Genomic DNA, 57,671 nt, shown 5'->3' with positions numbered 1-57,671 from the left:
TAACTATAGATTAGTTAATCTCAAAAAACAACGTCGTTTACCAAAGGATTCAGCAAGCAATCCTCAAGGAGTGAAAATCATGGTTCAGATTCAAGAAATTTCTCAAGTATCTACCCTGCACGCACCTGCAGCACCCAACGGAGTAGCCGCTACAGAATTGCGGCCTTGGGGCTCATTTACGACTCTAGAAGAAGGCCCAGGATATAAAATTAAGCGGATCGAAGTTAAGTCTGGACACCGCCTCAGCCTGCAAATGCACCACCACCGCAGCGAACACTGGATTGTGGTTTCAGGTACTGCAAAAGTTACTTGTGGCGAAACTGAACAAGTTCTGTTTACCAATCAGTCTACCTACGTTCCTCAGTGCATTTCTCACCGCCTGGAAAATCCGGGAGTTATCCCTCTGGTTTTAATTGAGGTGCAGAATGGCGAATATCTCGGAGAAGATGATATTGTACGCTTTCAAGACGATTATGCCCGTACAGAAAAGGCTAAGTAACTCAAGTTGCTAAAAATATAGGGGTAAGGTGCGCTGCGGCGCACTTTACATTCTCTGGGTAAGGTGCAAGGCTAGGCGCACTCTACATTTTCAAAACTCAACATTACTTCCCAAATTACCAATTACAAATTACCAATTACTCATAATGATTCATCTGAGCAAAACAGCAGCAACAGAAGTAACGCGCCTCAAGTCGAAGCATCCGAACCCCAATGCTTTATTTCGTCTGGGCGTGGAATCGAGCGGCTGCTCCGGTTTGTCTTATACAATGGCATTTGACGATGGGCCAGCCCCAGAAGACGCTGTATGCGAGTCGGAGGGGATTGAAGTTGCGATCGACCCCCAGCACTTAAAATATCTCAATGAGCTCACCTTGGATTATTCAGAAGACTTGATGGGCGGAGGTTTCCGATTTCACAATCCCAATGCCGCTCAAAGCTGTAGCTGTGGCAACTCCTTTTCTGCTAAGGAATAACCAACCTGTAGGGTGCGTCAATCGATTTTAGATTTTAGATTTTAGATTTTAGAGGCGACCCCACGGATAAATGCGGGGGCTTGAGGATTTGCGATTTGCGATTTTGGATTGATTCCACGGATAAATCACGTGGCGGGTACCATCAAGAAATTCTTGGTCAGTTGCAGATAATTCTTCAATTCTAAAATCTAAAATAGATTGACGCACCTGACACAATAAGCAATAACCAATATGATTTATAGTGCGTCAGTTGCAGATAATTATAAAATTTAAAATCTAAAATTTAAAACTTAAAATCTAAAATCTAAAATCTAAAATCGTATGATGACACTCAAAGACTTAGAAAAAGTCCAAAAAACCTTCAAAGAAGCCGGTCAAGACTACCAAGTTGAACTAGAAAGCGGGAGGATTATCATTGTGGGCCCGTCAGACATTGTATCTAGTGAAATTGGCATTCGGTTGAGTGCCTTTCTCTTCGTTTGGGTGAATCCCCGCCGTTTGGGTCGAGTTTTTGACTCCGCAGGCGGCTTTATCTTACCTGATGCTAACCTTACAGCACCTGATGTTTCTTTTGTCCGAGCCGCACGTCTCAGGCAAAGTCCCCGTTATTTCGGAGAATTAGTCCCAGATTTAGTAGTAGAAATTAAATCACAGAGCGATCGCATTAAACCGCTAGAAAAAAAGATTCAGAATTTCCTAGAACTCGGAGCGCAAGTAGGAATTTTGATCGATCCAGATGAAGAAACTGTAACAGTTTATCGTCAGGAAGGTGAACCGATTGTGTTGGGAAATGAAGATATTTTGACAGTCCCCGAACTTTTCCCTGGTTGGGAATTGCCAATTGCTGAACTGTGGCCGCCAATTTTTACTGAAGCAGAAACTCAAACTGAAGCCTAATAAAGTTTATGCAGATTTTACATAGCCAGAAATGCGAAAAACCTCTCTTCTCTTCCTCTGTGTCCTCTGCGCTCTCTGCGGTTAAATAATTCCTATGCAACCGTAAACGATATCAGTGCAATGGAAAAGCTTTCAATCAAGCTGGCGTACCGAGAATAATCCACTGCATTAACTGCTCCCACTCTGGAGATTGAGCTAACAAATCTGCATCGAATTCATTTCCCGCATCCTGCGAAAACTCGGCGAAAGCTTCCGCCCAATTAATTACCGTTTCCACAGGCAAATAAGGCGTATAATTCCAAGAACGCTGCAAAAACTCTACCATCTCAACAGAATGACCGGTGCGGTACAAATACCAAGCAATCCAAACTAAGGTACTGTACTTGATTTGCTTTTCCAACAAACGTATTTTATCCGGCAATTCGGGGCGGGCAAAAAAATTGTCCATGACTGCGGCGAGGGATTTAGCCTGCGGTAAACCTTTGTACATGGCGCTTTGTTCGTGCTGGCGGTAGCAAACAGTTACTTGCTGCAACCACTCTGCTTCGCATCCCATTAAGGCTAAACGCAGCACTAAATCTGTATCTTCCGCCGGGGGAAATCGAGGATCAAATCCGCCGGCGCGCTCTAACCAGTGACGGCGAAATACCATCGCGCTGGGTAATACTGGTTTCCACCGCAGCCACATTTCTAAGTCTAATTTAGGGACATTTTGCCAGGGTTTGACATCTTTTAGCGGTTCGCCTATACTATTAACTAGACGCCAGCCGCTGTGAACTATTCCTAGATGTGGTTTCGCTGCAAATACAGCCATTTGTGCTGCTAATTTGTCGGGAAAAAAGTAGTCGTCAGCATCGAGAAAGGCGATAAATTCTCCTCGCGCTAGCTCGATGCCGTGATTTCTGGCAATCGAAACTCCTCGATTTTGTTGGTAAATGTAGCGAATTCGATCGCCATATTTCTCTAAAACTAATCTAGTGTCATCTTTGGAACCGTCGTCTATGACAATAATTTCCCAGTTAGTATAGGTTTGGTGCAGAACGCTATCTACGGCTTGGCCGACGTAAGCAGCACAGTTGTAAGCCGGAATTACTACGCTTACCTGCGGGGTGCGATCGATCGTAACATTACTCATAATTAATTATCTTAAATTCGATTGCGTCTTTATTTTACAATGAGTGTAGGGTGCGTCAGTTCCTGACGCACCCAGCAAGGGGTTATTGTGTTCATTAATTTTGGTTCAAGAATTTGCCAAGGTAAGTTGGTGCGAGTTCAGTAAATCATGGGGGCGAATAGCTGAATGGTAGCGATCGCCTTTTACCTTCAAATACTTGTCAACTATTTGCAAAACCTGTTCGGGATTGGCTGGCTTCCTCAAAAAATCGGAAGCACCTGTCAATTTCGCTCGCGTGCGGTCAATTATACTGTCTTGACTGGTCAAAAACACGATCGGAGTTTCCCGAAAAGCGGGTGTCTTTCGCAAAAAATTGCACAAAGCAAAGCCACTTGTCTTCGGCATCACCACGTCCATAAAAATTAAAGCAGGCTTTTGTTTGGCGAGGAGGCCCACTCCCTGCATGGGATCTTGAATTTTTAGGACTCGATACCCTTCCGGCAATAAAATTTGCTCTAAAAATTCGCATACTGTCGGACTGTCATCGATACAGGCAATCAAAGGGCGACCCGGCCCTGCGATCGCCGCCGCCAGGCGCCACTGTTCTATAGGCGACGGCAAGTCTGGTACTGTTCGGAAATTTACTAAACCCTGCTTGATGTAATTAACTAAAGCGCGAGTTGCCACTGTCACGCACTGCTTTTTCTTAAATGCAATATCCCAAAGAGTATTCTCGCCGTTGAATACGTTACCCAAAGCGATCAAAGAATTAGAACTAAATCGATTTTGCTGCAACTGGGCCGACGGTTTTAAAAGCGGTGCTTGTTCTGGATCTACAAGCCACAAACCCATTGCTTTCCACTTTTGCCAAATTTCTTCTGTACAACACAGAATTTTTTCTACTTCTGTTAAAGACAGCAGCAAAGAAGAGGTAATGGTAGAAAAATATTTCTGGGAGGGACGCCACTCCCGGCGCAAACCCGATTGACCGATCAGAGCAAATAACACTTCCGAAAGGCTGGTGTGGACGATCGCCCTAGCTTGTTCCAGACTCATTTCGCTGGCTGCTATCCCTCGCTGAAGCAGTTGATATTCCCACAGTTCTCCAGCATTGAGGTCTCTGAGATCCACTTGAAAGTTTCGACAGTGTTGCCCGATCGCCCTGTACCAGCGTCTCGCTCTGTGCGATCCTCCCGTGGCATACACCAAACTACCCTGAAAAAAGTAAAGTTGCCACTGTTGTTCCCCTTGCTCTAACACCAGTTTCCCCGTTGCTTGTTTCTGGCTGAGTACAGCCAGAGTATGGGACAACATTTTGTATCCGATTGCGGTAGCAGACATATCAACTCGCATCCCCTGTACTCTGTTTGTACCATTATATAGCTGCTGAGTTTTGAAAGATAACAGTAATTTTACTGAATTTGGGTTAAAAAACACCACTAATTGTGAGAATTTAACCCTCTTAGGGACTGATTCCCCCCAGGAGTTTTAGCCATGAGGATGTAACGGCTATTTGCCCTATTAACTAATCACTAAAATCGGGATTCTAACTAATAACTAATTGCCTTCGCTATCTGCAGGAGGTACTGGATCGTAACCCCCTGGATGAAAAGGATGACAGCGCAAAATCCGCTTAACTGCCATTGAGCTGCCACGGGCCGGCCCAAATCTTTCTATTGCTTCGATCGCGTATTGCGAACAAGTGGGCTGAAATCTACAGGCGTTAGGCAGGTAAGGAGAAATTCCCATTTTGTAGCCTCGGATTAATCCGACCAGCAATATTTTCACAATTTTTACCTCAGCGATTGATTAGATTAATAGGCCAATCTCGTCCGGTATCGCTGTAAGCTAGGTGCATCGAGAGCATTCCCAGCGGTTAGAGTTCCGCCAACTTTTTCTGTACCAATTATACCTTTTTTCATTATTATTTTAGATACTTAAAGCACAATTTGAGGAGATAATATGGTACTTGTCTCTGAGTTGGCTACTTGACCGATACCTAAAAAATTACCGTCTCGATCGTACACCTGCAAGGGATAGGGATGTTCGGGTATTGGGTTGTGGGGGGGATGGTTGCTACTTTCCTCATAGGGATCGATCGACGTTTCGGGAATCGGGAGGCGCTGTCCTTGAAACCAGCGTTTGGTATATTCAGGGGAAAGGACGATCGCACCTAAATGTCCCAAAACCGCCGATGGCAAAATCGGGCAAAATTTATTCTCCTGCAATTGCAGTTCTAATTCTTCAAAACTCAGACTTTGGTCGATCGAGAAACCGCTACTTTCGGTGCGAGTCAAACAAGCCAAAGTACCGCCTGTATTCAACAGTGCACCCAAATCCCGTGCGATCGCCCGAATGTAAGTACCCGCCCCGCAGGCGATCGACAAATCCAATTCAGGAAAATCCCCCGGCCGCCAATCCAAGATTTCCAGCCGAAAAACCTCGACCTTCCTAGCAGCAACTTCCACAGTTTCGCCTTTTCTAGCTAACTCATAAAGGCGTTTTCCTCCCACCTGAACCGCACTAAAACTCGGCGGAAATTGATCGATTTTTCCTAGGAAATTTGGGAGTGCAGCTTGGACTTGTTCCAAACTCAACTCTGGCACCGGTCGAGAATGGATAATTTCTCCTTCTAAATCGTCAGTAGCAGTAGTTAAGCCAAACCGAATCGTGCCTCGGTAAGCTTTATTGTGTTGGAGATATTGCAGCAGTCTGGTTGCTTTGCCCAGGGCGATCGGCAAAACGCCAGTCACAGCAGGATCGAGGGTTCCTCCGTGTCCGACTCGCTTGAGTTTCAATAGCCGGCGCACTCGCCCCACGCAGTCGTGAGATGTCATGCCCGCAGGTTTGTTGAGATTGAGAAAACCGTCAGTAGTCATTAGGAAGTTCGGCAACGGATTTTGTAACGGATGTAACGGATATAACGGATGTCAGGAAGAGGGAAGATGGAAGATGAAAAGTTTTGAGTTTGCTTTTTTTCGCATCGCGAAAGCTAACGTTACTTGCAACGCAAAAGCGGTTTTTAGTTAACAAGTTAAACATTGAAAACTTAAAACTACAAAGTACCCGCCAGCCCAATTATCAATTCTCAATTCCCCATTCCCAATTAAAGAATAAAGTCGGCCTGACTGATAGAAGTGCGGGCAACTCCGAATAAAGTAGCCAGAGTTTCCTTGGTGCTTGTAAGCTGAATAATTGTACTGGGCGAAGTTCCTGCCCCAGCGGAAATGGTGATTTCGCCAAAAGTAAGGCCGGCAGTCAAGCGAATTCGATCCGTACCATCAGTAAAATCTGTAATCACATCCCCGTCTGCCAAACGCCCGATCGCAAAAGTATCGTTTCCGGTGCCGCCAGTTAAAGTATCTCGGCCACGATCGCCCGATAAACAGTCATTGCCGATGCCACCAAACAGCGAGTCATCGCCGGCACCCCCAAAAAGCGAGTCATCGCCCGCGCCTCCCAACAAAGTATCGGTGTCTTGGTTGCCAAACAGCAAATCATTGCCAACGTCGCCCAGCATTGAGTCAGAACCTTTGCCGCCGTAGAAAGTATCGTCGCCGGCGCCGCCCAAAACGCTGTCGCGGCCCGCACCGCCGAACAGCAAATCATCGCCAACGTCCCCCAGCAGTGAGTCATCGCCGTCGCCGCCGTAGAGGGAATCGTCTCCGCCTAAGCCGAAAATGCTGTCAGGGCCACCCAAACCAAATATCAAGTTAGCGCCCGCACTACCTCTGAGGGAGTCGGGGCCGCTGGTGCCGCGAGTGCCACCAGCGGCCCCTCCGGGACGGGTACCGCCGCCGGTGGGGGTTGGGGTTGTGACGGGAATTGGTACAAGTGGCACTGCTGATGGCATGATTCTGAAGATGGGTAGAAATTTGCAATTCTAACTTAACTTAAAACCGGAAGTTATAAGCTCGCCAACCGCCGAGATGAGAAATATCGATCGCATCCGCCACAGCATAAGGTTCGCACAAAAAGCCCTGCACCGTCGAGCCGTCCTCCAACACCAGCGTACCAATTCCCAGCGGCGGGGGAATTTTAGCGACAAATCCGCCGAAAGCGGCGATCGACAACTCCCAAACTTCCACCTCGATCGCGCTACCGCCCTCTATCTGACGCACCAATCCCGGCTTGCCCAGAGCAGTACCCGTCAAAGCGTACAGCTTGTAAATCGGGCTGGTACGGCAGGCGCGAACCAAAATGCCTCCGAGCTCGATTAGTTGATAATTCAGCGGCTCACCGCTCAAATGAGCGCCAACCACGGCTATTTTGACTCGTTCTTCTGAGTCAGATTTGGCTGCGATAACGGGTTCCGGGACGGTGGGCAGCGGCAGACCGGTTGCGCCCAAAGTTCCCCCCAAGCTAGCGTGGAAAGCAGAGCCCAAATGGCAGAGCGATAAATCGTGCCACGCAGGAGCCATCAGTGTCAATCCTGCGGGCAATCCGCTGCTTTGAAACCCGCTGGGAACTGCGATCGCGCACAAATCGAGCAAGTTCGCAAAGTTCGTGTAGCGGCCGAGATTGGTGTTGAGCGCGATCGGCTCGGCTGCAACTTCTGCCACAGTATAAATCGTACCTGTCGTGGGAACCGCCAACACATCCATTGACTCCCACTGAATTTCTGCAAGCTGGCGGAGTTCGGCCAACCGGTACGACGCGCGGTAGGCTGCGACGGCATCGTAGCGTTTGCCGCCACTGATAATTTCGTAGACGATCGGATCTATATCCTCTGGGTGCGCGTCGAGGAAATCACCGATCGCGGCCAACCTTTCTGCTACCCAAGGCCCGCCGTAGAGCAGTTCGGCAGCATCCGCAAAGGGTTTGAAGTCAATAGGTGCGATCGTGCAGCCCAATGATTGCAAGCGCGCGATCGACTCTCGGTAGCGCTGTTCGGCTTCTGCATTCCCGAAAAATTCGAGTTCGCCGTCTGCGGGAATTCCCACCCGCAAGCGGGATAAATCCGGCAAAACTTTCGTTTCAGGGCGACGAGAAAACGCATCCTCAGCGTCAAAACCGCTGGCTGCTTGCAGCACGGAGGCCGCATCCGCACAGGTGAGAGCGAACACAGAAACGCAATCGAGCGATCGCACTGCCGGTAGCAAGCCGCGAGTGCCGATCGATCCGCAACTTGGCTTCAGCCCGACAATGTTGGTAAAAGCAGCGGGAACCCGCCCCGATCCTGCGGTATCGGTACCCAGAGCAAAACTCACCAATCCGGCGGAGACTGCTGCTGCGGAACCGGAACTCGATCCGCCCGGAATGTAGCGCCGATCGAAGGGATTGCGACAAACTCCATAAGGTGTGCGGGTTCCGACTAATCCTGTGGCAAATTGATCCATGTTTGTTTTGCCGATCGCGATCGCACCTGCCGCGCACAGGCGCTCTACGACTGCGGACGATCGCGCTGGAGTGCGAGCAAACGCAGGACATCCCGCCGTAGTCGGAACGCCCGCCCAATCGAGATTATCTTTGATCGCAAAAGGTATTCCGTAGAGTGGTAGCTGCTGCGGATCTAGGTTTTCCAAGGCTTTGGCGCGTTCGAGGGTTTCCGCCTCCGGTGCTAAATAAATCCATACTGCCGGATCTGCATAGCGTTCGATCCGATCGTACACGCTGGCGATCGCATCTGCAGGCGCGATCGAGCCGGTGCGGTAGCGATCGAGCAGCGAATGAATGTCGAGACTGTTGCTGTAGTTAAATTTTTCCATAGTGCACGGTCAGTCGATTTTAGATTTTAGATTTTAGATTTTAGATTGAAGATTTGACTTCATATCATTTCTGGTTATATGAGGATGATTTAACCGCAGAGAACGCAGAGAACGCAGAGGGAGATCCCAGAGAGATGAATAATTCCAATGCTAACGGATTTGACTTCACAGGCTGTGTTAGGCGATCGTTATTACAACAAATAGAATGTTAGTTTACCGCATTGTCGATCGTACTCGCATCCAGTCTAGGACTCGAAGTATTTCTCAAGAAATCTTCAACCATGACCTTGCTGGTTTCGTCTTTTTGTGCAGATAAACTTCGCGATCGACAATCGCCCCATCTCATTGCCCGGTTTAATCTTCCAAAAATTTTAATTTTACTTCGAGAAAAACGGTTTTTTGTAACATTTTACACATTTTCGCATCAAGTTTGCTGTTAGGGTTTGAAACGTAGCAATCTAGTAAGATTGCACGCTACAGTATGCTTATCTTTAAAAAAAGTAAGTGAATTGCAGCAATCAACAGTCTAGGATAAATCCCTGAGTCCGCCAGGGAATGAATTCCCTGTCTAATAGTTAAAGTCCTCTGAAGAGGACTAATGAGTTTAAAATTTTTATTAGTCCTCTTCAGAGGACTTTAGCTTTGAGACAGGGGTTTCAACCCCTGTCGGACTAGGGGTTTAACGTGGAAAGTTGAAATCAATTGGCTTTTGGAGTGTCCCTACAAGGGCTAGGTACCTTACCTGAAAAGTGCTGTATACAGACAAAAACCGAAAAAATTTAACCGCTTCTAGGGTTCCGATTTGAATCAGTTTCTAACTCTGTTTAGAAAGTTCAAGTGCTGGTCCGAGAGAAGCAGACTGGTTGCCCCAATATTTTAATTTTAGGGAAACACTAGCCAGTTACACGGCGGGATAAAAGCCCGGGAGAAACGCGATCGGTCAGCAAGACTCGGTTCGTTAGCTCTCGGGCTTTATCCTTGTATATCAGGGGGGTTTGCGGCAGCTAAGGAAGCCAAAGAAGGTGCAAAAGCTCGATCGACATATTCACCTCTAACCAGCAACCAGAATATGCTATGAATATCCGATATTGCTCCCCAAAAATAACGCGATCGCCCTTGTCCTACTGCGCCCTATTTTTCATCACCTTGTTTTTTGCTGTCGGCTGCGTCAACCCGGCAATTTATATCAAAACCACGACAGAAAGTGAAGCAGCTTCTTCAGTAAGTGCTAACGCAGTTCGCCTCGGATTCAGCGCGTGGCCCGGCTGGTTTCCTTGGCAAATTGCCAAAGAACAAAAGATATTTGAAGCTAACAATGTTGCTGTAGACTTAAAATGGTTTGACGGCTACTTAGAATCGATCAGCACCCTCACAGCAGGACAGATAGATGCTAACAGCCAAACCCTCGGCGATACAGTAAACTCTATATCAGGCGGCGCCGACCAAGTAATTGTTTTAGTCAACGACAACTCGACAGGAAATGACAAAGTGATTGTCGCCGAAGGCATCAATTCCGTTGCCGATTTAAAAGGCAAAAAAGTTGCCGCAGAGGAGGGTACTGTCGATCACTTTCTATTGCTGTTAGGGCTGAGAAAAGCAGGTTTATCAGTGCAAGATATTCAATTTGTACCGCTGGAAACCGGCAAAGCTGCGGCGGCTTTCGTCGGAGGACAAGTCGATGCGGTGGCAGTATTTGCGCCGTTTACCACCCAGGCATTAAAGCGAAAAAACAGCAAGGAACTGTTTAGTTCCAAAGATTTTCCGGGGGCGATTTCTGACCACTTGGTATTCACCCGAAAGTTTATCGGCGAACACCCCGATCGAGTGCAAGCCCTGGTCAATTCATGGTTTGCAACATTGGAATACATGAAAGCCAATCAAGAGAAATCTTACGAGATTCTCGCCAACCGCGCCGGAGTTAGCGTTGAGGAATATAAAGAATATGAAAACGGCACTCAGATATTTACGATAGAGGAAAACTTGAAAGCCTTTCAACCGGGAAATGACATGACATCATTGCAGTTTGCGGCGGCCGAAATGACTAAATTTCTTGTAGATGTAAATTTAGCAAAAACCCAACCAGATATCAGTACATTATTTGACGATCGCTTTATCAAAGCTTATGCCGAAGGTAAAAGCTAGGAGGCAAAATTTACGATTTTGCAGACACAACAAAGTTTCCACCTTATTATTTATACCAAAAAGCTACTAAAATTACTCGCTCAATCATTCCGCAATTAAATCATGCCACCAAATCCCGATCCTCGATCGATCCAATCCCACCTCAAGCAAAAAAGCCTAAATCCCACCGTTTTCTGGCGGATTGCGGAAGAGATACCACAACCCCTCAATATTGGGTTAACGGTGACATCGATCGCACTGCCGCTGCTGCTGTGGTGGCTAGTAACAACCTTCGCCGATGTAGACCCCAAATTTTTGCCTTCCCCCGGCAAAGTTTTAGAGGCATTTGGTAGGCTGTGGAACACTCGCGAACTTTTGAAAGACACGGTAGCGAGTTTGTGGCGGGTGGGAGTGGGCTTTCTGTTCGCCTTGGTTTTTTCCATACCAATTGGTGTGCTGATGGGCAGTTTTGCCAGTATTCGCGCCTTGCTAGAACCCATGTTCGGCTTGATGCGATATATGCCCGCACCAGCGTTCATTCCCCTGCTAATTCTCTACTTGGGAATCGGCGAAGAACCCAAAATAATGCTGATATTTATCGGCGTATTTTTCTTCAATTCGCTGATGGTGATGGATACAGTCAAGTTTGTTCCCAAAGACTTGATAGAATCTACTTATATGTTGGGCGGGAATCGCTGGGAAATCCTCACTCAAGTTATTTTTCCCCACGTTTTGCCGGGAATTCTTGATGCTAGCCGCATCAACTTGGCTGCGGCTTGGCAATTGGTAATCGTCTCGGAATTGATTGCGGCAACCGAAGGCTTGGGCCGCCGGATCAGCGTCGCAGGTCGATTTCTCCGAACCGATGAAATTTTTGTGGGGCTGATTGTCATTGGGGCGATCGGACTGACTTTTGACTTGCTTTTTCAATATCTGCTGCGGGTTTCTTGTAAATGGTCAAGTCAGAAACAGTAAGCAGATCGGGACTTACGCATGGGGCTCAGAAACCGGGTTTTTTTTACGAAAATACACAGCTTGCAGCCCGCATATTAGGTAAAAAACCCGGTTTCTTTGTCGGAGTGCGTAAGTCCTGCAGAGGTTAAAAAGCAGAATGGTGTCATTTTTTTACTTACAATACAGAGGATAAACTCATGTTTCTACAAATCAACAACCTGCACAAAAACTTTGAAACAAAAAAGGGTAAATTAGTTGTCCTCAAGGACATCAATATGACCATCAAGCAAGGCGAATTTATCTGCGCGGTAGGCGCATCCGGTTCTGGCAAATCTACTCTGTTGAGGCAGATTGCGGGATTGGACAAGCCGACAACAGGGGAAGTGAAAATTGATGGGAAAGAAGTTGTTTCGCCTGGGCCCGATCGAGGTATGGTATTTCAGCATTACACTCTTTATCCTTGGATGAACGTGCAGGAAAATGCTGAGTTTGGCCTTAAACTTCAAGGCGTTTCCAAGAAAAAGCGGCGCGAACAAGCTAGCTATTATTTGAATGTGGTAGGATTGACGCAGTTTGCTTCGTCGCTGCCGAAGGAATTGTCGGGGGGGATGAAACAGCGGGTGGCGATCGCCCGCGCCCTCGCTTCTGAACCTAAAGTGTTATTAATGGATGAACCTTTCGGCGCATTGGATATCCACACTAAAGAATCGATGCACGAATTCATGCTCGATTTGTGGCGCCGCACTCAGATTACAATCTTTATGATTACCCACGATGTCGAAGAAGCGGTGTTTCTTTCCAATCGGATTTATGCTTTGGGTGCTCGTCCCGGTACAGTGAGAAAGGAAATGTCGATTAATTTGCCCGATCGCACTCCCAGCATTAAACGCCACGCCAAATTCCACGATTACCGCGACGAACTCATGGATTTGATGCGGAAACACGGACAGGAAGCAGTTGCAATGGCTGCTTAAATAGAAATAGGTTTGCAGTTGCACTTTTACTCTTTGTGGAACAGGCATCTTGCCTGTTCTGGCGGGCTAGAAGCCCAACCCCTACTCCCCACAAAAAAATTCAATTTTATTGTGGAACAGGCATCTTGCCTGTTCGGGCGGGCAGGATGCCCACCCCACAAAGACTAAATTTTCTTGTGGAACAGGCATCTTGCCTGTTATTGAGAATGGTGCAAAATATCAGTGTAGATAAATATTACTTTGGGAGAGGGTGAGTTTTGCCACTACAAAATACTATTGTTTTGTTTCCCTCACCCCCCCCAAAATACATCAAGAGGAACTTATGGTGCAACTATCATCGATCGACACAAATTCACAAATTGATTCAGACCTCGTATTAATGCAAGAAACCGTACCGGGCGGCGCGTACTGGTCGGGAGTCATCAAGCGGGGAAACACCCTGCGAATCACCGATTTAGAAGGCTCTCGCGGCGTTTCCATGCTGTGCTACAACGCCGACAATGCGATCGAACGTTTCAACGCAGCAGACACCGCCAAAATTCAATTCAATGCCTTTCTCAAACAAGGCATGGTGATCTACACAGACATGGGGCGCATCCTATTTTCCATCACCCAAGACACCTCCGGCTGTCACGATTTGCTAGGAGGATGCAGCAACGCCATTAGCAATGCCAAAAAATACGGCGAAGGAGACTGGAAAAACTCCCGCGACAACTTCCTCAAAGCCCTAACTCGGTGGGGATTGGGCAAAAAAGATATCATGCCCAACCTCAACTTATTTACTCGCATTGCCGTCAAACCAGACGGCACGATGGAGTATCGCGAAGGCTGCGAGAAACCCGGTAGTTTTATCGATTTGCGAGCCGAAATGAACGTATTGACAATTATCTCTAACTGTCCCCACATCCTGCATCCGGGTTCAATTTACGATCCAAAACCCATCCAAATTCAGATTGTGAAATCCCCCGCACCCGCACCAGACGACTTGTGCCGCACCGCCAACCCGGAAGCAGTGCGCGGCTTCATCAACACCGATGCTTTGTTCGTGCAATAAACCCGATTCCAGCACTCAATCTTGTCCGCACCAATCGGCGGTAAAAAATTCTGCTATTCCATCACAAAAAGTGAACCATGACTGCAACTACCCAACAACTTCTCGATCCAAAAACTGCAATTTATAACGAAGTTTTACCCGCCAGACATCCCTGGTCTCGTGTCATCAAAAAAGGACAGATTCTTCGTATTGTAGATTTAGGCGGAAATCAAGCAGTAGATTTTTTAGTTTACAATGCCGATGACCCTTCCGAACGCTACAGCGCCCCCGATACGATCGTCAATCAAGGCAACATCTTTGTCACTACAAACAGCCAACTCATTTCCAACGAAGGGCGAGCCATGATGACCATAATTGCTGACTCCTGCGGGCGCCACGATACCTCCGGCGGCGCCTGTAGCTGCGAGAGCAATTCGGTGCGGTTTGGACTAGATAAAAAATACCAGCACGCCTGTGTTGAAAATTTCCTTGCCGCAATTCTTCCCTACGGTTTGGGTAAGCGAGATTTAGTCAGCAATATCAACTTTTTTATGAATGTTCCGGTTAGCGAAGATGGCACGCTTGAAATTGTTGACGGCATCTCCGATCCGGGAAGTACAGTTGATTTGCGAGCCGAAATGAACGCGCTTGTTGCTATTTCTAACTGCCCGCAAATGAACAATCCTTGCAATGCTTACAATCCTACGCCGATTCAGTTGATTGTTTGGGATTCTGTGTAATCTGAAAATATCTAATTTCTGAACCCCCGCCCCAAGTCCAAGAAACCGGGTTTCTGCGATGATTTTTGTATCCTCACCCAGATTTAGGAAGAAACCCGGTTTCTGAACCCCTGCCCCAAGTCCAAAAAACCGGGTTTCTGCGATGATTTTTGTATCCTCACCCAGATTTAGGAAGAAACCCGGTTTCTGAACCCCTGCCCCAAGTCCAAAAAACCGGGTTTCTGCGATGATTTTTGTATCCTCACCAAGATTTAGGAAAAAACCCGGTTTCTGAACCCCTGCCATTAGCAATTCCCAATTCCCAATTCCCTAAATGTTTAACAAAGTTTTGATTGCAAATCGCGGTGAAATTGCCTGCCGAATTATCCGCACACTCGATCGCCTCGGAATTGCTTCGGTAGCAGTATATTCTGAAGCCGACGCCCATGCCAAGCACGTTTTCGCCGCCAGCGAAGCTGTTTGTATCGGTGCAGCCGCCGCAGCCGAGAGTTATTTGCGGTTCGATCGCATTCTCGAAGTTGCGCGCCAAACAAAAGCTCAAGCTATCCATCCGGGTTACGGCTTTTTGAGCGAAAATGCTGAATTTGCCGAAGCTTGTGCAAGCGAAAATATTGCATTTATCGGCCCGACTCCGACTCAGTTGCGCTGCTTTGGATTGAAGCACACCGCGCGGGAAATAGCCGCTGCAAATCAAGTGCCGCTAACTCCCGGAAGCGAACTTTTAGCCTGTTTGGAGGATGCCCAAAAAGCGGCTGGGGCGATCGGCTATCCGGTGATGCTCAAAAGTACCGCAGGCGGCGGTGGTATCGGTTTGCAGGCTTGTTTTGGCGATCGAGATTTGGCAGAAGCCTTTGAAAAAGTACAGCGTTTGAGTCAAAGCAATTTTAAACAAAGCGGCGTTTTTTTAGAGAAATACATTCAAACAGCCAGACACATTGAAGTCCAAATCTTTGGAGATGGCAAAGGAAACGTCATAGCCTTGGGCGAACGAGATTGTTCGGTGCAGCGGCGCAATCAAAAAGTAATTGAAGAAACCCCCGCCCCTGCTATTAGCGACGAACAGCGAAATCTGTTGTACAGTGCAGCAGTGCGGCTGGGAAAAGCGGTAAATTACCAGTCAGCCGGTACTGTTGAATTTGTATTTGATGTCGATGCGAAACAGTTTTATTTTTTGGAAGTCAACACGCGCCTGCAAGTTGAACACGGCGTTACTGAAGCTGTCAACAACATCGACCTCGTTGAGTGGATGGTAAAACAGGCTTCGGGAGATTTGTTCCCCCTGGAAGAGTACCGCTATCAACCGCAGGGCCACTCAATTGAGGTGCGAATTTATGCGGAAGATGCCGGCAAGAATTTTCAGCCGAGTTCCGGGTTGCTGAATCAAGTTGCGTTTCCCGAAAACGTCCGCTGCGACAGTTGGATAGAAACCGGCACGGAGGTAACTCCTTTTTACGATCCGCTGCTAGCCAAAGTAATCGTTTGCGGGGATAATCGATCGCAGGCGATCGTAAAACTAAAAGCTGCTTTAGATGCCAGTGAAATAGCGGGAATTGAAACTAATTTAGATTACCTCCGCCAGATTTTGGACGATTCCCGATTCAGCCGGGGCGAACTGAGCACGCGCTTTTTAAACTCTTTTGAATACGCACCTTTAACGATCGATGTATTGGATGGGGGAACCTACAGCAGCATTCAGGATTATCCGGGGCGGATTGGCTATTGGGATGTTGGCGTGCCGCCTTCCGGGCCAATGGATCATCTGGCATTTCGATCGGCAAATCGTTTAGTAGGAAATCCCGAATCGACAGCAGGATTGGAATTCACAGCTACAGGCCCAACTCTGCGCTTTAATGCCGATACAGTTATTAGTTTGACTGGGGCAACTATGAAGGGAACGCTAAACGGCGAATCGGTGCCGTTTTGGACAGCTATTCCCGTAAAAGCTGGCAGCATTCTCAAGTTAAAAGCCATTCAAGGCGGCGGCTACCGCACTTATTTAGCAGTCAAACACGGCTTTAATGTCCCCGATTATTTGGGCAGCAAATCAACTTTTGTACTGGGCAAATTTGGCGGACACGCGGGCCGCACGCTGCGTCCGGGAGATGTGTTAAAACTCAACCAAACTGCAACTCTGGAAGCGGAAATATCTTTGCCTCCAGAATTAATTCCCACCTACAGCAATAATTGGGAAATCGGCGTTTTGTACGGGCCTCATGGCGCGCCAGATTTCTTTACTGAGTCAGACATCGAAATGTTTTTCTCCACAGAATGGCAGGTGCATTATAACTCGACGCGGACGGGCATTCGGCTGATCGGCCCGAAGCCCACCTGGGCGCGTCAAGACGGGGGAGAAGCGGGTTTGCACCCGTCTAACATTCACGATAATGCTTACGCGATCGGCACGATCGATTTTACGGGCGATATGCCTGTAATTCTGGGTCTGGACGGCCCGAGTTTGGGAGGTTTTGTCTGTCCTGCTACTATTGTGCAGTCGGAATTGTGGAAAATCGGGCAACTGAAACCGGGGGATAGCATTCGCTTTCACTGTTTGAGTTTTGCTGAAGCTTTGCAGCGGGAATTAGCACAAAATAGGCAAATTGCTACTTTTTGTTTGCCTGTTTTTGGGGAAACTTCGGCGGAATTGCCCGCAGTTCCCGCTTCTCCAATTTTGCACGAAATTCCCGAATCTCCGGGACAGGTTGCTGTTACTTACCGTCAAGCTGGGGATAAATATATTCTAGTTGAATACGGCCCGTTGGTGCTGGATTTAAATTTGCGTTTTCGGGCGCACGCATTGATGGAACAGTTGAAAGCAAATCCGTTGCCGGGTGTTATCGAATTAGTGCCGGGAATGCGATCGCTCCAAATTCACTTTGAGGGCCGCCAGATTTCGCAACAGCAGCTAATGCAGGCGCTGATTGCGGCGGAGGCGGAACTTCCGGCGATCGAGGATTTGGAAGTGCCGGCGCGAATTGTGCACTTGCCTTTATCTTGGGAAGATGAATCGACGCTGTTGGCTATTGAAAAATATATGCAGTCTGTGCGATCGGATGCACCTTGGTGTCCCAGCAATATTGAGTTTATTCGCCGCATAAACGGGCTTGAGGGCATCGAACAAGTCAGAGAAATTGTATTTAATGCTAGCTATTTAGTGATGGGTTTGGGAGACGTTTATTTAGGCGCGCCCGTCGCAACTCCCCTCGATCCGCGCCACCGTTTGGTTACTACTAAATACAATCCCGCCCGCACTTGGACTCCTGAAAATGCAGTTGGCATTGGCGGCGCGTATTTGTGCGTTTACGGGATGGAAGGGCCGGGAGGTTATCAATTTGTCGGCCGCACGGTGCAAATGTGGAATCGGTTCAAACAAACGGCGGATTTCCAGTCTGGTAAACCTTGGCTTTTGCGCTTTTTTGACCAAATCCGATTTTATCCGGTTTCTCATGAGGAATTGCACCGCTGTCGGGAAGAATTTATTGAAGGTAAGTTTAAATTAAAGGTTGAGGAAATCACTTTTAATTTGAGAGAATACAATGAGTTTTTGCATTCTATTGCTAACAGTGCGGCTGAGTTTAAAGCGCAGCAGCAGACCGCATTTAATGCAGAGCGCGATCGCTGGGCCGCCTCCGGGGAATTTGACGCTGAAGCTGCCGCAGAATCCTCGGCGGATGGGGCTTCTGACACGGCGGCGGAGGTTACTTTGCCGATCGACTGTGAGGCAGTTGTCGCTCACGTTTCGGCTAATGTTTGGCAGGTGCTGGTTAATGTGGGAGATGTGGTTGCTGAGGGCGATCGTCTGTTAATTTTGGAAGCGATGAAAATGGAAATTGCTATTACTGCTGATGTTGCTGGCACTGTGGCTCAATTGTTTTGTGAAAAGGGGCAAACGGTGACAGCAGGGCAAATTCTAGCGGCTATTCAACCGAATTAATCCCTCTGGTGTCAGGAGTGAACACTTACGCGCTTATGCGGGAAACACTTCTGTAATGAGGCACACTACTATCGTCTTTTAAATGCCGAACAGCTTATCGCCCATGAGTCCTGGCGCAAAACAAAGGATATACTTAGGAATGAGAATTAAATAATTTCCACTCTTGAAAGTGGGATGGGCGTCCCGCCCGTCCACTCATGACGGGCGGGACGCCCATCCCACAATAACAATTAAAATTGTAAGTTATTTAATTCGCGATCCTTACCTACAACTCGTGGGATCAAGATTTCAAAATAAGATTGAATCAAGCTTTGGTGACTTGGTTGATCCTTGTGGGTTATGCCGCAGGTTTGTTGCTCAAATACTTACCAGATAAAGCAAAACAGTGGTGGTATTTTCTGGATGAGTCCTCGATGTCTCCGGATAATAATTTAGCAGAACTTTCTCTATGGCTAGCTGTAACTAAACGGAAAGTTTTTGGCGGATCTCGTTCGATGAAACGATTTGAGGAAACTGCTAATCTCCGCTCGTGTGATTCAAACCTGTCGTTTTCAAGCTCGTTGAGTAATGGCTTTTTTCCGTGAGGCTATTTCTGCACATTCTTGTGCCTTGCCTATGCCGCTCGTTTATTCCCATTTTTCAGACCTGAATCCTTACACTGCAATAATAGCTTCAATTAAATTCATGGAGCTATGCACAGAGTTTGGATAGAACGGGCGATCGTCCCCTAGCCTCGCGCCGGTTCTATTATATAATCATCCGGTCAGAATAAATCCGCCCGGCCTGGCTTCTAGCCGTGGGGAGTGTCAATTTGCGACTCAAGCCCAAGCGCAGCGAGTGTTAGAGGCATATCCGGGCGATCGGTTTAAGGTCGATCGACATCGAGACTCGATCGCTTGCGAAACCCTGGGTTAGATTTTATCTGCCAACAGCCTCGGTTAATGATGAAGGCTTTTTTCGGTGATTGTACGAATTGAAGAACACAAATCGATCGGCTAAAATTGTCTAATTGTTGAGCTTGCGGTGCGGGTGCAGCTATGACTTACAGCTTGAGAATTGCCGATTTGCCAACGAGTGAACGGCCACGGGAACGGTTGATGGCGGGTGGCCCGAAAAGTTTGGCAACTGCAGAATTGATTGCGATTCTCCTGGGTACTGGTCAGGGCCCCGGCAAACTTTCCGCCGTAGGGCTTGGACAGTATATTTTAAATCAGTTGAGTTTGCATTCCCGCGATCCTCTGGCTGTGCTACGCAGTATTAGCGTTCAGGAGTTGACGCAGATTCACGGGATTGGCCCGGCTAAGGCGACTTCGATTTTGGCTGCGGTGGAGTTGGGGAAGCGGGTTTTTCAGTCGCGGCCGCCGGAAATGGCTGTGGTTGACTCTCCCCAAGCGGCGGCTGATGCCCTGAGTCAGGATTTGATGTGGCAGTCTCAGGAACGTTTTGCTGTGGTGTTGCTGGATGTGAAAAATCGGCTGCTGGGTACTCAGGTAATTACGATCGGCACAGCCACGGAAACTTTGGCTCACCCACGGGATATTTTTCGCGAGGTGATCCGCCAGGGGGCGACGCGGGCGATTATCTCGCACAATCACCCATCGGGGATTGTGGAACCGAGCCCGGAGGATATTGCTTTGACGCGACAGTTGCTGGCGGGAGCGCAGTTTTTGTCGATTCCGCTACTGGATCACTTGATTTTGGGGAATGGCGATTTTCGGAGCTTGCGGCAGACGACGACGCTTTGGGACGAGTATCCCCAGGGTGATTGAACTCTTCTACTTAACTAATTTCATTACTATCATTAGTTATTTGTATCTTTGGGCTCTCGAACGGCTGAATCAGCCCTGACAGCAGGCAAATTTTCCGGCTGGAGTCCCCCGCGAGAGCCTGTTTTGGGTGAATGTTGCTGCTGATACTTCGTTTCGATCGCAACTCGGTTAATCTAGTATACGTAGGCTGAAGAGGTCGCTAATCCGATTTTTTTTGAGCATACTAAACGTATACTGAACCAGCACCTAAAGACCCACTTATTAAGAAATTATTAAATGGGATGTAAAATACACGGTGTGGTGATAGGAGGAGAACTGTGTTTCTGAGACTTGCAGAACAACACCGTAAATTCGTTCAAGATTTGGTAATGAACCTCCAAGCTTTAGCGATCGTGCTAGAGCATCGGGGTTATCTGGCATCCTGCTACACTTGCGGGGGTCAGATGAACAGTGCCTCATTTATGGTCAGTTTGACGGACAACCATCTGATTCGATTTTTAGTGTCAGATTACGGTATCACTTGGACTGAGATGCGGGACGACCGCGAACTCATGAAACTAGAAGGTGCAGAAGCGATTAATCAGTTACAAGAACTGGCAAATCTCGTAAAGTATCAAATCCAACCTTCGGAAGCTACTTTAGCGACGGCCCAGTGAGTGTAGCGATTGCACGGTTCCGAGGAAGGCGACGCAAGAAAGTGGCTGCTTGTCTGCTAAAACCGAATCCCCAGCGAGTTAGTTGGGAGGATTCATTTAGGTGCACAGCGATGGCTGCTCAACAGCCAAGAGTGCTATCAGGGTGCCTTGAGACTGTTTAGCGATCGGTCGATCGAAGTGAGCCTGGGCAGACGGCATACTTGATGCCAGAAGTCTCAAACTTGGAACCTCTAGTTTTTTTTCAGCAGTTGATTCTCCCTTGAGAACGATTAGCAAAATGTAGAAGTGTGACGGCTCGTCGGCTGCGATGTTAAATTTCCCCTTGGGCATTCAAAAGTCAAGGAATTGAAATTAACTTTGAGCAGGCAGGTATAATTTAACATCCAGAGTGAGGATGAGGCTGTGAAGATTGGGCAAAAGGCAGCCCACGGGGTGTGATGTGCGGGCGAATGGCGTTTATTTTTGCTCTTAGATTTAGCCGATAAAGCTAACAATTAACTTGAAACAGCATCATTGCTGTAAAACATCTCACAGCCGGCCCAAGCCGGCTAAGTTTTGCGTATATCTAGGCTTTTGGCCAATGTTGGGCTGTTAGGTTAAACGGCTCTTTGAAGTGCACGATCGCACTTGCTACACTAATATTTTATAATATTTTAATGATTAGTCCGAAAATATTTATCGCCAAGTTTGGAGTCAGTATCAAATGGTAAATTTAAGCGAACTACTAGAACCCATCGCCAGTCAATTTCGCAGTCTAGGAATTCCCGAACCAATTACCCATTGGGGACACCCTGTAATGATGGGGATCGTGGTAGTGGCGATGGGCAGTTTTGTCGGGTATACGGGATGGCAGGGACGTTTGGCAACCGATAAAGATGTCGCACTCAAAAGTCGATCGGATCACCGCAAGCTTGCACCGTGGATGTTTCTGTTTCTAGCTTTGGGCTATACAGGCGGCTTGCTGTCGCTGGTGATGCAGCACCAGCCAGTCATGGAAAGTCCGCATTTTTGGACTGGTTCGGCAGTGCTGGTTTTGCTGGCTGTTGGCAGCTTGATTTCGCTAACGGGTTTTGGGGGCAATAAGCTGGCACTGCGCGCGGTTCACGCTTATTTAGGCACGACGGCCCTTGCACTTATGGTGCTGCACGCGGCTTTCGGTTTAAAATTGGGGCTGTCTATTTAGAAAAGGAAGAGGAAGGGGAAGGGGAAGGGAAAGAATATAAGGAAAGAATTTTTGCCATAACTTACGCACGGGTAGCCAGAAACCGGGTTTTTTACCCAAGTTCACGGCGTTTAGCCCTTTACTCCGCCTGAAAAACCCGGTTTCTTTGGTAAGGAGTGCATAGGTTGCCCTGAAATATTCCCCCTCTAAATTGCTAATTAATGAATCAAGCAACGGGTGTCATCTTCTGTCTTGCCTACATTTTGGGATTGATTTCTACAGCGGTTTCTTGGGGTAGATACGGGATACTTGCTTTGGGAATAACGGTAGCGATCGCCCTGCCGAAATTGTTGCGGAAATATACTAAAAATTCTGTCAAAGTTACTAAGAAAAGACGCAGCCGACAAAAAGAAAATGCTCTTGAAGCACCCTTAGATGCGAGGGAAGAGTTGAGTTTGTTGGAGATGCTGCCGAGAGCGAAATGGGTGTGGGCGGTTGCTGGTTTGCTGGCATTTCTAGCTAGCGTTTATTTTGCAGTTCGATCGCCCCAACCGGCCATAGATGACATCAGCAAACTGATTCCGGCTGGCGGCAACACTCAAGAAGTGGCAGTGACAGTTCGCGGTAGAGTTGCCAGTACGCCTCGACTGACTCGATCGGGTCGATCGCAATTTTGGCTAGAAACAGATTTAGTTAGCGAAATCAACGGCGGCGAGGGAGGAGCAGTCGTAAACCGCCCAGTATCCGGCAAACTCTACGTTACAGTGCCCCTGCTGCAAGCAACGGGTTTGTACGCCGACAATACGATCGCAGTTGTGGGTTCCTTGTACAAACCGCAGCCGCCGTCGAATCCGGGGGCTTTTAATTTTCAAGCATATTTAGCCAGAGAAGGAGCTTTTGTAGGGCTCAAAGGGCGTCAAATTGACTGGAAGAGAGAAAAGGCGATCGCGGATGTAAATCGAGTTAACAGCCAAACGGCTGCTTTCTTGGAACCAAGCGGGATGCAGCCATCGAAAATTCAAGCGATGCGGCAGCGGATCGTGCGATCGCAACTATCGCAGTTAAATGTTCCCGAAGGCCCGCTAATCAGTGCGATCGCCCTCGGCAAACAAGCAGTAGATTTACCTTACAACATCCGCGACTATTTTGTGCAGGCTGGATTAGCCCACGCGATCGCAGCTTCCGGCACTCAAGTTTCGATGGTTTTGGCTTTAGTTCTAGCTTTAACCAGGCGTTTTTCCAAACAATTGCAATTTAGTTTTGGCGTCGGTGCTTTATTTTTGCTAGTGGCATTAACTGGCTTTGAACCATCAGTATGCCGCGCTGCTTTGATGGGATTTGGAACACTATTTGCTTTGGTGCTCAGCCGCCAAGTTAAGCCGCTGGGATTGCTGTTAATCGCTGCTACTATTTTACTGCTGGTTAACCCTTTGTGGATTTGGGATTTAGGTTTTCAACTAAGTTTTTTGGCAACTTTGGGGTTAATCGTGACAACGCCACCACTGATGGCAAAATTGGACTGGATGCCTCCTGCGATCGCTTCGATTGTTGTGGTTCCGATCGCCGCTTCAGTTTGGGTGCTGCCGCTGCTACTTTACGTTTTTAGCGTGGTATCACCTTACAGCATTTTAGTTAATATTATTGCGGCTCCTTTGCTGTGGATTTTGAGTATTGGGGGGATGGTTAGCGCTTTAGCTGGATTGATTTTTCCGCCCGCTGGCAGTGTTTTAGCACAACTGCTGGACTATCCGGCAAAGGGGTTAATTGCGATCGCCCAATATTTCTCGCAATTACCCGGTAATTCGGTAGCTGTCGGTCAAGTATCGGTGTTTCAGCTAATCGCGCTTTACAGTTTAATTTGCTGGGTTTGGATCGGGGGAAGTTCGGCAAAGGATTCTGTAACGGATGTAACGGATATAAGGAGGAAGGAAGAAAAAAGACGGAAGCCGGAAGCAGTCAGAGGGAAAAATCAGGAAAAGGGGAAAGGGAAGAAGGGGAAAAGCAGAGTTATTAGGCTGCCTGTTTTTTCATCTGCTTGGATTTTACCGCTGGCGCTGGTGGGGGGAATAAGTATCATAGTTTTGCCAGCTTGGCACGTTCAATCCTCTTTATTTCAAGTTACTTTGCTGGCGACATCTGGCGAACCTGTTTTAGTAATTCAAGATAGGGGAAAAGTGGCGCTAATTAATAGCGGTGATGAAAATACCGTAAGGTTTACAGTGTTGCCTTTTTTGCAGCAGCAAGGAGTTAATTCTGTGAATTTTGCGATCGCCACTCACGGTCATTTAGGATTGAGCAGTGGTTGGGGAAAATTACTAGCACGCTTGCCAATAAAAACCTTTTATGATAATAACGCTCCCAAACAAATTTACCGTAGCAACAATCAGGAATTTATGACGGCTGTGCAATCTCGCCAAGGCGTTTACTTTCCTTTAGAAACTAACAGTACAGTTGATATGGGTGCGACGCGGTTGCAGTTGGTGAATGCGGAGATTCCGGTGGTAGAATTCCTGGTGGGAAATCGAACTTGGTTGCTCATCGGTGAAATGACACCGGAAGTGCAAAAAAAATTGGCAGCAACGGGAACCTTGAAGCCGGCTCAAGTGCTGTGGTGGTCAGGAAAAACCCTAACGGCTGAGTTCTTAAGCGCAGTTGGGCCACAAGTGGCGATCGCCTCTGCTGACGAAATCGACCCAGAAACCGCAGCCCAACTGCGCCAAAGCAAAACCCAGATTTTCTGGACAGGGCGCGACGGAGCCCTCCAGTGGACTCCAGCAGGGGGATTTAAGACCACTTTGGAATCTGAAGAAAATCAAACTTCTTTTTTATAAAGATTTACAATCTGGCACACTGTGCGGTAAAATACTTTTAGCTCACATCTCAAATCAATTGGAGAGGTGGCAGAGCGGTTGAATGCGGTAGACTCGAAATCTACTTTAGGGGTAACTCTAACGTGGGTTCAAATCCCACCCTCTCCGTACATCCCTTACTCCACAAGGCTTTGAGGCTATCCGCTTTTTTAGCCATCTGTGCAATTTATCGGCAGTGGTATACAAAAGTGGTATATAAACCACTCTTGTATACCACTTTTTGCTTTCACTCCACACCGCATCAGGGCGATCGGTCAAGACAAAAGTATTTCTAAAATTGCCTCGAAATCTATTTTAACTACCAGCCGGGAAGTCCCGGGCGTATATTCAGAGGGGATGAATCTGAGCGCTAAGCGAAGTACCCCGAATGAATTACGCCCGCGTGATGAAAGGCTCGTCGGATGGAGGAACGGAAGCCGACAATTAGACTTGCCTACTATGAATCAATCTTCGGGAGCATCTTGATTTTCGATGTTCTTCCCAGTGCTAAAATAGTAATTTGGTGTTGCATTTTAGACGTACATAAACTATACTATGCAAAGGTCGAAAATAGGAAGTTTAGAAATGCAACTAACTTACAAATACCGCCTCAAACCAACCATTGCCCAACTAACGACGATTGTGGCTCACTTAGAACTTTGTCGCCGGCAGTACAACTACCGACTCAGCGAAAGATTTAGGTGGTGGTCAGCCACGAGAACGCCCATAAACGCTTGCCCATTGATTGTTTCGATAGTCCCTGTTGAGGAGATTTATCGAAATATTCCTTTGACGAGAGTGCAAACTAGAGATGGCAGAAAGAAGGATGAATCAGGCAATCCTTTGACCAGGAAAGGTGACGTTTTCTCGAACATTGAAGGCGGATATGTACAGTGGCAGACGATACAACTTGCTGACATAAAAAACACTAAAAAGCTGTTTCCTAATTATAAAGTGTTGGATTCTCAGGTTTTGCAAGATGTCGTCAACAGAGTAGAAACTTCCTTTTCAAACTTTACTACGCCCGACAAAAATGGCCATCGTAGAGGCAAGCCTAAATTCAAGGGGCGACCCTACTACAAATCCTTCACTTATCCTCAATTAGACAACCTAAATATTGTCAAGGATGAGCAAAATAGGATTTGTATTAGCCTTGCCAAAATAGGTCAAGTACCTATGGTTTTTCACCGCCCAATACCAACAGGGTTCAAAGTTAAGACGGGTAGTGTTATCTCAGAAGCGGATGGGTGGTATATTTCCTTGACGCTAGAAGATAAGACGGTTCCCGTAACGGTTGCAGAAATTCAACCGACTGATGAAAATACTGTGGGTATCGACTTGGGAATTACTAATTACGCTTACCTTTCCAATGGTGAAAGAGTTGAGAATCCTAGATTTTTGAGGAAATCGGCTCAGAAATTAGCAAGGCTTCAAGCGAAGTTAGCTAATAGAGTCAAGGGTTCTCAACCTTGGAAAATAATCAAGGACAAGGTTTCCCAACTCCATCAGTTCGTGGCTAGATCCCGATTAGATTTTCAGTTCAAAACTGCACATGAGTTATTCGGTAAATGTGATGTTTTAGTTGTTGAAGACTTGAGTGTCAAAAATCTGACTAGACGTGCCAAGCCCAAGACCGATATTGAGAATGGTAATTTGGTTTATTTGCCTAACGGTCAGTCAGCTAAGAGTGGTTTGAATAAATCCATGCTTGATGCTGCTCACGGGCAATTCGCCAACGTTCTGAAATATGTCGCCTGGAAACTAGGTAAAAGTGTTTTATTTGTTGATCCAAAGGGAACTTCCCAGCACTGTTGGAACTGCCTCAATAAAGTCCCGAAAGAATTATCGGAACGGTGGCATTCTTGCCAGTGTGGGGAATCTTTAGATCGAGACGAAAATTCAGCTAAACTCGTCAGAAAGATTGGTCTGAGTTATGAAAGTGGCGGGGGAACTCCGTCACTCAAAAAAGCCTTTGAAAAAAAGGAAAAAGAAGCCTGCGGTCTAACTGTACCCAGTTGACCGTCAGGTTAGTTCACCTCCACAATCTGAGTAGCATGATAGCTGCTTTCATTTCGGCAAGGTAGAGGCTTAAAATCTCCAGGGAACTCTTGACTCAAAACGGGCACAAAAAAAGGGGAGAGTGTTGGTAAAGCGGGCGGTTGGAAACCGCTGTCTCAATCACGAATAAGGTGCGGGCTGATGATGGGAAAATTAGCCTCGATTCTTTGTTTTCCAAGTCCGTAGTCGCCAGTTTCTAGCACGACAACCCCTAGCCTGTTGCTCGTTCCCCGTGCCCAGTTTCCTGTTTATTCTAACAACGTGGCTTGTCATTTCGAGGGTCTGCTAATTGCCCTCAAGCCTTACTACAAAAGGCTCACACCGGAATAGAAATCACAAACTCCGAACCCTGGTCTAAAGAAGAATTCACCACTAATGTACCTCCATGTTTTTCCACAACAATTTGGTGGGCGATCGACAATCCTAATCCGGTTCCTTGACCCACAGGCTTGGTTGTAAATAAGTGGTTAAAGATGTTTTCCTTGACTTCGGGCGACATCCCCACTCCATTATCCTTAATCCGAATCACAACCTGATTGTTGTCTTCGCTCAGAGCAGTTTGAACCGTGATTTGATTAGGTAGGGCTTTAATTTCACTAAAACAGCGCCCCTTATTTGACTCCTCCAGAGCGTCAATGGCATTAGCCAGCACATTCATAAATACCTGGTTTAACTGTCCAGGAAAGCATTTCACTAGGGGCAAGTTACCATACTCTTTCACAATTTCAATGGCAGGGCGGAACTCGCTGGCTTTTAAACGGTGCTTGAGAATTAGCAGAGTGCTCTCTAGTCCATCGTGAATATTGAAAGCAACTGGTCGATCGCTATCTGCCCTGGAAAACGTTCTCAAACTTGTACTGATATTGCGGATGCGATCGACTCCCTCTTTCATTGAACCAATCAATTTGGGCAAATCTTCTCGCAAATACTCCAAGTCCATATCTTCAATTTCTGCTTCAATTTCTCCTCCCGGATTAGGAAATTTTTCTTGATACAAATCAATCAAATTGAATAAATCCCCCACATATTCTATAGCCGGTTGCAAATTTCCCGCGATAAAGCCTACGGGATTGTTAATTTCGTGGGCTACCCCTGCGACTAAATTTCCCAAAGCAGACATTTTTTCACCCTGCACCAATTGCAACTGCATCTGTTTGAGATCGTGGATAGATTGTTCTAGTTTTTGGGCATATTCCTGGGATTGTTGATACAGTCTGGCGTTTTGTAAGGAAATTGCTGCTTGGGAGCACAGGATGTTGAGGATGGCGACGCGATCGCCCGTGAATACCCCGGTTGCTAAATTATTTTCCAAATACAAAATCCCCATCATTTTCCCTCGCTCGCTGATCGGAGTGCACAGCAGGCTTTGAGGTTGGTGGTGGATTATGTAGGGGTCAGATGCAAATCTTGGTTGATTGCTAGCATCATCAAAAATCAGGGTTTCTTTTGTACGTTTGACGTAGTTGATCAGGGTGAGAGGAATTACTTCACTCTCCTCAACCGGCATTGATTGCAGAAGGCACTCTTGGCGGTTTGTGCAGTGGACGTTTATCCTCCAGTTTCCCTCTTCATTCAAAATTAATGCTCCGGTTTGTGCTCCGGCATTCTTTACCACCACTTGCATGAGGGTAGTGAGCAATTGATCGAGTTTAATTTCGCTCGATAGAGCTTGAGAAGCTTTGATTACTGTCGGCAAATCTACTAAGCCCCAACTGCTAGTGCTACCGATAATTGTTCTATTCGTGTTAGATACGGATGATTCACTGCTGGATGTGTGAGTTGTTTCGGTCGGATTCTGGCGAGTTCGCTCCTGTTGCAGGATCACAGCCAGCAATTGGGGATAACGCTGTTCTAAATGGTCAATCTTTACTTTTGCTCCCCAACGAGCGTAAGCATAGTAAGCATCAATTAAATAAGGTTTTGCCAGTTTTTCTTTACCCCATTCTAAATAGAATTTAGCAGCGAGTTCGTGAGCTAGAGCTTCCTCGTTGAGGTATTCGTTTTCTTTGGCGAGGGCGATCGCCTTGTCGTACATCTCAAGCGCTTCTATTTTTTGGTTTAAAACCCGATGCCGCTCTGCCTCTACTAGATAGAATTTATGCAGATGATTCATGGGGGCATGATGCGCCCATTTCTGGATTTTTTCTTGATTAGCTTGTACTCTGTCAAGAAGTTCCTGTTGTTCGGACTGTGGAGTATCGGCATACACTGCCAGCCGTACTAGAGAATCGTAGAAATAGAAGAGGACAACAGTTATCTGCCCTGAAGCTGCGCTCAAATAACTTTCTATTTGAGCGATATTTTTTAAGGCTTCCGGGTAATTTTCAAACAGATAACAAAGCACAAGTTTGTGCAAGTATAAGTAATGAATCCCCAGGTAGTTATTGGTTCGCTCATACAGTTGCAACATTGTCTCTTCGTCGTAGGCTTCTCCCTTTAAATGGCATGGGTCTTGCGCTCTTCCTATCAAGTTCAAAACGGCTTGCCAACAAATTTTCTGATAAGAAAGTGCTGCTTCCTGATGAATTTTAGTGACGGCATCTGCGTAGCTTGCTATCTCTCGTTCGAGTTGCGTTAGTTGCTTGCCAATAAAATACGAGTAATAACTGTATTGAAAGATAGCATAGCCAGCAAATTCTAACTCTCCGGTTTCCAGCCCACAAAAATAATCTGACAGCAAAGGTTCTAAGCTCTTTCTGAAGTGTTCTTTCCAAGGTTGAATACTAGAATGTACCATTGCGGATGTCTTGGCTTGGATTTCTTTGGCATCCAACTTTGACAAGAGACGTAAAGCCATTTGACCGAACTCATAGCCCCGCTCAATATCTCCCATGCCACAGAGAAGATAACTATATATGGCAAAAGCATAGGGTGACAAAGAAGCATTGCCATATTGGACAGATAAATTGACTTGTTTGCAAACTACCAAAGGCGCGAGTGGCGGCAGCGCTATGTAGGCAGGAGTAAATAGGCTTGACAGAATGGTTATAGTTGCTATTTGTTGAGGATCTGTCATTAGAGGGAGATCGATTAAGTCCTCAGTTCCCTTTCCGCTCAAAATTGACGCGGTTTCTCCTAGTGCCTGTCCAATATCAGAGAAATTTGGCTCGGAGGGAAACTCTACCCCCAACTGCTGTAAGACTGGCAACCCTGTATTCAGAGCTTCCTGTAGCTTATTTTGCGCCATATAAGCTTCTATCTGTACTTCATATACCTTCACTTTGTCCAGTAGCGTTTTGGCGCAGCTTTCCACGAGTGATGCTAATGTCTCCATCCGGTCAAAGTCACCGCTTAGATATGCCGCTTCTGCTGCTTCGGTATGCAGCGCTAATGTTAGTTCGTATTGATTCTCCCAACTATTTACTGCCAGTAATTCTGTGCCAATATTTAAATATTCAACCGCAGCAGAATAGGCAGTAGCAGCTTTAGCTTTCTTTCCGGCAACCAGATTTAACCGTGCTAATTGCTCCCTATCTAGCTCGTGGGTAATTAGATTTACTCCCATATTCAAGTGGTTGACAATATCAAACATTCTTTCTTCTCGATCGGCTTCGCGCGTATTCTTTAACAGCAGTTGACCGATTTTTAAGTGAGTAGAGCGCTTTTGGTCTTCAGGAATGAGGGAATAGGCTGCTTGTTGGACGCGATCGTGGAAAAATTTGTATTTAACTAATTGGTCATTGTTAACTGGTGATTGCTCGGATTCTTCTCCAGTGATTGATGTTGATAAACTGTTACCACATTTTTGATAAAATTTATAAACATCGCTAACTGGTAAAATCAACCCTTCTTGCAATGCTTTCCACAAAGCTGTTGCTGTTTCTGTTGGTGAATTCTCATCAACAATTGCTAATGTAGCCAAATCGAACTGATTGCCAATACAAGCAGCTAACTTTAAAACTTCCTGTGTCCGGGCTGGCAGCTTTCGCAACTGAAGTGCCATGAATTCTAGTACATCATCCGTTAGAGCCAAGGTTCGGACTCTAGCAATATCGCACTGCCAATACCGAGCTGCAAAATTAAATTCAATTATCCCATCTTCATGCAAAGATTTGAGGAATTGTGTGCTAAAAAATGGATTGCCTTTGGTTTTCTGATAAACGAGTTCTGTCAAAGGCTGAGCCAACGCTGTAGAACAAGCTAATGTATCGGCAATCAGACAATTCAAATGGAAGCGCTCAAGCGGATCTAGAGTAATGGTGTTTACCGTAGCTCCGGTTGTTTGAATGTCGGCTAATGTCACCATCAAAGGGTGTGCGGGAAAAACTTCGTTATCTCGATACGCTCCAATTAAAAAGAGATAGCGCCGATCGCGATCGCTCGTCAGGAGTTGAATCAACTTCAATGAGGCTGAGTCTACCCATTGCAAGTCGTCTAAGAAAATAACGAGGGGATGTTCTTTAGTGGCGAAGATAGAGATGAAGTTCTCGAATAACCGATTGAAGCGATTTTGGGCAGCACTGGCGACGAGTTCTGGTGCCGGGGGTGGCGAGCCAATAATCCGCTCTAGTTCGGGAATTACCTCAACGATTACCTGAGCATTTTCGCCCAATGCTGCCAGGATTTGAGTCTTCCACTCCTCAACTTTAGCATCGCTTTCCGAGAGCAATTGTCCCATTAAATCGCGAAAAGCTTGTACAAAAGCTGAGAAGGGCTGGCTGCGCGCAAATTGGTCGAATTTGCCTTTGATGAAGTAGCCACGCTGTCTCACAATTGGTTTGTGAACTTCGTTGACAACAGCGGTTTTACCAATGCCGGAGAAACCGGCAACGAGCATCATTTCGGTGCTGCCGCCACTCACGCGCTCGAAGGCCGATAGCAGGGAGAATACTTCGGTTTCTCTACCGTATAATTTTTCTGGGATGATGAAGCGATCGCACAAATCTCGCTCCCCTATTTTAAAGTTAGTTAACCTCCCTGTCTCTTTCCACTGGAATAAACAAATTTCCAAATCAAACTTGAGTCCTAGGGCGCTTTGATAGCGAGCTTCAGCATTCTTCGCCATCAGTTTGCTGACAATCTCCGACAGCACCAATGGAACGCTCTGGTTTAAACTTGAGGCTGGGAGGGGCTGTTTGGCGAGGTGGCAGTGTACCAAATCCATTGGATCGTCTGTTTGGAATGGTAACTTTCCTGTTAATAATTCGTAGAATGTGACTCCCAGCGAGTAAAAATCTGTGCGGTAATCAATGCCTCGGTTCATCCGCCCAGTTTGTTCGGGAGAAATGTAAGGTAAAGTGCCCTCAAGCACGTTGGGATTTTGAATTTCTTGGGTTTCGCGCGGTAGTAGGGAAGCGATGCTGAAGTCAATCAGCTTGACTTGTTTGCTGGTGGGGTTAATGAGAATGTTGGCAGGTTTGAGGTCTTTATGGATGACGTGGTGGCGATAAAGTCCGTCGAGGGAGTTGGCAATTTGAATCGCAATAGGCAGAAACTCGCTCACGGGCAAGCCTTCTAGGGGTTCGTTGCTCTCAGATGCTAGATTAGCCAGGTAGCTACATAAGGAAATTCCGCCAAAGTCTTCCATCACCAGAGCATAGTGGTTGTGGTAAGTCTCTAGGCTGTATGCCTTGACACTGCCAGGGATATCTAAGTTTTTAGCAATGACGTACTGGTTGCGGAAGTGAACCAGTTCGTTGAAGCGGGGAAAGTCATTTCGCAGCAGCTTGATCGCTACGGGCAGCCGATCTGAAGACCGACAACCGCGATAAACTAGAGTTCGATTGCCTGCGTATATTTGCTCGTTAATGTGATATCCTAGAACAAGATTTTTTATGCTAGCCATTTCTACGTATTCCTACTTCTTTCAAGTCGGAAGCTTCTTAGAGTTACTTTCTACTATTTTCCCTCTATCTGCCTTGCTATTCATTAATTACATTTTTCTTAACATATTTTGGAAATTCCAATTATGAAAGAGGGATTTTAAAAACTCGACTTAATATTTTATGTAAGAGCTGTTGATACTTGAGTTGAGACTAAGTAGAAAATGACTTAGCTAAGGCTTATGGAACAACCGCAGTTCATGGAAGAGGAACTTAAGACGCTAATCAGGTACTTAAGAGTGTTTTTGAAACCGATGCTTGAAGGCGATCGCCTAGAAAATCTAATGTCTAGTTTACATCATAATTTAATGTCATCATTACAATTCGGGCGGCTCAGGGTTTAAAGCCGGAAGCAGAGGAAATCGAGTTTCTGCGTCAGATTGCGGAGCACTTGGGAGTCGCCCGTGAGCAAGCTGAATTATTTGCCCAGATGCCACAACAAGCTGCCCAACTCTCAGAAGTAAATCAGGTATTAAATGCCAAAGTTCAGAAGCGGAAAATGACATCGGCAGTCGGCTAAGTTGTTTTACTTAGGAATGAGAATTAAATAACTTCCACTCTTGAAAGTGGGATGGGCTCTTATAGCCCGTCATGAGTGGACGGGCGGGACGCCCATCCCACAATAACAATTAAAATTGTAAGTTATTTAATTCGCGACCCTTATATCGCTACGCCAACGGACGATGCCGACGCTTTCCGATCGCGGTTTTCATTTCGGTGAGCTAAAAAACCCGGTTTCTGAGCGTCGCAGTGCGTCCCTGTCGGGGCAGAAACCTCTCATCAAGAGGGTTTCTGAGCTTTTGCGTATCATCCTGTCTCTTTTTGCGGAACAGAAATCCTGCTGGTTCTCGAAAGACGTAAACTTGAGGCTCGATCGACCTATAATAATGAGAATTGTTATCATTCGCAAATCAGCAATTCTCATGCAAGCGAACTCAGAAGCCACGCCGCCCCAAATTGATTTAGCTTTAATCGGCGCTGGGCCCCACGCCCTGACTCTTACTGCACACATATTAAAAAAACGCAAGAGCCTCCGGGATAAATTTTTAGCATTCGATCCGAGCGGCGAATGGCTGACTCAGTGGCGGAGGCAATTTGCAGCTTTAGAAATTGGGCATTTACGATCGCCCGCAGTGCACCACCCCGATCCCAACCCTTACGAATTGCGGAGGTTTGCCGAAAATCGCTCCTCGGAATTGTTTCCCCCCTACGATTTGCCCGGAAGTCGGTTATTTGAGGAATTTTGCGGCGACACAATTAAACGGTGGCAATTGGGCGATCGAGTTATCAAAGCAAAAGTAACCCGCATTCAGCCGAAATCCGGCCGTTTCCACCTGTGGTTTGAAGACGGAAAAAGTGCGATCGCCCGCCGAGTAATCGTCGCCGCCGGCAGTGGAAAACCGCATTTACCAGCGTGGGCAAATCAAATTCAAACACAGCATCCCCCCGAAAGAATTCGCCACTCCCATCAAGTAGATTTGCGAAATTTGCAATTGCACGGAGAACAAATATTAATTGTCGGCGGCGGACTAACCAGCGGACATTTAGCAGTAGGAGCAATTGCCAGAGGAGCCAAAGTCCTGTTAATGACTAGGCGCTATTTCCAAGAAAAACTATTTGATGCCGAACCCGGTTGGTTGGGGCCAAAATACCTCAAAGGATTCGCCGCCGAACCAGATTGCCATTCGCGTTGGGAAACCATTCAACAAGCCCGCAACGGTGGCTCGATGACACCGGAAATTATGACACAGTTGCGGAGGCTCTCCCACAGCGAACAACTGACATTTCACGAACAGTGCGAAGTTGTTGGCGTTCGGTGGGAAAATAACAGATGGACTGTTGATTGCAGCGGTGGGGAGACGTTATTTGTCGATCGAATTTGGCTAGCAACCGGCACCAAACTAGACATTGCAGCCGAACCAATGTTCAAAGAAATGCTAGAAACGCATCCCATTGAAATAGTTAAAGGTTTGCCAGTCTTAGACAAACACCTGCGTTGGCCCGGATGCGAATTATTTTTGACTGGTGGTTTAGCGGCGCTGCAAGTGGGGCCAGTCGCCAGAAACCTTTCTGGGGCGAGAATGGCGTGCGATCGCATTGTACCGGCGATCGTCAAATCCAGCATTGCACTCTCGCCCGCAATAATTAGTTAGCAGTCATTAGTTCTCAGTGAGTAGTCATCAGTTATTAGTTAAGTTGTGGTACATTTAAATTACATATTTCCCTCGACCTGGGAGCAACGGTCAACACCTTGTTATATTATTTATTGACACACAATTTTAGGGCCGAGTGAGTTGATTAGCAAATTACTTTTTAATTGTGCGCTAAGCATATAAAATTCAAAAAATCCTACTACAAACATTGGATTTCTTTACTGATTCCAATACCTGCGCCAGTGAAACAAATTCTCCCATAAATTCCGCGAAAAAGTATTTCTGCCCAAGCGCTGCGACTCCCAAACAGCAGCAGTTTGACCGCTAATTTCCGAAAAACTAGACCAAATATAAGGAAGTTGGGCGATCGCCTCAACCTTCATCCCGTGACGCACAGCCAAAGCGATCGCGTGAATCAACTCAGCAGCTTGCGGCCCCACAATACTCGCTCCCAACATCTCCCCGTTGCGACGCCCGACAATCTTACAAAAACCAGTTGTATCCCCGGACATTTGAGCTCTTTCAACATTCTTGAAATATTCCCGACAAACAATTAGATCATCTCCAAAACGGCGCCTTGCTTGCGCTTCAGTCAAGCCAACCCTCGCCAATTGCGGGTCAGAAAAAATCGCCCAAGGAATCCCGCGATAATCTATTTGAAACATTGGCAAAAACAAAGCATTTTTCACAGCAACCGCAGCTTCGTAATTAGCGATGTGAGGGAACGGATAACCCCCAGCAACATCGCCGATCCCGTAAATTCGGTGATTAGTTGTTTGCAGCTTTTCATTTAAAATCACCCCCCGATCGCTGAATTTAACCTTAGCCGCTTCGAGATTTAACGAAGAAAAATTGTGTCCTCTACCCGCAGCCAGAAAAATCTCCTCAGCTTCGATCGCCCTTGGCCCAGCTTGAATCCACTTTTTACCATCAATCACCCTAGCTTGAGTCACCTCAGTAGCAGTCAGAATCCGCACTCCCTCAGCTTCCATTCCAGCTTGCACCAAACCAGCAGCCTCCCGGTCTTCTTTAGCCAAAATGTGCGAACTTTTCACCACCAAAGTGACAGCAACCCCCAAGCGAGCAAAAGTTTGAGCCACTTCGACACCGCTGGGATCTGCGCCGATTACAGCCAAACTTTTAGGCAACTGGGGAAGTTTTGCTAATTCCCCAACAGTTTCCGAAGTAAAAAAGCCAGCAGACGAAAGTCCTTCAATATTGGGAATCGCCGGCAGAGTTGGACAAGCTAGCAAATAACAGAGCGATCGCAATTTTCGCCCGCCCACAACAAAAGCCAAATCCGGTTTCGCCACAAACTCGCCGCTGCCAAAAATAACATCAACCCCGCGAGTAGCCAAAAGGCCGAGAGAATCAATTTCTGACAAATTAGAAACAACATCATCTGCCCACTTTAGAACCCCGTCAAAGCGCAATTTGAGTGGCATAGAGGAATTCGCGACTTCCCAGCGAACTCCCAACTGCTGGCGGCTGATCTGCTGAGCAAAACGAGCAGCCTCCCTCAAAGTTTGGCTGTATCTCAAACCAAGGTCGATCGACTCTTTCCCCCCACTCGGCAAATCTTGGGAATTACTTAGCGGTTCCACCAAAGCAACGCGGGCCGGGAAATTAGTTGCAGTCAAAGCAGCATAACGTCCGGCCGGAGTTCCACCAATAATCACTAAATCATAGTCAAGCATAAATAAAGAAGTCAATCGATTTTAGATTTTAGATTTTAGATTTTAGATTTTAGAATTGAAGCATTGACCACGGATAAATACGTTCGGCAAGTTTCATCTGATACAGGTTTTTTATTTCGGGACGGATGAATCACGTGGCGGGTATCCTGGATGCGGGAATTGTCAGTAGTCATTAGTCATTAGTCAGTAGTCATTAGTTAGTAGTTTAGGGCGATCGGCGCGCGGGGTCAGAAACCCGGTTTCTGCCTAGATACTTCGCTGCAAAATCCAAGATTTATCAGAGAAACCGGGTTTCTTGGGTAGGTGCGCTCGAACGACCAATAAAATCGGTTTATCAACGGACAACTGACAACTGACTACTGACTAATGACTTCTTTAAGTCCAGCAATCAACCGCAGATTGTCCGCCCTTGAGCGCACAGCCACCCGAAAAAAGCGATCGCCCAACTCAGGAAAACTCAAACAATCCCGAATCAAAATCCGGTGTCGTTCCAACAGACTTTTTTGAATCGAAGAAACCGACATCGACGACTCAACCAACAAGAAATTAGCCGCCCCGGCAATTGGCTGCAAACCCGGCAAATTAGCCAAACCCTCAAATAGCTCTCGGCGAGCAACAGGCAGCCAATCCCAAGTTTGCTGCTCAAAAGCCGCATCTCGAACCACAGCAGCAGCAGCAGCAGCAGCCAAAGCATTCACAGGCCAAGGATCGCGCAGTAACTGCCAGCGGCGCAGAATATCGGGATGGGCGATCGCACAGCCCAACCGCAGTCCCGGCAGAGAATAGAATTTAGTGAGCGATCGTAAAATCACCAAATTCGGAAACTCCTCAACAGCATCGATCAAAGTTTCCTGCTCAGAAGGCGGTAGAAAGTCCATAAAGGCCTCATCCACCACCACCATACCTAACTGCTTCACATAAGGCAAAATCGCCTCCCTAGCAAACAGCAAACCCGTAGGATTGTGGGGGTTGTTCAGTAGCAAACCTCGTCGAGAGGGGGCATCGAGAGCCAGAGGAACTGGGATACGAAAAGAAGGGGAGACAAGGGAACCGTTAGAAACCGACAAATCATCCGTTACTAACCGGCTTCCTGCCCCAACGTCCAACGATTTCAGATCCAACTCAGATGTTGCACCATTTTCAATTACTTGTTTAGGAACAGGCAAGATGCCTGTTCCACCAGAAAATTCCTCTCTTGTGGAATGGGCAAGATGCCCATTCTTGACAATGGTGCAAGATTTAAGATCCAAAGGGCATTTGATCACCTGCGCGCCGAAAGCCGAAAGAGCCCGCGAGTAATCGCCAAAAGCCGGAGTCACCAAATAAGTCCCCTCCAGCTTCGACAAATCCCAAGCCGCCCAAGTCAACAATTCCGCCGAACCATTCCCCGGCAAAATCCAATCCCGGTCAACATTCAAAGCCTCCCCCAAAGCAGTCCTGAGCTCCCCATAATCTGGGTCTGGGTAAGCCGTCAGACTGCTCAAGTGTGATTGAATTGCAGCCAGTGCCGACTCAGGAGGGCCCAAAGGACTGATACTCGCAGAAAAATCGACAATAGCAGAGGCAGGGCAGCCTGCCAGTGCGGCTGCCCAAGCTAAATTCCCACCGTGTAAAGGTCTAATCAAGACTCAGTTTGCCAGCTATTCTGCGTTTTTCGGCGGTGCAACTCTGTCCTTAAACAACTTCCCTGCGGAAAATGCAGGAACTCTGGTTGCCGGGATTTCCATCTTGTCTCCAGTTTTGGGATTGCGACCCTCGCGGGCCTTGCGTTCCCGCGACTCAAACGAGCCAAAACCGACCAGCGTCACCTTGTCGCCATCGGAGACAGCTTCCATGATTGCTTCCAGGGCCGCACTCAAAACAGCATCTGCCTGTTTTTTCGTCACGCTAGCCTTTTCCGCCACTGCATCAACCAATTCACCTTTGTTCATTGCGAAGTCCTTCTCGATTTGCAAAATTACGTTAAACAGAGTTAGTTCAACTATTAGCTGTGAGTTATCAACTGGATTGAGGTGTGGATTGGGAGGTTTGGGTGGTTCCCGATTGCTCCCGTCCGCTTCCCCGAATCACAACTCCTGCTGAATACCAATTACCCTAGGGTAATTGGTCAGAAAAGGAATTTTTGTTTCTAACTGCTGAAAACCCCACAGCATCTAATTTTCACTGCATTATTCTAAAGTCTTGCCGACCGTTATGGATCGGTGGAACCTTTAATTTATATGGAACTGGCTAATTTTTGTAATTAATCCCAAAATTTAGGTAAAAAAATACCACCTTGGAGACAAGATTTCTCGCCTCGGTGGATTTGCAATCTCAAAAAAATAGAAATAGAAGGAATAAAATGTAATTTGTCAAGGGCTAAAGGAAAACTTTTTTCCTTCTTCCTTCTTTCTTTCCCCTTTCTTTTCCCCGTGGGCCAGGACTGTTTCATTCTCCCGAAACCCGCCAGGGACTGAAGTCCCTGTCTCATAGCTGAAGTCGTCTTCAGACGACTGAAAGTAATTTATAGTCGTCTTGCAGAGGACTAATCAGTTCTTTAGTCCTCTTGAGCGAGGACTGTCTTCTTTGAGGCAGGGGTTTCAACCCCTGTCGGACTGTCGGACTGTCGGACTCAGGGGAAAGAGCGTGGAAAGTTGACACCCATGTCTTCTTCCTTCGTTCCTACTGTCTCGGCTGGACGGGCTGACTGCGCTGCAACAGTTGGCGCGCGTCGGGACTGATGCTGTTTTGGTAGCCAAAGTTCGATCGATCGCTATCATCCAAAATCTGCGGCGTCAGCAATACAATCACTTCCGCCCGCTGGTTGGTCTTATCAGTGCTCCTGAACAGCGAACCAATTATCGGCAAATCTCCTAAAATCGGAATCTTCCTCGCTGTAACCCGGTCTTGGTCGCGGATAATCCCCGATAAAATCAAAGTCTGACCGTCCCGCAGGCGAATTAGCCCCGACTGCAAAGACCGCCGAGCCAGCAGGGTGATAGTGTTATTTTCTCCTGCGCCAGTGCTCAGGGGTCTGTCCGGGCCGATCGCACTGACGATTGGGTTGACTCGCAGAGAGACAAAACCGTTATCGTCGATGCGATCGATCGCCACTCCCAACTGCAAACCGGCCTGGCCTTTTTCTGCCGTCACCGTTCTGGTAGTTTGACCTTCTGTTGTCTGCGATTCCGATCGAATGTTAGTAATCACTTCTTCGGTGATATCCACATTCGCCGTTTCCCCTTCTTGGACAACTAAAGTCGGATCGGTCAGGATTTTGGCATTCTGGCTAGTAATACTTGCTTGCAGGTTAGACAGAAAACGTCTTGGATATTGGAACAGCGGGAACAGGCCGAAGTCTGCACTTCCTGAGCCTGTCGTCGATCCAGGAATGTAATCTGTAATTCCAACTCGCCTGGGGTCATTAGTAAGTGGGGCTGTCGGCTGGAGGAACACACCTTTGGCGGGGCCTTCAAGACCTTGACCTGTAAACGGCACGATACGCCGGCCGTTCGCATCGTAGAAAGGCGTGTCCCTGAATTCTGTGGGAATGTCTCGGTTCTCAATAATCGGCCGATTAGCTATGCCACTAGTTACAGTCGTCCGATCGGGCGGATTGATGCCGCCAAAATTGACGATCGCCGCCCCGCCGTCATTGACAAAGAAACTGTCATTAATCCCGAAAGAGAAGCTGGTGTTAGTTTGGTTGTTTCCCGACAAGTTGATATCGATCACCTTGACGTTGACAGCGACTTGACGGCGGCGCAAATCTAGCTGTGTCAAGAAAGCCACAGCCATGTCCACTTTGCGCGGGTCGCCCACCAAAGTGATGGAATTGAGCCGAGAATCCGCCAGCACCGACAGTCCCCTCAGCAACAGCGGCCCCGTGCCTTCCCTAGCGCCGATCGCCTTAATGTCGGGTTCCCGAATTTCCACATCCCGCGCAGCATTTCCCTGGCCCACGCTTTGAATAGTCACGCGAGTAATCGGCAGTTGAGTTTCCGCGCCTTGAGCGCTCAAAAAGTTAGCTGCATCTGTAGAGCGAACTTGATTGAGCCGCAGAGTCCGAATGATAATATTGCGTGAATCGATCGGCAAGTTAGTCCCTACAAAAATCGTCCGCCCCTGGCGGTTAGCTTGCAGCCCGCTGAGCCGCAGCACGTAATTAAAGACATCTTGGACCGACTCATTTTCGATGTCCAAAGAAATCTTCGGCCCTTCATCTGACCCCGATACTCCTGGCTGACCAGGCACTGCGGGCTGCCCCGGTTGAGCAGGGGCCCCGCCACCTGTAAAAGCAATGTTCAAGCCAGCAGCGCGGGCCAGCAGAGCCAAAACGTCCCGGACTGGGGCATCCCGCAGCACCAAGCGGGGGATGCGTTCTCCCGAACTCAGTTCAATATTTCCCACGCCGGGGGCGATGTTAGACACCGCGATATCTCCCAAGGGCGGAGCCACGGCCCGCGGCTGGAAAGGCGCAGCCTGATTGCTTTGGGATTGTATTTCGCTGGGGAGGGGCGGGCGATCGTTTCTGGTAACAGTAACTTGGGGATTTGGCAGCAGCACGCCTGGGTTTTGCGAGGTGCGGACTTGGGGAGCCGGCGGGGGAGCTGTTTGGCTCAGCGGCAGTCCCGGAGGGGGCGGGGGTGGAGTTTGGGCAGACTGTGCTGTGCCACCCTGTCCGGCAACGCTGAGGACGATGCTTTGGCCTTGTCCCGGAACAATTTGTCCGTTGGGAACTCCGTTGGTGCCGGCTACCACAACGCGGATGCTGTTAGCCTCTACCTGGCTGATTTCTACTGAAGAAATTCCCGGAGCTGGGTTATCTTGACGGAAGCTGTTGCCTTGTGGTAAGCGGAGCTGGGTGTTGATAATTGTGGCTTGGTAAGTATTGCCGTTATTGATGGCGAAAACTTGCGGGCGATCGCCCTTTTCTGTAGCCAGAACAATATTTACGCCATTATTACCTTGACTTACTTGCACTCCTGTTACCTGAGTCGGCAATGCCAAGACTGGGGCTTGGGCGATCAGAACTCCTGCAACGCTGCATAAGAGTCCTCCACTTAACCGTAGATGCTGTTTCACGTTCTCTCCTCCACTACAATTTGTTATTTGTTGTTCGCAGTCTTTTGTCGCTAGCTGCTAAACTGACTAAAATATTCTCGCTTCGAGCCTTTTTAAAGGAAGAAGTTATGCCCTTTTCGATGTTTAATTTTCGATTGGGAATAACAGATGACATAAGGGTTAGAAGCTATCCTACAGCAATCCTCGCATCATTTGTGGATTTCTTACTTCCTCCCCTTACAAATGGGAGGTTTGGGGTAGGGTAAAAAAAATACGACTCCTGCAAGGATTGCTATACAGTTCCATTACTTTTTGAAACTGGTATTAGAAGAAATTAGATTTTAGAGCCAATTTTTGATTGCCATCTAAAAAATATTTTTCTGACCTTCATACTTTTTTGACTTCTACCTTCAATCTTTCCATTTCAAACTTCTGCCTTCTGACTTCTTGTGAAATAGCGAGTTGGGAACAATAGCTAATATCTGCCAAATAATAGCTACTTAGCACCAGGACTCGGAGCCGGAGTTGGCGGTTTTTCTTCTTGCTTTAGCGGCAGCAGCGCGTGCAAGTCAAAAGCAGTTTTAATTTTAGTTGGCGGTTGCTCCACAGGAACTATTTTCCCTTTCAAAAAATCAACTTCAATTGGCTGATTTGATGCTAGCAATTCAGATTTCAAATTCCTAACTACCAACAGCGACTGCATCAACTCCAAGTTACGCATAAAATTGCGGGTTTGATCAAAAGTGCCTTCAAACTCTACCTTAAATTTTTTGCGTCTGAGCTTGCCAGCCAGGGACGCCCCGAAGGAGCTATCGGCCAGAATATCAGGGTCTGGAGCTCCCGGCGTGGCGGTTGCTGTTGCTGGCGGCATATCCGGCTCAAATTTGGTAATTTTAGCCTTGAGGTCATCTCCTTGCACGCCGGCGTTGATTCTATTAACGAGTTGGGTCATGTCAAGCAAAAGCGTGTTGGCGCTGGCGTCGCTGGCAAACATGGCCGTGACGTTGGCCCGGCGCTGTTTTGCTTCTTCTTGCTTGGCTTCTGCTTCTGCCTTTTTTTGAATTTGAGTTTGCAATTGCACTTGCGTTTGCTTGCTTTCGCTAAGTTTTTGCTTGAATTCGCCGCTTTTTTGGAATTCGGGAAGTACGAACTGGTAGCCGAGGCCGCCAGCAATCAGGAGCCCGAGAACCGCGATGCCGATTGCTTGGACTTGGGGTGTCAGCTTAATGCCGAATATTTCCTTAGCCCCTGTATCTTCTGCTTGTCCGCTAGAAATAAACTCTGCTGTCATGGTTTTTTCACTTCTCCTTTTTGTGGTTCTAGCACTCCTTTTTCTTGAAGTGTTTCTATCCGTATTGCGAGCCCGTCTGCTTGCTTGCTTCGCAGCTCGGGGAGCAACTCGGAGGCACCCGTCGGGCTGAGCGTCGTTTCAATTTTATATTCCACCACTGGTCGCAGTTTGGGAAGTTCTGCTGGTGCTGCGTTTTGGTTACGCACTTGTAATTGTGCGGGGTTGTTTTTTAATGTGGCCGCTATCAGTTTGGTATCGGTGTTAAGGAAGAAGGGAGAGCGCTGGACTAGCAACATAAAGTCGTTAACTTGAGCAAAGGTACTGGCTATCCCTGAAATTTGCACTTTTGATGCCTGCTGCGGGACGACGGGGACGGGAGGTGCTGCCGGGGCGGGGCTGGCTGCTGGAGACGGACTCGCCCCCGGAGAAGCAGCGGGTGTTGGTGGGGGGGGAGGAGGAGGTGCTGCAACGGGGGAGGGACTTGGGTCGATTTGCTCGATTTTGCCAATTTGCACTCCGGCCGGAGTACGGGCACTGAGGTCTTGCAGCATCGCCGACCAAGGTTTAATTTGGTCGAATACTCCAGCTAATGCTTTGTATTCGGCGGTAACTTGGTCGGTTTCGGCGTTGATGGCTTTGATGGTGTTGGCTTGAGTGTTTAACAGGGCCAGTTCTGTGTCGATGGTTGCTTGTTGTGCGGCCAAGTCGGTATTTTCCTTAGTCGCCCACCACCAGGCGCCCATGACTGCGGCGTTGATGCCAAAGGCAAACAGCACTGCCCCATATATGGGCAGTTGGTCTTTGGCTCCACCGGAACTTTTTTTAGCTGGGCTTTTGGTTGCAACGGGTTTGTAGTCGGGACGGTCGTTGAGAAAATTAATATCTAGGCTGTACATGGCTTCACTCGGTTTTATAGCAGAAGGAAGAAGGCAGAAGGTAGAAGGCAGAAGGCAGAAGGTAGAAGGTAGAAGGAAAAAGTGATCTACCGCTAATGTTTCAGCAATTAAGAAGGTACTAACAGTCTTGGCTGTTGCTATAGATTTAAATTAGAAATTTTAGATTTTAGACAGAACCCAAGATTGCTGGTACAAGTGAAGGATTTATTTAGGGAAGAAAGAAACAACTTTCTGCCTTTTACTGAAGGAAGGGGCTGCTTCTACCTCAGATATATTCTACCTTTTACCTTCTACCTTCTACCTTCTATCTTCTACCTCCAATATTCTACCTTCTGCTTTCTGCCTTCTTCTTTTGGAAGGGGTTTTTACCTCAAATTCTCAAATCGGTTTTTCTCTCATCTAAAACTGTTAGGTCACATAACCTCCCTTAGTCCTAAACCTAGGGCGACTCCTAAACCTGCTCGCTGTTCTGGGGTAATTTCTTGGCTGATTTCGACTCCTAGGGTTTCGATGGGATCGACTTGAGATGCGGGCAAGCTTAATCTTTGCATAAAAAATTCGTCGAGTTTGCCGATCGCAGCTCCCGGACCCGCTAGCAGTAGTTGCGCTACTTCGAGTTCTTCGCTCTGGTTGAGGTAAAAGTCTACTGAGCGGCGCAGTTCGTCTGCTAGTTCTCCCAATACTTTAATCATCGCATTTGTTCCCGGATTGGCGTCTCCCGATGCGCCCATTGTATCTGTGACTGGCAGGGTCATGCCTTGCAGTTCGCTGGTGTCTCTGGTTGGTGGCAGGTTCATGGCTTGGTTGAGGGCGGTCTGGATTTGGTAGGTGCCGATCGGGATGGTACGGTTGAACTGAGGTATGCCGTCCACTACTATAGCTAACTCGGTGCTGTCAAATTCTATGGCGGTGAGAACTGCTGCTTCTTGGGAGGAAAATTGTTGCAGTTGTTCTTTGAGGGTGCGGATTAGGGCAAAACTGGTTACTTCTAATACGTCTATAATCAATCCGGCTTCTTTGAATGTTTCGATGTATGTGTCGGTAACTTCTCTGCGGGTTGCTACTAAGACGACTTGCACTTTTTCTACTCCGTCGTCATCTACAAAAAGGCCTATTTTTTGATAGTCTACGTCGGCGTCTTCTCTAGGAAATGGCAAGTACAGTCCTGCTTCTGCGTTCATGTAATCCCGCAGTTCTTCTTCGTTGAGTTCTGCGGGAACTGGGATGAGGCGGATGACTGCTTCGCGGCCTGGAATGGCTGTGGCTACTCGCTTGGCTTTGATTTTGTTGTCCGTGAGGACGGTACGTATTAGTTCTGCCATTCCCGGCGGATCGACTATTTGTCCTTCTTGTACATAGTCTTCTGGAACTTCTATTGAGGCTAGGATGCCTAATTTTAATGCCTGAGCTTTCTTTTCAAGCTGAATGATGTTGATGCGGTCTGGGGCTATTTCGATCCCGATTCCTGGCTGGCGTTGGGAAAGTAGACCTTTGAAAAAGTTAACCATGTGATTGGGTCGCCGATAATTGCTATTTTTTTCTTTTGTAGTTGGCCAGCCTGATTCAGCGCGCAGGCGTGTTGGAGGGTTGGTTTCCAACTGCAGCCAGAGTGCTGTAATCTCGGTATCCCGCCTTCTTCTGCACAGCTCAGTCTGTGTTGCGCGATCGCTAGTTCCGATTTTATGCTATCCAATTTACTTGACAATAGCTATTCTGCGGAGAATGTCAATAAATTCCAGCTCGATCGACCGAAAACCCGCCGATTCTGCACAAAAACCGACTATCTCGCTCCTGAACCCAGGTACAAAACTCTGTTACTGACTCGTGAGCGCTTGATTCGGGCGATTCCCTACGGGATAGCTTCGCCGCGCGTGCCTTTGTCTGACAAGCGAATTTCCAAGGTGTTACCCGCCACGTGATTTATCTCGCGCAAGTCAATCGAAAGCATCTCAAATCTAAAATCCTTGCGTCCCCCGAATTTATCTCGCGCAAGTCAATCGAAAGCATCTCAAATCTAAAATCTAAAATCGAATGACGGTTCCCATAACTCTCAAATTTTATTCTATGAAACGTAAATCTTGGCAACTTTTTGCTGTTTTTGGGCTGGTGGGGCTGCTGCTGTCTGCGGTGGTGAGTTGCAGCAAGCCGGCTGTTAATTCCCAGGCAAATAATACGCAGGAAATCGAGTTCTGGACTATGCAGCTTCAACCTCAGTTTACTGAGTATTTCAACAAGACGATCGCCGGTTTTGAAGCGGAAAATCCGGGGGTGAAGGTGCGTTGGGTGGACGTTCCTTGGTCGGCGATGGAAAGCAAGATTTTGGGGGCTGTTTCGGCGAAAAATGCGCCGGATGTGGTGAACCTAAATCCCGATTTTGCTTCGCTGTTGGCGGGACGCAATGCTTGGCTGGATTTGGATTCTCGAATTCCGCAGCAAGTTCGCGAGCTCTATCTCCCAAATATCTGGAAAGCTAGTGTACTCGACGGCAAGACTTTTGGCATTCCTTGGTATCTCACGACTGGGGTGACAATTTACAATACGGAGTTGTTGAAGAAGGCTGGAATTGCTAAGCCTCCTGCTACTTATGCCGAGTTGGCAACTGTGGCGAAGCAGGTGAAGGAGAAGACTGGCAAGTTTGCTTTTTTTGTGACTTTTGTGCCGGAAGATTCGGCGGAAGTTTTGCAATCTTTTGTGCAAATGGGTGTACCTTTGGTGGATGCTAAAGGCAAGGCGGCTTTTAATACTGCTAAGGGCAAAGCTGTTTTTCAGTATTGGGTAGATTTGTACAATAACGGACTTTTGCCACAGGATGTTTTGGTGCAGGGACATCGCAGGGCGATCGAGCTTTATCAAGCTGGGGAAACTACTTTTTTAGCTTCGGGCCCTCAGTTTTTGAAGGCGATTGCTGAGAATGCTCCGAGTATTGGTGCTGTTTCGGCTGCTGCGCCTCAAATTACGGGGGAAACAGGTAAGAAGACTGTGGCGGTGATGAATTTGGTTGTGCCCCGCGACAGCAAGCGCCCTGATGATGCTGTCAAGTTTGCTCTGTACGTTACTAATTCTCAAAATCAGTTGGCTTTTGCTAAGGCTGCTAATGTTTTGCCTTCTACGGTTGAGGCTTTGCAGGACGATTATTTTAAGACTGTTTCTGCTGATGCTCCTGCTGCCGATCGAGCTCGGGTTGTTAGTGCTTCTGGGTTGACTTCCGCTGAGCTATTGATTCCGCCTTTGAAGGATGTTAAGAAGTTGCAAAAGGCGATTTATGACAATTTGCAGGCGGCAATGTTGGATGAGAAGTCGGTAGACCAAGCTGTTGCTGATGCTGCTAAGGCTTGGGATCAAAGGTAGTTTTTAAGTGAAGCTGGGGCGGGATTTTTTTTATTTCGCCCCTTGCTTTTTTAGGTCACTTGACGTATTATTAAATAATGGGAATCTGTGCCGCCATATATAAGCAGATATCAGCCTTTAAATGTAAGGTGCGTCGCCTCGCAGAGCTTCCAATCATCGCGAAAAATTCGATGGCGACGCACCTTACGATTAGCAATCGCCCCTTGTTTTTAAGGTTGAATTGTCCAGTCTTCCTGCACTAAATCAGGCACTTGCGAAAAATCTCGGTAGTTGCGCGTAACGAGGATAGCCTTATTAGCAAGTACAATAGCAGCAATCCGCAAATCTTGCGTGCCGATGCGTATTTTTTGACGGCGTAACTCAGTGTAAATAGTGAAAGCATTCGGGTCAAATTTCAGAATGTTGAGATTTTTGAAATCATCTAATGTATCCCATAACCTGGTGTAACCCCATACTAATTTGTCCGCTTGCGAAGATGTCGAAGCCTTTCTGATAAAATCGAACCAGCCGCGAATTACTTCCTCTACGGTTACGATAGTTACAGCAAGGTTTTCTGCGTTAACCTCGATTCGCTGCACCATCATTGGATCATTCTTTTGCCAATCGGAGAAACAATTCGTATCAAGTATGTATAGGCTCATTCTGTCTCAACCGCATCGTCAATTTGACTGTAATAAGCTTCGGTTTCTGCATCGAGTTCGCGGCGATATTCTTCTATGTGTGCCAATACCTCATCGTAATACGGATCGTTTTCATACTTACCAGCTAACCTCACCCAAGGATTGTTCGATCGACTATTCGTGAGTTTGACAGAGACGATTTCTGCTTCGGCTAGCTGGGCATTTACTAAATCGTGAAGGTTTTGCAGTGCTTGCGATCGCGTCTCGCCAAAAGCTTTGCATTCGGGCCATCCCAGCAACGCTGCACTGACTGTTGTGTCTGATTCGTTTTTAATGATTATGTGAGCAGTTGAGCTGTCGAGGTCGCCCCCAAAGTTAGTGCGATCGGCTGCGCGAATGTCGCAGGTAGCGTTACCTGTTAACAGTGTTTTTGTCTTGACTGTCTGCTTGGTGTTTTCCTGGCGCGGATTTTCTCTTTCTCCAATGATAAGCGGGTCTGCTTTGCGAAGCGCGTCAAGAAATTTGACCATGTTTACTCTCTCCTTGGTGTTTTCCTGGCCTAACTTTTCTATTACTGGCCCGATCGCCGAGGCAGGAGTTACCTTGACTGTAGAATCGATGTTTTCCTGACGCTGCTTGATTATGTTTCGCCTGAAAAGCTCGTCAAATAGTAAAGTTTGCTCTTGGGCTGGCAAAGCTTCTATATATTCAATTAGCCTTTGCACCGATATAAGGCTGCTCATAAACTTCTATCTCTAAATTTTTCTAAACTCACTTGTATTGTAACAAAAATTTGGCATTGGGCATTGGGCATTAGGCATTAATCTTTTTTGCTCTCGCCCCTTCCTTTTTTCGACCACTTGACGTATTATTAAATAATGGGAATCTGTGCCGCCATATATACGCAAATATCAGCTTTTAAGTTATTATCGAATGATGAAATTACCGCCTCTTCACAACGCGGAGTCGGAGGAGAACTCTGGATAAGTCAATCTCGACTATTTTAGAGGTAAATGTTTGTTGATAAAAACGATCGCTCATCCCAGAAACCGGGTTTCTTTATCCCGTGCGAGCCTCTTTCTCAATTCAGCTTAATTGATGATTTGTACGAATACAGCCTGAATTCCTCAAATATTCAGAAATTTGACTCGTGTTAAAATCAAAACTCAGCTCAGAATAGGATAAAATTCTTATGCCAGCGATGACACTCAAAGATTTAAACCAAGTTCAAACCCTTTTTTCCGAAGCGGGTTTAGATTACAAAATTGAACTAGAAGACGGGAGACTTTCAATTGTGGGGCCATCAGACATCGTATCCAGTGAAATCAGCAGTATTTTGATTCGTTTGCTGGGTAACTGGGTTTATCCCCGTCGCTTGGGGAGAGTCTTTGACTCCGCAGGCGGTTTCATCATGCCGGATACGAATGTGAAAGCGCCGGATGTTTCTTTTGTGCGCGCCGCCCGCTTGCGCCAAAGTCCGCGTTATTTTGGAGAACTTGTCCCCGATTTGGTGGTTGAGATTAAATCTCAGATCGATCGCATTAAGCTTATAGAAACCAAGGTTTTGAAGTTTATAGAGTTGGGTGCGATCGTCGGAATTCTGATCGATCCTGATGAAGAAACAGTGACTATTTATCGCTCTACAGGTGAACCGACTGTTTTAGGAAATGGCGATATATTAACAGTAGCAGAACTTTTTCCCGGTTGGGAATTGCCCATTTCGGAATTGTGGCCTCCTATCTTTACTGAGGAAGAAACACAATTCTGATGCGTTTAAGCTTGGGATTGTTGTTGTTGCAGAAAATAGCCGACGAGATAAAGCGAACCGCAAAGGATTGTTAGGTTGTCGCCTGTAACAGCAGCATCTAAAGCTGTTGTTAAGTCGGGGAAGGCTTGACAGAAAGTTAATTCGGGGCAGATAATTTGAGCTAGGGCGGCTAATTCTGCGGGGGATGATGAGTTTTGATCGGGTACGGGTACTAGGTAAAGTCGATCGCCCTTTTTGAGTAATGCTTTCAAAATATCGTCGCAGTCTTTAGTCGCAAGAATGCCGATTACCCAGTTAATCGGTGACGGGTGATTGTTCAGGCGATCGACATATTCACGCAGGGCGATAGCTGCAGCCGGGTTGTGCGCGCCGTCAATTAATATGTGGCGGTTTTTCCAAGTTGTCTGCTGGAGTCTTCCGGGCCATTGGGTTTTGGCGATACCGTTTTCGATGGCGGTTGGAGAAATTTGCCATCCTTGGTTTTGGAGAGTTTGCAAAGTTGCGATCGCAATTGCTGAATTCATTAGTTGAAATTTTCCCAGCAGCGGCAATTGATATTTTATTTTAACTGCATTTTGATTTAACTGATATTCTGCGAATCCTTGTCCTAAATCTATAGCTGGTTTTACCCAAGTTGCCGGACAGTCTAATTCTTGAATGCGTTTTTCTACTACTATTCTAGCTGATTCTGGCAATTCTCCGATCACGGCCGGACATTTTGCTTTGAGAATTCCGGCTTTTTCCCCAGCAATATCGGCGACGGTGGGGCCGAGTATTTGCCAGTGTTCGAGACTGATAGAAGTGATGACGCTAGCGAGAGGTGTTTCGCAAACGTTAGTCGCGTCTAATCTACCGCCCAATCCAGTTTCTATGACTGCGATGTCTGTTTTTTGTTCTGCGAAATACAGCCAAGCTGCGGCGGTGATTATTTCAAATTGAGTGGGAGTTTCGGTGTTGTTTTCGGTGGCGGCGACAACTCGTTCTAGACACTGTTGCAATTCTGTTGGGGAAATCGGTTTTTGGTTGATGCAAATTCTTTCTGTCCAATCGATTAGGTGCGGGGATGTGTAGCGCCCGACTCGATAGCCTGCTTCTGTTAGTACGGAAGAGAGATAAGCGCAAACGGAACCTTTGCCATTGGTGCCGGCAATGTGGATAATGGGTACTTGTTGGTGGGGGTTGTCTAGTTTTTGGAGAAGTTGGTGAATTCTTTCTAGCCCCAGATGGACGCCGAAATGTTGGTAAGATTGAAGGATGGATTCTGTATTCATTGAGGATGATAAGTTCTGTTTGTGTGTGAATTAGATTTTTTTTATTAACCGCAGAGGGCGCAGAGGGCGCAGAGTGAGAGAAGAAAGAGATAGATATGTAATAAAAGAGAGGTTTATAATTGATTTATTGTATTTATTGCGGGTGAAAAAAGGTGGCTTTGGATATTATTTCTCTGTTTTCGGGTTGTGGGGGGTTGGATTTGGGTTTTCGCTTGGCTGGGTTTAATGTGGTTTGGGCGAATGAATATGATAAGTCTATTTGGGATACGTATAATTTCAATCATCCTGAAACTATTTTAGATCGCAGAGATATCAGAAAAATCAAATCTGATGAAATTCCCAACTGTATTGGGATAATCGGCGGGCCTCCTTGTCAAAGTTGGAGTGAAGCAGGGGCTAAGCGGGGGATTGATGACTGTCGGGGTCAACTTTTCTGGGAGTATATCAGAATTGTGCGGGACAAGCAGCCTTTGTTTTTTTTAGCTGAGAATGTTAGCGGTATTTTGGCGGCCAGAAACAAGGAAGCTTTTACTTATATATTATCGCAGTTTGAGGACATCGGGTATCGGGTTTCCTACAAGTTGGTGAATGCTAGAAATTTTGGGGTTCCGCAAGATAGGCAAAGGGTGATTGTTGTTGGCTATCGGCAGAATCTGGGTTTTGGTTTTGAGTTTCCCGAACCTGGAACCGAGGTTTTGACGCTGAAAGATGCGATTTTTGATTTGCAGGCGATCGCGCCTATGTCAGTTAAGGGTAAATTAGATAATTATCACGATTCTGTCCCAAATCACGAATGTGCGGATTTGGGGTTTTCCAGCATTTATATGTCGCGCAATCGAGTTAGAAGTTGGTCAGAACCTTCGTTTACCATTCAGGCAAGCGGCAGACACGCACCTCTCCATCCTCAAGCTACTAAAATGATTTTAGTTGGCAAAGACAAACGCATTTTTGACCCCAATTCGCCTCTGCCTTACCGTCGGCTTTCTGTGCGAGAGTGCGCCAGAGTTCAGACTTTCCCGGATGATTTTATTTTCAAATATAAGTATATTGCTGACGGATACAAAATGGTCGGCAATGCTGTTCCTGTGAATTTGGCGAGAGTTTTAGCCAGTAAGATTTTTGAGGATATTGTCAACTTAAGCCGACCATCTACCAGTCGCTAGGGAATGAATTCCACGGCGCTTTTAGCGAAAGTCATCGCTATAAAGACTAATCTCAAATCCGTATTATTCATCTCTCTCTTCTCCTCCTCTGTGTCCTCTGTGGCCTCTGCGGTTTAATAATTCCGAATTATCTGTCATTGAAACTTGGTTAACTGACCGAGATTGTGCCCAATCGCATTTGTCCCGCGAATATGAGACAAGGGAGAACCTCCGTACAAAAAGCTATTCAAACTAACTTGATAATTTTGTTGAACTGCTAAATCCAACCACAAATTGTTAATCGCCTCTCCCGGCTTGTAGTCGGGAATGTTGTGCTGATAATAAGGAAAACTGTCTATACAAGTATTGAAAAAGTTTTTCCGCCCGCAATGCTTTAAATACTGATATCGCGGTTTGAATTCTGTTTGATTTTCCAATACTGTATATATAGTATCTGCGAGAGATTCTGGGTCAAATTTGGCGTAAAGACCCGCACCTTCGGGGAAAACTGGCGATTTGCCTCTGGCGTATTGGTTGAATTCTTCAAAGCAAATTACTGGTACGTTGCAACTCATGGCTTCGGTAATTCCCCGGTTTTTTCCTTCGAGGAGGGAACCGAGGACGAATGCTTGTGCCCGCGAATAATATGTGGGGATTTCGCTGTAGTAGTCAACTCTCGGTACTAAGTTAATGTAGTCCGACGGATTGCCTAAAATTGCCTCTACTTGCCGCCATTCTTTTAAGGCGTACTCGTCGAGAGTTTTCAGGTTGCTAGCATCAAATTCGTGGCCGGTGACTACTGTTAATTTTATCGGTTTTTGCGGATATTTTTGACGGTAAACTTTTAAGGCTTTGGCTATGATTGGCAAATTTTTTTCTTCGGAAATTCGGGCGACGGCTAGCAAGTCGATGTCTTTGGCGGGGACGTTGCGCGGGGAAATTAAGTATTCGTTGATGAAGTCGGTGTCTTGTAGTGGTATGATTGGTTTGTGTGCGCGATCGGGATAAGTTTCGCGAAACCACTTTTCTCGCTGCGGGTTTTTGTATAAACTGGAGTAGGCGTCAGCTATGGGGGCCCAGGAGTAGGAGATTCCGGGGGAATAGGTGAAGGAGAAAAATACTGAGGAAAGTTGGGGAAATAGTTTGTTGATGAGTTCGACTGCTTCGCTGAAGTAAATTCCTTTGATGAAACGCCCTTCGTAAAACAATGGGGGAAGCAAGACGTAGAAACTGACGGTATCGAAGCGGTGGGGTTGGTCTTCAAATATCTCCCAGGTAAAGGCGTCTAAGTCTGCATAGATTTCGGCGATTGGTTTGTTGATGTGGGGGTTGCGTAAATATGGTTTTTGTCGATCGTAGTTTCCGCGTACCATATAATTCTGAGTGTGAGTATCTAGCTTTTTTTATTTAACCGCAGAGGGCGCAGAGGGCGCAGAGAAGAAGAGAGATATTCACAAGTTATCTAAGGGTTGTTCTAGTGATTCATTGTCGCCTATTGTGAGGGCGAGTTGGTATATTTGGCGGCGGGGGAGGGATGTTTGTTGCGCTAGCTGGCGGCTGGCTTGGGAACGACTTATTCCTTCTGCAATTAATGTTTGCAATTCTGCTTTAATGGCGTCTTCGGAAAATATTGGTGCGGCTGTTTGGATACCGGCAATTACCAGGGTAAATTCTCCCTGGGGTTCGCGATTGGTGTAAAGTTCGATCGCACTTTCTATACTACCACGCCAAAACTCTTCGTGCATTTTGGTTAATTCTCTGGCCAGCACAATCTGTCTGTCGCTTCCCAAACTATTTGCTAAATCTTGTAAAGTTTGTCGCAATCGGTGCGGAGATTCGTATAATATTATAGTGCGGGATTCTATTTGCAAAGCTTCTAAACTCTGTTGGCGTTCTTGACCTTTTACGGGTAAGAAACCTTCAAATACAAATCTCTCTGTGGGTAATCCTGATGCAGTTATGCCAACAATGCAGGCGGTCGGGCCGGGAATCGGAATAATGTTAATATTAGCATCGGCGCAAGCTTTGACTAACTCGGAACCGGGGTCAGAAATTCCGGGCATCCCGGCATCGGTGACGAGGGCGATATCTTTTCCTAAATGCAGTTTGTCGATGAGTTCGGGAAGTCGTTGGTGTTGGTTGTGTTCGTGATAGCTGATTTGGGGAGTTTTGATTTGAAAATGGTGCAAAAGTTTGCCTGTATGGCGGGTATCTTCGGCGGCGATGAAGTCTACTTTTTGCAAGATTTTGATGGCGCGAAATGTCATGTCTTCCAGGTTGCCTATCGGGGTTCCTACGATGTAAAGTGTTCCTGTATTGGGATTTGCTTGCATTTTAAGATTGAGATTTTTTAACGATAGGACACGGGCGGGACGCCCATGCCACAGGCCCATGCCACACATTTAAGAAGATATGAAAACTGGATTGTTTTTGGGATTGGCGACTTTAGATTTAATTTATTTGGCCGGGAAGCCTCCGGGTGAAAATCAGAAAGTTGTTGCTTCTGATTGTACCATTGCTGCGGGCGGGCCGGCGGCTAATGCTGCGGTCACTTTTAGCTATTTGGGGAATGCGGCGGTATGGGCCGGCGTTTTGGGCACTCACGCGATCGCCCAATTAATTCGTGCAGACTTAGCGGAGTATAATGTCAGGATAATCGATTTGGAACCGGGGCGATCGCACTCGCCGCCAGTTTCCTCGATTATTGTAACTGAAGCAACGGGCGATCGATCGGTAATTTCCATCAATGCTACGAAATCGCAAGTTGACAGTCAAACAATTAACCAGGATATTTTAACCTCAGTTAATATTGTACTGCTTGACGGACATCAAATCGCAGCCAGTCAAGAAATTGCTCAACTTGCCAAGTCAAAAAACATTCCCATTGTCCTCGATGGCGGCAGTTGGAAACCCGGATTAGAACAAATATTACCTTTTATTGAATGGGCTGTATGTTCGGATAACTTTCATCCGCCCAACTGCGACAATTCCGAACAAGTCTTTGCTTACCTCTCAGCAGCCGGAATTCCCAATATTGCCATCACTCGCGGCGAAAAATCAATTTTATACCTCAGCAATGGCAGTTACGGCACTATAGAAGTACCTCAAATTCAAGCCACAGACACTTTAGGCGCGGGCGACATCTTTCACGGCGCTTTCTGTCACTACATTTTGCAAAATAATAACTTTACAGATACTCTCACCGCATCAGCTAAAATCGCTTCCCATTCCTGCAAAAATTTCGGAACCCGCGCCTGGATGAATAAGAGTTAATTTTCAATTAAAATTAACCAAACTATCCGGTTAAAACCCCTCAAAGCTAGAAAACTTGAACTAGCAACACCTGTTAAGTTAAAATCCTGACAGCAACCTCGACAAAATTTGTGAACTTCCCTTTTCTCTTCCTTCGCGCCCGTGGAACAGGCGTCTCGCCTGTGAATTTTCGCAGTTCGTTAAAATTGCTATATTAGTAAAACAACCTCAAATCAAACCAAACAGTCCCAAAACAACATACCCGAATCATGTCTGACACCCAACCCCTAACTATCACCCTTCCCCCTTTGCGGATTACCCTAACAGAACAACAGCAAGTTAACCTAGAATGGCTGACACAAAACTTGCCCAATCTACTCACCCCAAGCAAACAAGAACTTCCCGACAATATGAAACAGTGGGTGGCGGCTAACAAATTATTAAATCAACCCGATGCAGAAATCATTCAAGGACTAATAAATACCGGCATAGATGCGGAAACAGCCACCGCAGAAGTTAGGGAAATCTCCTCTCATCCCTACTTTCAAGCAGGCAGTCAGTACGTGCAGTTATTGCAGAAATTAGAATCGCATCTCAGGATTAGCAATCAATTAGCTGCATTGTCTTCCAAGTTTGGCACAATCGAACGCAAAAGCAGTCTTTCCAGAGAGTATTTTCTCGAAAATTACTACGCCAAAAATACTCCAGTAATTATTACCAATATCATGCACAACTGGAAAGCGTTGCAGTTGTGGACGCCGGAGTATTTGCAAGAAAAATATGGCGATGCAGAGGTACAAATTCAAGCCAACCGCAATTCCGACCCGAATTACGAAATCAAGATAGAAAATCACAAAAAAATTGTTTTGTTCCGCAAATATGTAGACATGGTGGTCAAGGGCGGGCCTAGCAACGACTACTACATGGTTGCTAACAACCAAACTCTTGAAAGAGAGGAATTTAAACCGCTATTTAACGACATTGAAATTTTTCCCGAATACCTCAATCCAACGGATACAAAAGGCAGAGTTTTCTTTTGGTTCGGGCCGAAAGGCACGATTACACCGCTACACCACGACCCAGTTAATTTAATTTTAGCTCAAGTGTCTGGTCGCAAACTAATTAAATTGATTTCTCCGCAACAAACACCTCTGCTTTACAATCACGTCGGAGTTTTCAGCAAGGTTGATGGCGAAAATCCAGATTATGACAAATACCCGCTTTACAGAGATGCGAAAATTATTGAAGTGATTTTGGAACCGGGAGAAGCTATCTTTATTCCTGTCGGTTGGTGGCACCATGTAAAATCATTGGAAGTGAGTATTTCGGTTTCGTTTACTAATTTTGTGTTTCCTAATTATTATGAATGGAAATATCCTCATATTAATTGGTAATTGCTAATGTATGGTTCCCAGGGGCGGGCACGGGGGCACCGCCCCTACAGAAATCGGCGTTTATCTGCGGTTCAAAAAAAAAGAAATTCATGAAAACTCTCGAAGAAATCAGCGAAATTTCACGATCGATCGCCTGGAGTGCATCAGATATCCTACAATCCTATTATCGCCAGGATTCCAACACTCCTAACCTCGACATCCAAGAAAAAAAAGATGGCCCCGTCACCGCCGCCGATGTCGCTGTCAACTCTTACATTCTCGACGGATTGCAGTCGGCTTTAGGGAATGCAGAATTTGGCTATCTCAGCGAAGAAACTTACAAATCTTATTTAGAAAAAAACGGTCAAATTCCCTTACCTCAAAGTTGGGTTTGGATTATTGACCCTTTGGATGGAACGCGAGATTTTATTGACAGGACAGGTGAATTTGCTGTTCACATTGCTTTAGCCTTCGAGGGAAGACCGGTATTGGCAGTTGTGGCCTGGCCGCAACAGCAAAAGATTTATTACGCAATCCGCGATGCGGGCGCTTTTATGGAAAGTCGGGCCGGTTCTGCGGTCAAGTTGCAGGTTTCGGCGCGAAATATAGTGGCAGATTTATCTATAGTAACTAGCCGCAGTCACCGGGGCGATCGCTTTAATCAATTGTTACAAAAACTGCCATGTCAGAATCAAATAGCTGTCGGTAGCATTGGCTGTAAAATTGCGACAATTGTCGAACAAAAGGCTGATGTTTATATTGCGCTTTCGGGAAAGTCGGCACCGAAAGATTGGGATTTAGCTGCACCGGAATTAATTTTGACTGAAGCGGGCGGTCAATTTACTCGTTTTGACGGTTCTGCTTTGCAATATAACCGGGGAGATGTGAGTCAGTGGGGGGGATTGTTGGCGAGTAATGGTTGCTGTCACGCTGCTTTGTGCGGGCAAGCTGAGGAGATTTTAGCAGGGATAGATGGGGGTTTGAAGTAAGTCCGCGCGTGCGAAGCTATCCCGTAGGGAATCGCCCGTAAAGATGGTAACGAATCAGTTTTAGGG

General features: G+C 46.8%; 44 protein-coding genes, 1 tRNA gene, 1 pseudogene and 1 riboswitch. Of the genes and pseudogenes, 25 read left to right on the top strand and 21 right to left on the bottom strand.

Features of this window, described 5'->3' with window-relative positions; translation table 11 throughout:
• Positions 1–79: 79 nt before the first annotated feature.
• The 3 genes from QT973_RS14645 to QT973_RS14635 all read left to right on the top strand — a co-directional run bounded on the left by QT973_RS14645 (position 80) and on the right by QT973_RS14635 (position 1,871).
• Positions 80–499 (top strand): phosphomannose isomerase type II C-terminal cupin domain, encoded by a 420-nt coding sequence (locus tag QT973_RS14645; protein WP_333263050.1) that lies wholly within the window; start codon positions 80–82, stop codon positions 497–499.
• Positions 500–644: 145 nt separating this feature from the next.
• Positions 645–974 (top strand): iron-sulfur cluster assembly accessory protein, encoded by a 330-nt coding sequence (locus tag QT973_RS14640; protein ID WP_333263047.1) that lies wholly within the window; start codon positions 645–647, stop codon positions 972–974.
• A gap of 324 nt (positions 975–1,298) precedes the next feature.
• Complete coding sequence (locus QT973_RS14635) at positions 1,299–1,871, top strand: Uma2 family endonuclease (RefSeq protein ID WP_333055231.1); 573 nt, start codon at positions 1,299–1,301, stop codon at positions 1,869–1,871.
• Between the two features lie 136 nt (positions 1,872–2,007).
• On the opposite strand, the gene QT973_RS14630 is transcribed toward QT973_RS14635, so the two are convergent.
• From QT973_RS14630 to QT973_RS14600, 7 genes are all read right to left on the bottom strand, one after another.
• The gene (locus tag QT973_RS14630; RefSeq protein ID WP_333055109.1) at positions 2,008–3,006 is read right to left on the bottom strand and encodes a glycosyltransferase; all 999 of its coding nucleotides are present in this window, start codon (positions 3,004–3,006) and stop codon (positions 2,008–2,010) included.
• A gap of 105 nt (positions 3,007–3,111) precedes the next feature.
• Positions 3,112–4,326 (bottom strand): response regulator, encoded by a 1,215-nt coding sequence (locus QT973_RS14625; RefSeq protein ID WP_333055110.1) that lies wholly within the window; start codon positions 4,324–4,326, stop codon positions 3,112–3,114.
• Positions 4,327–4,542: 216 nt separating this feature from the next.
• Entirely contained in the window at positions 4,543–4,773 is a 231-nt protein-coding gene (gene yidD / locus QT973_RS14620) for a membrane protein insertion efficiency factor YidD (protein ID WP_333055111.1), read from the bottom strand.
• A 149-nt stretch (positions 4,774–4,922) separates the two neighbouring features.
• Positions 4,923–5,864 (bottom strand): tRNA pseudouridine(55) synthase TruB, encoded by a 942-nt coding sequence (gene truB, locus QT973_RS14615; RefSeq protein WP_333055112.1) that lies wholly within the window; start codon positions 5,862–5,864, stop codon positions 4,923–4,925.
• Positions 5,865–6,091: 227 nt separating this feature from the next.
• Positions 6,092–6,838 carry a calcium-binding protein gene (locus tag QT973_RS14610; RefSeq protein WP_333055113.1) on the bottom strand — a complete coding sequence of 249 codons (747 nt, stop codon included), beginning with the start codon at positions 6,836–6,838 and terminating at the stop codon, positions 6,092–6,094.
• Between the two features lie 40 nt (positions 6,839–6,878).
• Positions 6,879–8,693 (bottom strand): allophanate hydrolase, encoded by a 1,815-nt coding sequence (atzF, locus tag QT973_RS14605; protein WP_333391594.1) that lies wholly within the window; start codon positions 8,691–8,693, stop codon positions 6,879–6,881.
• Between the two features lie 208 nt (positions 8,694–8,901).
• Positions 8,902–9,039 (bottom strand): hypothetical protein, encoded by a 138-nt coding sequence (locus QT973_RS14600; RefSeq protein ID WP_333055115.1) that lies wholly within the window; start codon positions 9,037–9,039, stop codon positions 8,902–8,904.
• Positions 9,040–9,471: 432 nt separating this feature from the next.
• Positions 9,472–9,623: riboswitch (guanidine-I (ykkC/yxkD leader) on the top strand.
• 144 nt (positions 9,624–9,767) lie between these two features.
• Here QT973_RS14600 and QT973_RS14595 point away from each other — a divergent pair.
• From QT973_RS14595 to QT973_RS14555, 9 genes and pseudogenes are all read left to right on the top strand, one after another.
• On the top strand, positions 9,768–10,835 hold the full coding sequence (locus QT973_RS14595; RefSeq protein WP_333234023.1) for an ABC transporter substrate-binding protein: 1,068 nt from the start codon (positions 9,768–9,770) through the stop codon (positions 10,833–10,835).
• Between the two features lie 102 nt (positions 10,836–10,937).
• Entirely contained in the window at positions 10,938–11,789 is an 852-nt protein-coding gene (locus QT973_RS14590) for an ABC transporter permease (protein WP_333055117.1), read from the top strand.
• Positions 11,790–11,965: 176 nt separating this feature from the next.
• The gene (locus tag QT973_RS14585) at positions 11,966–12,742 is read left to right on the top strand and encodes an ABC transporter ATP-binding protein (RefSeq protein ID WP_333313906.1); all 777 of its coding nucleotides are present in this window, start codon (positions 11,966–11,968) and stop codon (positions 12,740–12,742) included.
• Between the two features lie 322 nt (positions 12,743–13,064).
• The gene (locus QT973_RS14580) at positions 13,065–13,796 is read left to right on the top strand and encodes an urea amidolyase associated protein UAAP1 (RefSeq protein ID WP_333055119.1); all 732 of its coding nucleotides are present in this window, start codon (positions 13,065–13,067) and stop codon (positions 13,794–13,796) included.
• Between the two features lie 77 nt (positions 13,797–13,873).
• Positions 13,874–14,515, top strand: a complete 642-nt coding sequence (locus tag QT973_RS14575) for an urea amidolyase associated protein UAAP2 (protein WP_333055120.1) — start codon at positions 13,874–13,876, stop codon at positions 14,513–14,515.
• A 313-nt stretch (positions 14,516–14,828) separates the two neighbouring features.
• Positions 14,829–18,446 carry an urea carboxylase gene (gene uca, locus QT973_RS14570; RefSeq protein ID WP_333055121.1) on the top strand — a complete coding sequence of 1,206 codons (3,618 nt, stop codon included), beginning with the start codon at positions 14,829–14,831 and terminating at the stop codon, positions 18,444–18,446.
• A gap of 335 nt (positions 18,447–18,781) precedes the next feature.
• Positions 18,782–19,007, top strand: a pseudogene (locus QT973_RS14565) (IS66 family transposase); the annotation flags it as partial.
• A 476-nt stretch (positions 19,008–19,483) separates the two neighbouring features.
• The gene (gene radC / locus QT973_RS14560; protein ID WP_333055122.1) at positions 19,484–20,215 is read left to right on the top strand and encodes a RadC family protein; all 732 of its coding nucleotides are present in this window, start codon (positions 19,484–19,486) and stop codon (positions 20,213–20,215) included.
• 317 nt (positions 20,216–20,532) lie between these two features.
• The gene (locus QT973_RS14555; RefSeq protein ID WP_015176985.1) at positions 20,533–20,871 is read left to right on the top strand and encodes a DUF1815 family protein; all 339 of its coding nucleotides are present in this window, start codon (positions 20,533–20,535) and stop codon (positions 20,869–20,871) included.
• A 96-nt stretch (positions 20,872–20,967) separates the two neighbouring features.
• Here the strand turns inward: QT973_RS14555 and QT973_RS14550 are convergent, their stop codons facing one another.
• A complete protein-coding gene (locus QT973_RS14550) occupies positions 20,968–21,201 on the bottom strand; it encodes a hypothetical protein (RefSeq protein WP_333055123.1) in 234 nt (77 codons plus the stop codon).
• 373 nt (positions 21,202–21,574) lie between these two features.
• Between QT973_RS14550 and QT973_RS14545 the strand changes: the two genes are divergently transcribed.
• The 4 genes from QT973_RS14545 to QT973_RS14530 all read left to right on the top strand — a co-directional run bounded on the left by QT973_RS14545 (position 21,575) and on the right by QT973_RS14530 (position 26,901).
• Positions 21,575–22,054, top strand: a complete 480-nt coding sequence (locus QT973_RS14545) for a DUF4079 domain-containing protein (RefSeq protein ID WP_015176986.1) — start codon at positions 21,575–21,577, stop codon at positions 22,052–22,054.
• Positions 22,055–22,254: 200 nt separating this feature from the next.
• Positions 22,255–24,864 carry a ComEC/Rec2 family competence protein gene (locus QT973_RS14540; RefSeq protein WP_333391591.1) on the top strand — a complete coding sequence of 870 codons (2,610 nt, stop codon included), beginning with the start codon at positions 22,255–22,257 and terminating at the stop codon, positions 24,862–24,864.
• A gap of 60 nt (positions 24,865–24,924) precedes the next feature.
• Positions 24,925–25,011, top strand: a tRNA-Ser gene (locus QT973_RS14535).
• 456 nt (positions 25,012–25,467) lie between these two features.
• Positions 25,468–26,901, top strand: a complete 1,434-nt coding sequence (locus tag QT973_RS14530) for a transposase (protein ID WP_333055127.1) — start codon at positions 25,468–25,470, stop codon at positions 26,899–26,901.
• A gap of 355 nt (positions 26,902–27,256) precedes the next feature.
• On the opposite strand, the gene QT973_RS14525 is transcribed toward QT973_RS14530, so the two are convergent.
• On the bottom strand, positions 27,257–32,725 hold the full coding sequence (locus QT973_RS14525; RefSeq protein WP_333055128.1) for an AAA family ATPase: 5,469 nt from the start codon (positions 32,723–32,725) through the stop codon (positions 27,257–27,259).
• 428 nt (positions 32,726–33,153) lie between these two features.
• Here QT973_RS14525 and QT973_RS14520 point away from each other — a divergent pair, with 428 nt between their 5' ends.
• Positions 33,154–33,282 (top strand): hypothetical protein, encoded by a 129-nt coding sequence (locus QT973_RS14520; RefSeq protein WP_333055130.1) that lies wholly within the window; start codon positions 33,154–33,156, stop codon positions 33,280–33,282.
• A gap of 367 nt (positions 33,283–33,649) precedes the next feature.
• A complete protein-coding gene (locus tag QT973_RS14515; protein ID WP_445243055.1) occupies positions 33,650–34,915 on the top strand; it encodes an FAD/NAD(P)-binding protein in 1,266 nt (421 codons plus the stop codon).
• Between the two features lie 218 nt (positions 34,916–35,133).
• On the opposite strand, the gene QT973_RS14510 is transcribed toward QT973_RS14515, so the two are convergent.
• From QT973_RS14510 to pilM, 7 genes are all read right to left on the bottom strand, one after another.
• Positions 35,134–36,612 (bottom strand): NAD(P)/FAD-dependent oxidoreductase, encoded by a 1,479-nt coding sequence (locus tag QT973_RS14510; RefSeq protein WP_333055131.1) that lies wholly within the window; start codon positions 36,610–36,612, stop codon positions 35,134–35,136.
• 356 nt (positions 36,613–36,968) lie between these two features.
• On the bottom strand, positions 36,969–38,237 hold the full coding sequence (locus QT973_RS14505; RefSeq protein ID WP_333210660.1) for an aminotransferase class I/II-fold pyridoxal phosphate-dependent enzyme: 1,269 nt from the start codon (positions 38,235–38,237) through the stop codon (positions 36,969–36,971).
• A 15-nt stretch (positions 38,238–38,252) separates the two neighbouring features.
• Positions 38,253–38,543 carry an HU family DNA-binding protein gene (locus tag QT973_RS14500; protein WP_006634837.1) on the bottom strand — a complete coding sequence of 97 codons (291 nt, stop codon included), beginning with the start codon at positions 38,541–38,543 and terminating at the stop codon, positions 38,253–38,255.
• A 730-nt stretch (positions 38,544–39,273) separates the two neighbouring features.
• On the bottom strand, positions 39,274–41,676 hold the full coding sequence (locus QT973_RS14495) for an AMIN domain-containing protein (RefSeq protein WP_333314503.1): 2,403 nt from the start codon (positions 41,674–41,676) through the stop codon (positions 39,274–39,276).
• A gap of 475 nt (positions 41,677–42,151) precedes the next feature.
• Positions 42,152–42,946 (bottom strand): pilus assembly protein PilO, encoded by a 795-nt coding sequence (locus tag QT973_RS14490; protein WP_333055137.1) that lies wholly within the window; start codon positions 42,944–42,946, stop codon positions 42,152–42,154.
• Positions 42,943–43,842: a PilN domain-containing protein gene (locus QT973_RS14485; protein WP_333055138.1), complete on the bottom strand. Its 900-nt coding sequence runs from the start codon at positions 43,840–43,842 to the stop codon at positions 42,943–42,945. Before QT973_RS14485 ends, QT973_RS14490 begins: the two co-directional genes overlap by 4 nt.
• A 413-nt stretch (positions 43,843–44,255) precedes the next feature.
• Positions 44,256–45,350 (bottom strand): type IV pilus assembly protein PilM, encoded by a 1,095-nt coding sequence (gene pilM, locus QT973_RS14480; protein WP_333055140.1) that lies wholly within the window; start codon positions 45,348–45,350, stop codon positions 44,256–44,258.
• A gap of 174 nt (positions 45,351–45,524) precedes the next feature.
• Here pilM and QT973_RS14475 point away from each other — a divergent pair, with 174 nt between their 5' ends.
• On the top strand, positions 45,525–45,761 hold the full coding sequence (locus QT973_RS14475) for a hypothetical protein (RefSeq protein WP_333055142.1): 237 nt from the start codon (positions 45,525–45,527) through the stop codon (positions 45,759–45,761).
• Between the two features lie 145 nt (positions 45,762–45,906).
• Entirely contained in the window at positions 45,907–47,190 is a 1,284-nt protein-coding gene (locus QT973_RS14470) for a sugar ABC transporter substrate-binding protein (RefSeq protein ID WP_333055143.1), read from the top strand.
• Positions 47,191–47,399: 209 nt separating this feature from the next.
• On the opposite strand, the gene QT973_RS14465 is transcribed toward QT973_RS14470, so the two are convergent.
• Together QT973_RS14465 and QT973_RS14460 are read right to left on the bottom strand one after the other, a co-directional pair.
• Positions 47,400–47,831, bottom strand: a complete 432-nt coding sequence (locus tag QT973_RS14465; RefSeq protein ID WP_333055147.1) for a type II toxin-antitoxin system VapC family toxin — start codon at positions 47,829–47,831, stop codon at positions 47,400–47,402.
• On the bottom strand, positions 47,828–48,553 hold the full coding sequence (locus tag QT973_RS14460) for a hypothetical protein (protein ID WP_333055150.1): 726 nt from the start codon (positions 48,551–48,553) through the stop codon (positions 47,828–47,830). Before QT973_RS14460 ends, QT973_RS14465 begins: the two co-directional genes overlap by 4 nt.
• A 449-nt stretch (positions 48,554–49,002) precedes the next feature.
• Between QT973_RS14460 and QT973_RS14455 the strand changes: the two genes are divergently transcribed.
• Positions 49,003–49,578: a Uma2 family endonuclease gene (locus QT973_RS14455; RefSeq protein WP_333055154.1), complete on the top strand. Its 576-nt coding sequence runs from the start codon at positions 49,003–49,005 to the stop codon at positions 49,576–49,578.
• Positions 49,579–49,583: 5 nt separating this feature from the next.
• On the opposite strand, the gene QT973_RS14450 is transcribed toward QT973_RS14455, so the two are convergent.
• Complete coding sequence (locus QT973_RS14450; RefSeq protein ID WP_333391589.1) at positions 49,584–50,849, bottom strand: folylpolyglutamate synthase/dihydrofolate synthase family protein; 1,266 nt, start codon at positions 50,847–50,849, stop codon at positions 49,584–49,586.
• 152 nt (positions 50,850–51,001) lie between these two features.
• On the opposite strand from QT973_RS14450, the gene QT973_RS14445 reads away from it, so the two are divergent.
• On the top strand, positions 51,002–52,012 hold the full coding sequence (locus tag QT973_RS14445) for a DNA cytosine methyltransferase (RefSeq protein ID WP_445305695.1): 1,011 nt from the start codon (positions 51,002–51,004) through the stop codon (positions 52,010–52,012).
• A gap of 134 nt (positions 52,013–52,146) precedes the next feature.
• On the opposite strand, the gene QT973_RS14440 is transcribed toward QT973_RS14445, so the two are convergent.
• Positions 52,147–53,364: a glycosyltransferase gene (locus QT973_RS14440; RefSeq protein WP_333391585.1), complete on the bottom strand. Its 1,218-nt coding sequence runs from the start codon at positions 53,362–53,364 to the stop codon at positions 52,147–52,149.
• A gap of 78 nt (positions 53,365–53,442) precedes the next feature.
• Entirely contained in the window at positions 53,443–54,324 is an 882-nt protein-coding gene (gene rsmI, locus QT973_RS14435; protein WP_333391583.1) for a 16S rRNA (cytidine(1402)-2'-O)-methyltransferase, read from the bottom strand.
• Between the two features lie 79 nt (positions 54,325–54,403).
• Between rsmI and QT973_RS14430 the strand changes: the two genes are divergently transcribed.
• The 3 genes from QT973_RS14430 to QT973_RS14420 all read left to right on the top strand — a co-directional run bounded on the left by QT973_RS14430 (position 54,404) and on the right by QT973_RS14420 (position 57,605).
• Positions 54,404–55,264, top strand: a complete 861-nt coding sequence (locus QT973_RS14430; RefSeq protein WP_333210643.1) for a PfkB family carbohydrate kinase — start codon at positions 54,404–54,406, stop codon at positions 55,262–55,264.
• Positions 55,265–55,512: 248 nt separating this feature from the next.
• Positions 55,513–56,637: a cupin-like domain-containing protein gene (locus QT973_RS14425; RefSeq protein ID WP_333055165.1), complete on the top strand. Its 1,125-nt coding sequence runs from the start codon at positions 55,513–55,515 to the stop codon at positions 56,635–56,637.
• A gap of 89 nt (positions 56,638–56,726) precedes the next feature.
• On the top strand, positions 56,727–57,605 hold the full coding sequence (locus QT973_RS14420) for an inositol monophosphatase family protein (RefSeq protein ID WP_333210641.1): 879 nt from the start codon (positions 56,727–56,729) through the stop codon (positions 57,603–57,605).
• Positions 57,606–57,671: the final 66 nt, after the last annotated feature.

Origin of the sequence: Microcoleus sp. Z1_A1, from assembly GCF_036700305.1 — a bacterium.
GTDB lineage: Bacteria > Cyanobacteriota > Cyanobacteriia > Cyanobacteriales > Microcoleaceae > Microcoleus.
This window is presented reverse-complemented; position numbering and strand designations above follow the sequence as displayed.

Bases quoted from the DNA above. Each gene is read 5' to 3' on its own strand.
- QT973_RS14585 (WP_333313906.1), top strand. From the start codon at position 11,966: ATGTTTCTACAAATCAACAACCTGCACAAAAACTTTGAAACAAAAAAG.
- QT973_RS14425 (WP_333055165.1), top strand. From the start codon at position 55,513: ATGTCTGACACCCAACCCCTAACTATCACCCTTCCCCCTTTGCGGATT.
- truB (WP_333055112.1), bottom strand. From the start codon at position 5,864: ATGACTACTGACGGTTTTCTCAATCTCAACAAACCTGCGGGCATGACA.
- QT973_RS14630 (WP_333055109.1), bottom strand. From the start codon at position 3,006: ATGAGTAATGTTACGATCGATCGCACCCCGCAGGTAAGCGTAGTAATT.
- QT973_RS14625 (WP_333055110.1), bottom strand. From the start codon at position 4,326: ATGTCTGCTACCGCAATCGGATACAAAATGTTGTCCCATACTCTGGCT.
- rsmI (WP_333391583.1), bottom strand. From the start codon at position 54,324: ATGCAAGCAAATCCCAATACAGGAACACTTTACATCGTAGGAACCCCG.
- QT973_RS14530 (WP_333055127.1), top strand. From the start codon at position 25,468: ATGCAACTAACTTACAAATACCGCCTCAAACCAACCATTGCCCAACTA.
- QT973_RS14490 (WP_333055137.1), bottom strand. From the start codon at position 42,946: ATGACAGCAGAGTTTATTTCTAGCGGACAAGCAGAAGATACAGGGGCT.
- atzF (WP_333391594.1), bottom strand. From the start codon at position 8,693: ATGGAAAAATTTAACTACAGCAACAGTCTCGACATTCATTCGCTGCTC.
- QT973_RS14465 (WP_333055147.1), bottom strand. From the start codon at position 47,831: ATGAGCCTATACATACTTGATACGAATTGTTTCTCCGATTGGCAAAAG.
- pilM (WP_333055140.1), bottom strand. From the start codon at position 45,350: ATGGTTAACTTTTTCAAAGGTCTACTTTCCCAACGCCAGCCAGGAATC.
- radC (WP_333055122.1), top strand. From the start codon at position 19,484: ATGACTTACAGCTTGAGAATTGCCGATTTGCCAACGAGTGAACGGCCA.
- QT973_RS14600 (WP_333055115.1), bottom strand. From the start codon at position 9,039: ATGAGATGGGGCGATTGTCGATCGCGAAGTTTATCTGCACAAAAAGAC.
- QT973_RS14470 (WP_333055143.1), top strand. From the start codon at position 45,907: ATGAAACGTAAATCTTGGCAACTTTTTGCTGTTTTTGGGCTGGTGGGG.
- QT973_RS14540 (WP_333391591.1), top strand. From the start codon at position 22,255: ATGAATCAAGCAACGGGTGTCATCTTCTGTCTTGCCTACATTTTGGGA.
- QT973_RS14430 (WP_333210643.1), top strand. From the start codon at position 54,404: ATGAAAACTGGATTGTTTTTGGGATTGGCGACTTTAGATTTAATTTAT.
- QT973_RS14550 (WP_333055123.1), bottom strand. From the start codon at position 21,201: ATGCCCAAGGGGAAATTTAACATCGCAGCCGACGAGCCGTCACACTTC.
- QT973_RS14510 (WP_333055131.1), bottom strand. From the start codon at position 36,612: ATGCTTGACTATGATTTAGTGATTATTGGTGGAACTCCGGCCGGACGT.
- QT973_RS14635 (WP_333055231.1), top strand. From the start codon at position 1,299: ATGACACTCAAAGACTTAGAAAAAGTCCAAAAAACCTTCAAAGAAGCC.
- QT973_RS14590 (WP_333055117.1), top strand. From the start codon at position 10,938: ATGCCACCAAATCCCGATCCTCGATCGATCCAATCCCACCTCAAGCAA.
- QT973_RS14645 (WP_333263050.1), top strand. From the start codon at position 80: ATGGTTCAGATTCAAGAAATTTCTCAAGTATCTACCCTGCACGCACCT.
- QT973_RS14545 (WP_015176986.1), top strand. From the start codon at position 21,575: ATGGTAAATTTAAGCGAACTACTAGAACCCATCGCCAGTCAATTTCGC.
- QT973_RS14525 (WP_333055128.1), bottom strand. From the start codon at position 32,725: ATGGCTAGCATAAAAAATCTTGTTCTAGGATATCACATTAACGAGCAA.
- QT973_RS14515 (WP_445243055.1), top strand. From the start codon at position 33,650: ATGAGAATTGTTATCATTCGCAAATCAGCAATTCTCATGCAAGCGAAC.
- uca (WP_333055121.1), top strand. From the start codon at position 14,829: ATGTTTAACAAAGTTTTGATTGCAAATCGCGGTGAAATTGCCTGCCGA.
- QT973_RS14475 (WP_333055142.1), top strand. From the start codon at position 45,525: ATGCTATCCAATTTACTTGACAATAGCTATTCTGCGGAGAATGTCAAT.
- QT973_RS14610 (WP_333055113.1), bottom strand. From the start codon at position 6,838: ATGCCATCAGCAGTGCCACTTGTACCAATTCCCGTCACAACCCCAACC.
- QT973_RS14455 (WP_333055154.1), top strand. From the start codon at position 49,003: ATGCCAGCGATGACACTCAAAGATTTAAACCAAGTTCAAACCCTTTTT.
- QT973_RS14575 (WP_333055120.1), top strand. From the start codon at position 13,874: ATGACTGCAACTACCCAACAACTTCTCGATCCAAAAACTGCAATTTAT.
- QT973_RS14440 (WP_333391585.1), bottom strand. From the start codon at position 53,364: ATGGTACGCGGAAACTACGATCGACAAAAACCATATTTACGCAACCCC.
- QT973_RS14640 (WP_333263047.1), top strand. From the start codon at position 645: ATGATTCATCTGAGCAAAACAGCAGCAACAGAAGTAACGCGCCTCAAG.
- QT973_RS14485 (WP_333055138.1), bottom strand. From the start codon at position 43,842: ATGTACAGCCTAGATATTAATTTTCTCAACGACCGTCCCGACTACAAA.
- QT973_RS14450 (WP_333391589.1), bottom strand. From the start codon at position 50,849: ATGAATACAGAATCCATCCTTCAATCTTACCAACATTTCGGCGTCCAT.
- QT973_RS14500 (WP_006634837.1), bottom strand. From the start codon at position 38,543: ATGAACAAAGGTGAATTGGTTGATGCAGTGGCGGAAAAGGCTAGCGTG.
- QT973_RS14580 (WP_333055119.1), top strand. From the start codon at position 13,065: ATGGTGCAACTATCATCGATCGACACAAATTCACAAATTGATTCAGAC.
- QT973_RS14595 (WP_333234023.1), top strand. From the start codon at position 9,768: ATGAATATCCGATATTGCTCCCCAAAAATAACGCGATCGCCCTTGTCC.
- QT973_RS14420 (WP_333210641.1), top strand. From the start codon at position 56,727: ATGAAAACTCTCGAAGAAATCAGCGAAATTTCACGATCGATCGCCTGG.
- QT973_RS14460 (WP_333055150.1), bottom strand. From the start codon at position 48,553: ATGAGCAGCCTTATATCGGTGCAAAGGCTAATTGAATATATAGAAGCT.